Source organism: Actinosynnema sp. NPDC002837, assembly GCF_040295345.1.
GTDB lineage: Bacteria > Actinomycetota > Actinomycetes > Mycobacteriales > Pseudonocardiaceae > Actinosynnema.
The window spans coordinates 1-57,671 of the sequence record NZ_JBEOVG010000036.1 but is presented as its reverse complement, the minus strand read 5'-3'; the positions used below and the strand labels follow the sequence as shown (position 1 = coordinate 57,671).

At 68.9% G+C, this 57,671-nt stretch carries 44 protein-coding genes, 3 tRNA genes and 1 other RNA gene; 18 read left to right on the top strand and 30 right to left on the bottom strand.

The features are described 5' to 3' along the window. Positions 1-162: 162 nt before the first annotated feature. The 4 genes from ABTZ99_RS23775 to dbpB (ABTZ99_RS23760) are packed head-to-tail and all read left to right on the top strand — an operon-like array spanning position 163 to position 4,457. Entirely contained in the window at positions 163-960 is a 798-nt protein-coding gene (locus ABTZ99_RS23775) for a hypothetical protein (protein ID WP_499614013.1), read from the top strand. Further along, on the top strand, positions 957-2,081 hold the full coding sequence (gene dbpB, locus ABTZ99_RS23770; protein WP_499614011.1) for a DGQHR domain-containing protein DpdB: 1,125 nt from the start codon (positions 957-959) through the stop codon (positions 2,079-2,081). Before ABTZ99_RS23775 ends, dbpB (ABTZ99_RS23770) begins: the two co-directional genes overlap by 4 nt. Continuing rightward, positions 2,078-3,352 carry a tRNA-guanine transglycosylase DpdA gene (dpdA, locus tag ABTZ99_RS23765; RefSeq protein ID WP_499614008.1) on the top strand — a complete coding sequence of 425 codons (1,275 nt, stop codon included), beginning with the start codon at positions 2,078-2,080 and terminating at the stop codon, positions 3,350-3,352. Before dbpB (ABTZ99_RS23770) ends, dpdA begins: the two co-directional genes overlap by 4 nt. Next, entirely contained in the window at positions 3,345-4,457 is a 1,113-nt protein-coding gene (gene dbpB, locus ABTZ99_RS23760; RefSeq protein ID WP_499614006.1) for a DGQHR domain-containing protein DpdB, read from the top strand. Before dpdA ends, dbpB (ABTZ99_RS23760) begins: the two co-directional genes overlap by 8 nt. A gap of 85 nt (positions 4,458-4,542) precedes the next feature. Here dbpB (ABTZ99_RS23760) and dpdD read toward each other — a convergent pair whose 3' ends face one another. The 13 genes from dpdD to ABTZ99_RS23695 all read right to left on the bottom strand — a co-directional run bounded on the left by dpdD (position 4,543) and on the right by ABTZ99_RS23695 (position 26,798). Further along, a complete protein-coding gene (gene dpdD / locus ABTZ99_RS23755) occupies positions 4,543-6,693 on the bottom strand; it encodes a protein DpdD (protein WP_499614003.1) in 2,151 nt (716 codons plus the stop codon). After that, complete coding sequence (dpdK, locus tag ABTZ99_RS23750; RefSeq protein WP_499614000.1) at positions 6,690-7,220, bottom strand: phospholipase D-like domain-containing protein DpdK; 531 nt, start codon at positions 7,218-7,220, stop codon at positions 6,690-6,692. Before dpdK ends, dpdD begins: the two co-directional genes overlap by 4 nt. Beyond that, the gene (gene dpdJ, locus ABTZ99_RS23745) at positions 7,217-11,623 is read right to left on the bottom strand and encodes a protein DpdJ (RefSeq protein ID WP_499613997.1); all 4,407 of its coding nucleotides are present in this window, start codon (positions 11,621-11,623) and stop codon (positions 7,217-7,219) included. Before dpdJ ends, dpdK begins: the two co-directional genes overlap by 4 nt. Beyond that, complete coding sequence (locus ABTZ99_RS23740; protein ID WP_499613994.1) at positions 11,616-12,308, bottom strand: hypothetical protein; 693 nt, start codon at positions 12,306-12,308, stop codon at positions 11,616-11,618. Before ABTZ99_RS23740 ends, dpdJ begins: the two co-directional genes overlap by 8 nt. Further along, positions 12,301-15,390, bottom strand: coding sequence for an AAA family ATPase (locus ABTZ99_RS23735; protein ID WP_499613991.1), 3,090 nt, complete (start codon positions 15,388-15,390; stop codon positions 12,301-12,303). Before ABTZ99_RS23735 ends, ABTZ99_RS23740 begins: the two co-directional genes overlap by 8 nt. Continuing rightward, positions 15,387-16,283 (bottom strand): protein DpdG, encoded by an 897-nt coding sequence (dpdG, locus tag ABTZ99_RS23730; RefSeq protein WP_499613988.1) that lies wholly within the window; start codon positions 16,281-16,283, stop codon positions 15,387-15,389. The genes ABTZ99_RS23735 and dpdG overlap by 4 nt, the downstream gene beginning before the upstream one ends. Further along, positions 16,280-18,823: a protein DpdF gene (gene dpdF / locus ABTZ99_RS23725; protein WP_499613985.1), complete on the bottom strand. Its 2,544-nt coding sequence runs from the start codon at positions 18,821-18,823 to the stop codon at positions 16,280-16,282. Before dpdF ends, dpdG begins: the two co-directional genes overlap by 4 nt. Continuing rightward, a complete protein-coding gene (dpdE, locus tag ABTZ99_RS23720) occupies positions 18,820-21,945 on the bottom strand; it encodes a protein DpdE (RefSeq protein WP_499613982.1) in 3,126 nt (1,041 codons plus the stop codon). The genes dpdF and dpdE overlap by 4 nt, the downstream gene beginning before the upstream one ends. Before the next feature lie 520 nt (positions 21,946-22,465). Then, positions 22,466-22,538 (bottom strand) — tRNA-Ala (locus ABTZ99_RS23715). Between the two features lie 129 nt (positions 22,539-22,667). Continuing rightward, positions 22,668-23,435 carry a DsbA family protein gene (locus ABTZ99_RS23710; protein WP_499613979.1) on the bottom strand — a complete coding sequence of 256 codons (768 nt, stop codon included), beginning with the start codon at positions 23,433-23,435 and terminating at the stop codon, positions 22,668-22,670. A gap of 67 nt (positions 23,436-23,502) precedes the next feature. Beyond that, a complete protein-coding gene (locus ABTZ99_RS23705; protein WP_499613976.1) occupies positions 23,503-24,819 on the bottom strand; it encodes an MFS transporter in 1,317 nt (438 codons plus the stop codon). A 61-nt stretch (positions 24,820-24,880) separates the two neighbouring features. Further along, complete coding sequence (locus ABTZ99_RS23700; protein ID WP_498786866.1) at positions 24,881-25,693, bottom strand: GNAT family N-acetyltransferase; 813 nt, start codon at positions 25,691-25,693, stop codon at positions 24,881-24,883. Positions 25,694-25,697: 4 nt separating this feature from the next. Beyond that, positions 25,698-26,798, bottom strand: a complete 1,101-nt coding sequence (locus tag ABTZ99_RS23695; protein ID WP_499613974.1) for a glycosyltransferase — start codon at positions 26,796-26,798, stop codon at positions 25,698-25,700. Positions 26,799-26,827: 29 nt separating this feature from the next. Here ABTZ99_RS23695 and hrpB point away from each other — a divergent pair, with 29 nt between their 5' ends. From hrpB to ABTZ99_RS23680, 3 genes are read left to right on the top strand one after another with little or no spacing between them, the layout of a single operon-like run. Further along, on the top strand, positions 26,828-29,155 hold the full coding sequence (gene hrpB / locus ABTZ99_RS23690; RefSeq protein WP_499613971.1) for an ATP-dependent helicase HrpB: 2,328 nt from the start codon (positions 26,828-26,830) through the stop codon (positions 29,153-29,155). A 55-nt stretch (positions 29,156-29,210) separates the two neighbouring features. After that, positions 29,211-29,636, top strand: a complete 426-nt coding sequence (locus tag ABTZ99_RS23685) for a hypothetical protein (protein WP_498784806.1) — start codon at positions 29,211-29,213, stop codon at positions 29,634-29,636. After that, the gene (locus ABTZ99_RS23680) at positions 29,633-30,244 is read left to right on the top strand and encodes an alpha/beta fold hydrolase (RefSeq protein WP_499613968.1); all 612 of its coding nucleotides are present in this window, start codon (positions 29,633-29,635) and stop codon (positions 30,242-30,244) included. The genes ABTZ99_RS23685 and ABTZ99_RS23680 overlap by 4 nt, the downstream gene beginning before the upstream one ends. Positions 30,245-30,375: 131 nt before the next feature. Here the strand turns inward: ABTZ99_RS23680 and ssrA are convergent. Continuing rightward, positions 30,376-30,748: a transfer-messenger RNA gene (gene ssrA / locus ABTZ99_RS23675) on the bottom strand. A 167-nt stretch (positions 30,749-30,915) separates the two neighbouring features. On the opposite strand from ssrA, the gene ABTZ99_RS23670 reads away from it, so the two are divergent. Together ABTZ99_RS23670 and ABTZ99_RS23665 are read left to right on the top strand one after the other, a co-directional pair. Beyond that, on the top strand, positions 30,916-32,163 hold the full coding sequence (locus tag ABTZ99_RS23670) for a sensor histidine kinase (protein ID WP_498784802.1): 1,248 nt from the start codon (positions 30,916-30,918) through the stop codon (positions 32,161-32,163). Further along, entirely contained in the window at positions 32,151-32,795 is a 645-nt protein-coding gene (locus ABTZ99_RS23665; RefSeq protein ID WP_499613965.1) for a response regulator transcription factor, read from the top strand. The genes ABTZ99_RS23670 and ABTZ99_RS23665 overlap by 13 nt, the downstream gene beginning before the upstream one ends. Here ABTZ99_RS23665 and ABTZ99_RS23660 read toward each other — a convergent pair. The 6 genes from ABTZ99_RS23660 to ABTZ99_RS23635 all read right to left on the bottom strand — a co-directional run bounded on the left by ABTZ99_RS23660 (position 32,782) and on the right by ABTZ99_RS23635 (position 37,508). Next, positions 32,782-33,627, bottom strand: coding sequence for an amidohydrolase family protein (locus ABTZ99_RS23660; RefSeq protein WP_499613963.1), 846 nt, complete (start codon positions 33,625-33,627; stop codon positions 32,782-32,784). The two genes, ABTZ99_RS23665 and ABTZ99_RS23660, sit on opposite strands and share 14 nt — an antisense overlap. 8 nt (positions 33,628-33,635) lie before the next feature. Next, a complete protein-coding gene (gene smpB / locus ABTZ99_RS23655) occupies positions 33,636-34,112 on the bottom strand; it encodes an SsrA-binding protein SmpB (RefSeq protein WP_498784798.1) in 477 nt (158 codons plus the stop codon). A 30-nt stretch (positions 34,113-34,142) separates the two neighbouring features. After that, positions 34,143-35,045: a permease-like cell division protein FtsX gene (gene ftsX / locus ABTZ99_RS23650; RefSeq protein WP_123743905.1), complete on the bottom strand. Its 903-nt coding sequence runs from the start codon at positions 35,043-35,045 to the stop codon at positions 34,143-34,145. 53 nt (positions 35,046-35,098) lie between these two features. Then, entirely contained in the window at positions 35,099-35,788 is a 690-nt protein-coding gene (ftsE, locus tag ABTZ99_RS23645) for a cell division ATP-binding protein FtsE (protein ID WP_230572826.1), read from the bottom strand. Between the two features lie 67 nt (positions 35,789-35,855). Then, entirely contained in the window at positions 35,856-36,956 is a 1,101-nt protein-coding gene (prfB, locus tag ABTZ99_RS23640) for a peptide chain release factor 2 (RefSeq protein WP_498784796.1), read from the bottom strand. Between the two features lie 51 nt (positions 36,957-37,007). Then, positions 37,008-37,508: a PadR family transcriptional regulator gene (locus tag ABTZ99_RS23635; RefSeq protein WP_077004179.1), complete on the bottom strand. Its 501-nt coding sequence runs from the start codon at positions 37,506-37,508 to the stop codon at positions 37,008-37,010. Positions 37,509-37,886: 378 nt separating this feature from the next. Between ABTZ99_RS23635 and ABTZ99_RS23630 the strand changes: the two genes are divergently transcribed. After that, on the top strand, positions 37,887-38,084 hold the full coding sequence (locus tag ABTZ99_RS23630; protein WP_053717392.1) for a hypothetical protein: 198 nt from the start codon (positions 37,887-37,889) through the stop codon (positions 38,082-38,084). 54 nt (positions 38,085-38,138) lie between these two features. Here the strand turns inward: ABTZ99_RS23630 and ABTZ99_RS23625 are convergent. The 3 genes from ABTZ99_RS23625 to ABTZ99_RS23615 all read right to left on the bottom strand — a co-directional run bounded on the left by ABTZ99_RS23625 (position 38,139) and on the right by ABTZ99_RS23615 (position 41,634). Next, a tRNA-Met gene (locus ABTZ99_RS23625) sits at positions 38,139-38,212 on the bottom strand. A gap of 272 nt (positions 38,213-38,484) precedes the next feature. After that, positions 38,485-38,558 (bottom strand) — tRNA-Met (locus ABTZ99_RS23620). A 94-nt stretch (positions 38,559-38,652) separates the two neighbouring features. Beyond that, entirely contained in the window at positions 38,653-41,634 is a 2,982-nt protein-coding gene (locus ABTZ99_RS23615; protein ID WP_499613957.1) for a UPF0182 family protein, read from the bottom strand. A 105-nt stretch (positions 41,635-41,739) separates the two neighbouring features. Here ABTZ99_RS23615 and ABTZ99_RS23610 point away from each other — a divergent pair, with 105 nt between their 5' ends. Then, positions 41,740-42,282, top strand: coding sequence for a PPA1309 family protein (locus ABTZ99_RS23610; RefSeq protein ID WP_498784791.1), 543 nt, complete (start codon positions 41,740-41,742; stop codon positions 42,280-42,282). A 168-nt stretch (positions 42,283-42,450) separates the two neighbouring features. On the opposite strand, the gene ABTZ99_RS23605 is transcribed toward ABTZ99_RS23610, so the two are convergent. Next, positions 42,451-43,536: a YlbL family protein gene (locus ABTZ99_RS23605; protein ID WP_498784789.1), complete on the bottom strand. Its 1,086-nt coding sequence runs from the start codon at positions 43,534-43,536 to the stop codon at positions 42,451-42,453. 81 nt (positions 43,537-43,617) lie between these two features. Here ABTZ99_RS23605 and ABTZ99_RS23600 point away from each other — a divergent pair, with 81 nt between their 5' ends. Beyond that, on the top strand, positions 43,618-44,964 hold the full coding sequence (locus tag ABTZ99_RS23600) for a zinc-dependent metalloprotease (RefSeq protein WP_498784787.1): 1,347 nt from the start codon (positions 43,618-43,620) through the stop codon (positions 44,962-44,964). Between the two features lie 58 nt (positions 44,965-45,022). Here the strand turns inward: ABTZ99_RS23600 and ABTZ99_RS23595 are convergent, their stop codons facing one another. Then, positions 45,023-45,550, bottom strand: a complete 528-nt coding sequence (locus ABTZ99_RS23595) for a M48 metallopeptidase family protein (RefSeq protein WP_230572832.1) — start codon at positions 45,548-45,550, stop codon at positions 45,023-45,025. 203 nt (positions 45,551-45,753) lie between these two features. Here ABTZ99_RS23595 and ABTZ99_RS23590 point away from each other — a divergent pair, with 203 nt between their 5' ends. From ABTZ99_RS23590 to ABTZ99_RS23575, 4 genes are all read left to right on the top strand, one after another. After that, a complete protein-coding gene (locus ABTZ99_RS23590; protein WP_015098458.1) occupies positions 45,754-45,909 on the top strand; it encodes a DUF5679 domain-containing protein in 156 nt (51 codons plus the stop codon). A 131-nt stretch (positions 45,910-46,040) separates the two neighbouring features. Next, the gene (locus ABTZ99_RS23585; RefSeq protein ID WP_499613952.1) at positions 46,041-47,051 is read left to right on the top strand and encodes a thiamine biosynthesis protein ThiF; all 1,011 of its coding nucleotides are present in this window, start codon (positions 46,041-46,043) and stop codon (positions 47,049-47,051) included. An 86-nt stretch (positions 47,052-47,137) separates the two neighbouring features. Beyond that, on the top strand, positions 47,138-48,448 hold the full coding sequence (locus ABTZ99_RS23580) for an ABC1 kinase family protein (RefSeq protein WP_498784782.1): 1,311 nt from the start codon (positions 47,138-47,140) through the stop codon (positions 48,446-48,448). Positions 48,449-48,529: 81 nt separating this feature from the next. Next, positions 48,530-49,084, top strand: a complete 555-nt coding sequence (locus ABTZ99_RS23575) for a hypothetical protein (RefSeq protein ID WP_498784780.1) — start codon at positions 48,530-48,532, stop codon at positions 49,082-49,084. 753 nt (positions 49,085-49,837) lie between these two features. On the opposite strand, the gene ABTZ99_RS23570 is transcribed toward ABTZ99_RS23575, so the two are convergent. From ABTZ99_RS23570 to ABTZ99_RS23555, 4 genes are all read right to left on the bottom strand, one after another. Continuing rightward, positions 49,838-50,689: a class I SAM-dependent methyltransferase gene (locus ABTZ99_RS23570; RefSeq protein WP_499613949.1), complete on the bottom strand. Its 852-nt coding sequence runs from the start codon at positions 50,687-50,689 to the stop codon at positions 49,838-49,840. Positions 50,690-51,065: 376 nt separating this feature from the next. Next, positions 51,066-51,290 (bottom strand): hypothetical protein, encoded by a 225-nt coding sequence (locus ABTZ99_RS23565; RefSeq protein WP_498784774.1) that lies wholly within the window; start codon positions 51,288-51,290, stop codon positions 51,066-51,068. Then, positions 51,287-51,685 (bottom strand): WhiB family transcriptional regulator, encoded by a 399-nt coding sequence (locus ABTZ99_RS23560; RefSeq protein WP_498784772.1) that lies wholly within the window; start codon positions 51,683-51,685, stop codon positions 51,287-51,289. The genes ABTZ99_RS23565 and ABTZ99_RS23560 overlap by 4 nt, the downstream gene beginning before the upstream one ends. Positions 51,686-52,396: 711 nt before the next feature. Further along, entirely contained in the window at positions 52,397-54,454 is a 2,058-nt protein-coding gene (locus tag ABTZ99_RS23555; RefSeq protein ID WP_498784770.1) for an ATP-dependent DNA helicase UvrD2, read from the bottom strand. 72 nt (positions 54,455-54,526) lie between these two features. Here ABTZ99_RS23555 and ABTZ99_RS23550 point away from each other — a divergent pair, with 72 nt between their 5' ends. Next, entirely contained in the window at positions 54,527-55,267 is a 741-nt protein-coding gene (locus tag ABTZ99_RS23550) for a DUF4191 domain-containing protein (protein WP_498784768.1), read from the top strand. A gap of 134 nt (positions 55,268-55,401) precedes the next feature. Here the strand turns inward: ABTZ99_RS23550 and ABTZ99_RS23545 are convergent, their stop codons facing one another. Continuing rightward, positions 55,402-55,875 (bottom strand): RDD family protein, encoded by a 474-nt coding sequence (locus ABTZ99_RS23545; protein ID WP_498784766.1) that lies wholly within the window; start codon positions 55,873-55,875, stop codon positions 55,402-55,404. 194 nt (positions 55,876-56,069) lie between these two features. Here ABTZ99_RS23545 and glnA point away from each other — a divergent pair, with 194 nt between their 5' ends. Beyond that, entirely contained in the window at positions 56,070-57,494 is a 1,425-nt protein-coding gene (gene glnA / locus ABTZ99_RS23540; protein ID WP_498784764.1) for a type I glutamate--ammonia ligase, read from the top strand. The last annotated feature ends 177 nt before the right edge of the window (positions 57,495-57,671 follow it).

Here is a 57,671-nt window from a genome sequence, read left to right as displayed (position 1 = left end):
ATCTTGTTAACTAGGCTGTAGAGTAAACCGCATCGGAAGCGAGTTAGGGTCCAAGGGAGCCGGCGAGGCGTGAGAAAACTATCCGTGGTAGTGACCTGCACGGACCGTAAGATGCTCGTCCCGCCTCCGGCTCTTCGTGTGGGTTCCCTCCCTATGGGCACGGTGAGCAACCGACTCGCGACATGGACGGACCGGGTCCTCGCCGAGGGGCGCCGCACCCCTCTGAGCGGCCTGTACAAGGGTGAGCACTGGCTCCAGGCGCACGCCGTGGTCGGTGCGGCCGCCCAGGCGGGGTTCGAGGCGGAACTGTGGGTCGTGTCCGCAGGACTGGGCCTGCAACCCACCACCGCCTCGTTCCCGGCGTACGCCGCCACCTTCAGCGCCGGCCACGAAGACACCGTTGCGTCGACGGGCGTCGACCGCCGGTTGTGGTGGAAGGGTCTTCAGGAACGCATCGGCGCGTCGACCCTCGCCCATCTCGGCTCCCGCGGCTCCCTGCTCATGGTGCTGTCCGAGGTCTACGGGAGCGTACTGACGACCGAGTTGCGCGAGCTCGGTCAGTCGGGTGGTGACACGCTCCTCGTCGGCGGCAGCGAGGACATACCCGGTGTGCAGCGGGTACGAGCCAACGGATCGCTTCGCAAAGCGCTTGGCGGTACCCTCACCGGGCTGAACGCGCGGATGGCAGGTTCCTGGCTGGCCCACTGCGAGGACGGTGTGCTGACCTCACCCGCCACGACGGAGTCGTGGACCCGCTGGGTCGAGCGTTCGGCCCACCGCGAGACCTACAACCGCACGCCGATGACGGACGTGGAGGTCAAAGAGTTCATCCGGGCGTCGGCGGCCGAGCATCGTGGCATCTCACGAACCAGGTTGCACCGGTTGCTCAGGGAGAGCGGCAGGGCTTGTGAGCAGAAGAGGTTCGCCAACCTCTACTCGGAGACGATGGGAGAGCGGTGAACCTCAAACGCAGGGCGTTGAAGGTGCACCAGCACCCGACCATCCCCTTGTACATCTTCACCCTCGCTGCCGAGGAAGTCGCGTTGATCTCCGACGTGGCGCGGATCTCCCGGGACGACGCCGGTCGGCTCCTGGGTTATCAGCGCCCTGAGAAGAAGCAGCACGTCAACCAGATCCTCGAGTACCTCGACAGCGACGAGGTACTGTTCCCCAACGGTTTGATCATGGCTCTGCCCGACTCCGTTCGCTTTCGATCCAGTCCAGGACCGTCAGCCACCGACGGCCTGGCCACCAGTGGCACGCTCGAGATCCCGCTTCCCCAGACCGCGGACGAGCCCCGACCGGCGTGGATCGTGGACGGCCAGCAGCGGAGCCTGGCCCTCGCGCGGACCAAGCGGACCCGCCTGCCGGTGACGGTCGCCGGATTCGTCGCCGAGGACATCGCCACCCAACGCGACCAGTTCCTGAGGGTGAACACGGTGTCCCCGCTGCCCGCGAACCTCGTGTCGGAACTGCTGCCCGAGGTGGGCACGACCCTGCCCGCGAAGCTGTCCGCGCGCAAGCTGCCGTCCGCCCTGGTCACGATGCTCAACCAGGATTCCGACTCGCCCTTCCGAGGGCTGATCAAGCGGCCGTCGACCAGCCCGGAACAGCGCGGTACCGCCGTCGTGACTGACAACAGCCTCACCGCTGCGGTCGAGGAGTCCCTCAACTCGTCCGCAGGCATCTTGTTCCTCTACCGCAACCTGTCGAACAGCACGATCGACACGGGCGCGATCCGTAAGATCCTGGTCTCCTACTGGACCGCCGTGCGGCACACCTTCCCCGAAGCCTGGGGGCTGCCGCCGACCAAGAGCAGGCTGATGCACGGTGTCGGGATCAGAGCCATGGGGCGGCTCATGGACAAGATCGTCCCGAACGTGGACCTGGAAGCAGCGGATGTCGTCGAGCAGATGAAGAAGGAACTGACGTTGATCGCGGACCACTGTCACTGGACCAAGGGACGGTGGGGTGAGCTGAACATCGCCTGGAACGAACTCCAGAACACCCCTCGACACATCAGCGTCCTGTCCAACTTCATCATCCGCGTCTACGTGAAGTCGCGGGTGAACGCGTCGTGAAGTTCTACTTCCCGGACAGCCAGGACCTCGTCAGTCCGACGTACGACTTCATCAACGACGAGTACCTGCCCACCAGGGTCCGCCAGCGCGACGACGTGTACGCCCACGAAGTGGTCACACCGTCCCCCTATGACGGCATCCTCGTCAGCAAGGCGATCGTCGACGGCTCGATGAACGGGGCGGGCAAGTACGCCGCACCCCAGCGCGCGAGGCTCTACCGCCTTGGAGTGCGCAAGTTCTTCCGGCTGCCCTCTGACACCGCCAGCCTCGGCGACTGCGGCGCCTTCAACTACGCAGAGGAGGAGTACCCGCCCTACTCGGTCGAAGAGGTTCTCGACTTCTACGACGAATGCGGGTTCGACTCGGGCGTCAGCATCGACCACGTCATCTTCGGGTACGTCCCTGATGCGGGCGAGAACGACGTGGACCGCGCTTGGGCGAAGCGGCGGCACATCTCCCTGGACCTGGCCGAGAAATTCCTCGCCGCCGTGCAGGAACGGGACAGCTTGGTCGAGCCAGTGGGCGCCGCGCAGGGCTGGAGCCCGGCGAGTTATGCAGACAGTGTGGCCCGCCTGCAGGAGATGGGGTACGGCAGGATCGCGCTCGGTGGCATGGTGCCGTTAAAGACTCACGAGATCCTGGCGTGCCTGGAGGCCATCTCGACCATCCTGCGTCCGGACACGCAACTGCACCTGCTCGGTATCACTCGGGTGGAGAGCATGGAGCGCTTTGCCGAGCTCGGCGTCACCAGCTTCGACAGCACGTCGGCGTTCCGGCAGTCGTTCATGGACGACCGGAACAACTACCACACCGCAGACGGTGCTTACACGGCCGTGCGCGTCCCTCAGGTCGACGGCAACCCGGCCCTGAAGCGGGCCATCTTGTCGGGAGCGGTCTCGCAACGCGACGCCATCCTCTCCGAACGGGAGTGCCTGAGCGCTCTGCGGGGCTATGACCAGGGCGTCGTAGACCTTGAGGACGTCATGACGGCCCTGACCGCTTACGAAGCGCTCGTCCTGGGCGACAACCAGGCGAAGAAGAAGAGCTACCTGGTCCAGTACCGCAGGACGCTGGAGGCGCGCCCCTGGAAGTCCTGTCCCTGTGCGTTGTGCAGGGAGCACGGTATCGAGATAGCGATCTTCCGAGGTACGGAGCGGAACAAACGGCGTGGGTTCCACAACCTGGCCGTCCTGGAAGCCAAGATGCGCAAGGTCGCTCCGCGACCTGTTCGCGGCGAGATCGTCCCCTCAACTAGGAGAGAAAGTGGCTGACAGGTACACCCTGCGACTCCCGGCCCTCGAGGTCCGGCAGGGGCGTCGACGGATCTACTGCTTCGCCGTCGACGGCAAGAAGCTGCACAGCTTCGCAGCGGTGTCGCGCATCCGCCGTGACGATGACGAGCAGTTGCAGGGCTACCAGCGTCCGGAGGTGCTCAGCCACATCCGCGGTATCCGCAAGTACCTCGAGTCGGGCGGGGCGATGCTGCCCAACGCGATCGTCGTGGCATTCGACGAGCGCGTGCAGTTCACCCCCTCCTTGATGATCCCCTCGGACACGGTCGACTACTCGGTGCCGGGCGAGCTCGTCATCCCAGTGGACGAGAGCCTGTCCGAGGCCGAGAAACCCGCCTGGCTCGTCGACGGCCAGCAGCGCAGCGCCGCGATCCGCGACGCCGATGTCGCCGAGTTCCCTGTCGCGGTCGTCGGCTTCATCACCGACTCCGAAGCGGAACAGCGTTCGCAGTTCATCCTGGTCAACTCCACGAGGGCGTTGCCCAAGGGGTTGATCCACGAACTGCTGCCGGACACCACCGGCCACCTGCCGGACTCGTACGTGCGCCGACGCCTGCCGGCCCAACTGATGACGCGCTTGAACGGCAAGCGCGAGAGCCCCTTCTTCCGCATCATCGCGTCACCGACTGCTCCCGACGGATACATCAAGGACAACAGCGTCCTGAAGATGGTCGAGCACAGCCTCTTCGAGGGAGCGCTCTACCAGTACCGCAACCCCGTCGACGGCACGGGCGACGTGGATCGGATGCTCACCCACCTGATCGGCTTCTGGTCAGTGGTCCGCGAGGTGTTCCCCGAGGAGTGGAGCAAGCCTCCGCGCAGTTCACGCCTCACCCACGGCGTCGGCATCCAGGCGCTCGGCTTCGTCATGGACACTTTGACCGAAGATGTGCCAGCCGAGGGCGTGAAGACTGTAGAGCTCCGGGACACCCTGGAAAACCTGCGTCCCCACATGGCTTGGACGTCCGGCACTTGGAAATTCGCCGACGGTGAACGACGCTGGAACAACCTGCAGAACACCCCGAACGACGTCCGCCAGTTGACAACGCACCTGTTGAAGTTGCTGCGCAAGCGCACCCGTTGAAGAGGCGACGCTTGTACCACGGCCCGTGCTCCAGGCGTGGGTGGTGCCGACCCGATCGGGGCAACACCACCCACGACGGGTAGCGTCAAGCCGGGTTCACCGAGGCCAAACGTCGCTCCAGGGCCTGGAGGAATCCGGTGACACCACCACCTCGCGGAAGAATCTGATCATCCTTCGGTAGCAGCGCGTCGATCGCCCCCGTAGCCGCATGAGCAGCGTGCTTGGTGTCAACGATCATGTAGTCGGCCCGTTTGACCAACGTGCGCAATGCCTGGCTTGCGACCATGTCGCTGTTGCCCTCCACCGCATTCGGGGTGCACAGCAGTTCGAGCCTCTTGCGAAGCGACTCGGCCACGCGCGGCAGAAGGGAGTAGACGCCGATCACCTGGTTGTCGAGCCGACGCCACACGTCTTCCGCCTCGGCCTCTGCTTGACGAGCCGGTTCCGGTACCGAGAAGCCGACCTGCTCCGCAAGGATGCTCAAGTCGGCACGTTGTCGCCGGGACAGCCGCTGGTAGGACTCCAGCACCTTGCCCAACACCGCGGTGACAACCGCCGTGCGCTGCCCAGGAGCTGGTGAAGGTGCGTCGAGCAGGATGTCCACCAGGGCGAACCCCCAGTCGACGGCCTTCCGTGATGCGATGCGTTCCCAAACCAAACCCGCGTGCTTGAGCACGGCTTCGTAGCTTGACCGTGCGGGTCCTTCGTCCACGAGGCGCTCGAGCAAGGACAGGTAAGCGTTGCGCACCGGACCGCTGAGGTTCTGCTGTTCACTCAGGATCTGGAGCACCACCTCGCAGAACTCCGCGGAGTGCGGATCCCCCGCCGAATGTCCGGCGGTCTGGCACAGCAAGTCGAGCGATGCCCGCACCTGGATTTCGTTCACGCCGGACCACGCGGCGAGGAGCCCATGAGCGACCTGCTGCTTCACGCCAGGCGAGAGCTCGGTGAAGTCGGCCCACTGATCGCGCCGGTCGCGGAGGACGTCCGTACCCGCTGTCCACGGTTCGGAGCCGGCGAGCCTCGTCGTCCACTCGAGCCATCCGCCACACGAAGCGTCTGCCAGGAGTTCGAGTTCGTCCAGGTCTCGAAGCAACCGCCTCCCCGGCAGCAGCAGTCCTTGCGAGACGAACGACCGGACGACCGCGAGCACCTCTCCGGCACGAGAGACGTCGTGACCGTCCAACGTGGCCTGCGCGGCGACATCCGCAGCTCCAGGCTCGGGAGCGTCGAGGAAAAGGGTGACCGCCTTGGAGTACTGCCCCTCGTGGAGCAACGTCGCCAAGTCTCGCAGAGGCGTCGGGGTGGACTGCGGAGCACGGTGGCTCAGGGCGGTCAGGCGGTCGCGCTCGCGCTCGTCGGTGGCCGCGAGGAGGAGTTCGTCCACCCTCTCCACGTCGTTCGTCGCGGTAGCGGCGATGATCGCCACCGCCCGACCTTCTTCGCTTCCAGGCACGCCGACGGAGTTGACGAGCGAACCGAATCGCGCCCCGAGATCGGTTTGCCGGTACACCTGGGCCGCCGTCGATCCATCCGCGCACAACGGGGCCACATCAGTGACCCACAGCATCCGCAGCAGGATTTCGTCGATCGCACGCGGACGCCGGGTTCGGAGCAGTTCGCTCAGGAACGGGAGGCGCCGGAGTTCCACCCAGCGCTCCAACCTGCCGAGCACCTCGATGGTGAGGAACCGGTCGTTCTCGGCGCTCAACCGGCCGGTGAACCTCAGCAACTCCAGACAGCGCTCCGCTTGCCGCGCATCGCGGTTCAGGAGCGCGAGCCTTAAGTCACGGATGAGGTCGACGTGACGTGGCGGAACCGGGCGGTCCTGCACCTCCTTGCCCCTGACCGTGGCTACCGCATCTTCGATCCGGTCGAGCAGCACCTCGGGTGACACCTGCAGTCGTCGAACGTACGACGCCTGGAGCAGTTCCACCTCGCGCAACAAGGCGTCCGCGTGTTCACCCCCGGCCTCCAAACGCATCGGGTCGATCGAAGCAGCCGCCGGCCCCAAGAAAGCCCGGAGCACCTCCGCACCGCGACGCTGTCCTTCGCGATCCTCCGACAGCAGGTAGAAGCCCTGCACCTGGCGCTGCAGCGGCACGACGAGCCATCCGCTGCGCCCCGACCTCCACGTTCGCAACTGGCCATCGACCAGGGTGGCGATACGGGTTCTCAGATGTCGGAACCGCTTCATGTCGCCAACAGCGTCCCTCACGGCATCAGCGACGTTCACAGCACTCCACCGAAACGGCCGTGCGCGTCCATGCGCGCTTGTGCGACGTAATCCGGTTCGGTTCTGAGTTCCACCTGCTCCTCACGGAGGTGGATACCGTTGTAGGTGATGTTCATGCTACCCGCCAAGGCGTAGTCGTCGCTTGTCAGCGCTTTGGTGTGCAACTGATCAGTGGAGTCGACGACCACCTTGAGCCTGCTCTCGACGTGCAGGTCGCCCGAGAGGACTTCGAGCCGATCTCGCAGCGTGCGGTTGTGGTTGTCGGAGGTAGTCGCGACGACCACCTCCGTTCCGGACGTGGCCAGCGTCACCAATACCTCGGCCAAGCGCACACGCCGCCGGCCGAATCGCATGAGTGACGAGTACGCCCCCGTCGTGTTGTCCAACAATTCCACATCGGAGATCCACGGCGATACCAACCAAAGACACTTGGCGGGCGAGGCGAGTTCGGCCGAGAACAACGCGGCCAGGAGATCCAGTGCTTCGCCTGCGCTTTGCGCCTTGGACTTCCGTATGACGCGGTTCACAAAGCCTCCCGAAGCAGCATTCGCACCTCCGCCGTACGCATGGTGGTGCGGCTCCCCACGACAACCGCATAACACAGTAGGGTATCCACCTCGACCGGCACGGTCTGCATTTCGAGGACGACGGAACGCAGGATGGCACGGTCGGACAGACGCGCGCTCAGCACCACCTCGGCCCGGGTGAGCAGCGCACGGTGAACGGCCTCCCGACACGCCTCGTCCCAGTGCGTGACGTCGATGACTGTCGGTGTAAGAGAGACGTGCGCGCGGACGTCAGCCAGCGATACGGCATACCGAGGGCTGAACGGGTTGTACGACAGCGCGGTGTGCGCGTCTTCTCCCCACGGCCAAAGCACATTCGACACCGCACGCGCACGACGCTGGACGCTCACGGAGTCGCCCAAACGCAACACCTCGTCGAGTTCGCCTTCTTCGGCGAGCATTGCGCCCAGCGTTCTAGCGCTCACCTGGACGCCCGACAACCGGGTGGTCTGGTCTCGAAGTTCGAGCCAGGACACGACGTGATCCAGCAGGTCGGCATGCGCGCCGGGACCCACCAGCCGGGTGCTCAACGCCGATCGGGAGGCCGTCCCGAGCACGATGTCATCCGCATGGGCGGCGGCCTCCAAATCCTCGGCAGCCGCCTCGACCGCTCGGTGACCATCCTGCCAAGCCGTGCGGAAGGACTCCAACGACGCGCGGACCGCCTCTGATTCGGAGCGGAGCAGAAGGCTCAACTCCTGGTCCATCGTTTCGGCAGCGGACGGGTTGAGCGCGTCCTCCAATGCACGACCGACGTCCTCAGGCTGCTGCACCAGCGCACGAACGAAGGTCTCCACCTGTCCCGTGCCCCCCGGCGAAGGCTCGGAAATCCAGAAGGTGTCCTCTCGCCCGGGGACGAGGTCGATCATGAGCTGGTCAGGGTCGACGCCAGGGCACTGAGCAGCCAGCGCGGAGAGGAGCAGGTTCGCGGCCGAGAGGGAGTAACGGCGTTGCCACCAACTCCGCCACGCCGGCGAACGCTCACCGGCGCTGATCTCTCGAACGGCGCCGCGCACCGCCGTGATCACGGCCGGATGCGCGAACCAGTCCGGCCACACGGTGTCGGCCACGGCACCCGCGTGGTCCCGATCGTCACCCAGCAGTCCGAGCACACCAGCCGCTTCGGTCAGGTTGTGGCCGATGTCGGGCCCATCGAAGGGAGCGGTGTCCCCGAACCGGCACCCGGCGAGCACCAGCAGCACCACCTCCACGAGCGACGTCCGCTGGAAGTCGCTCATGTCATCGGGCAGAGCGGCTTCCGCCTCCACTATGTGCCGCAGTCGGTGAGCACGCTCCTGAGGAGTGGGCTCGGCAGTGGTCTCGGGCAAGTTCACGACGCCTTCTAGCGCATCGCACTGCACTTCCACCCCGAGGGCCGCGTCCACACTGGAACCGGTTCCGTCGACGAATCGGATCCTCACCCGTCGGGTTCGGGGGTCCTTCATGACACCGCGCGCAGTCCTGGCGTAACGCAGCACGCGGGCACCGCCACCGTGAATGTGCAGGTGGGCGGTCAGCCCGCGCAGCACTTCCCGTGCGCCTCGCCCGAGCTCCACCGGGCTGCCGGCTCCGATGGACGCCACGTGGAACTCCCACTCCGGCCTGACCGACGACGCATCGCGCACGTCCGGATCGACCGATTCGAGCGTCACGGACCTCGGCGAGAAAAGCCTGATCACGCCGTTCTCACCATTGATGATGTCGATCGGTTCGGCCCGGTACACCGCTTCGACGTCCACCCGCATTTCGTCCGAACCTGGTGTGGGCGGAGGCAACGGCACCCAGTGCCGCTTGTTCGCCGCCCAGATCCCGAAGTGTCGGGAGACATTGCCCGGGCTGAACTCCTGCATGGTCTGCAGAGCAGGGAGGTTGTTCACCTCGCGCTGCCCGTTCCTGGTCGGGACCAGCAGTTCGACGTCGGGCACCAGCAGGTCGTCGAAGAGGTTCCCCGGAACGAATTCCCGCAACGGGGTCCGCGTGCGGAGACTCGTCGCGCCGTCGGGCGGCACCTCCCCGTGCCACTGGTCCACCAGTCGGCGGCGCATGGTCGCCACAACCGCGGGCAAGAGGGGACGAGGCGGTTCCCACAGGATTGTGTCGACGATCGACGCGGCGAAATCCCCATCGCCCAGGCCCAACGCCGCCATGAGGTAGTCGCGCAGGCGATCCCTTTCCGGTCCCGGCCGCAGCAATTTGGTCAGGAGCACCGCCATCCGGTCCTGGCGGTCACGCATCTCCTGCTGCCGGGCCGCATTGAGCGGATACAAGGATGCGGCAGGACCCGAGAGGTCCTCCCAGGTAGAACCGCTGGCGGCGTAGGGGAGTTCGCCGGCGAGCCAGTCGAGAAGCGCGTACACGGCCTGTATGCGCAATACGTAGAGATTCTCGACCGGCACGTTCCTCGCCGGCAGCACGGGGTCGAAGAGGGCGTCGTAAGCGTCCCATGCCTGACGATCCCTGCCCCAGTCGCTGAGCACCACGACCGTCCACGGACGGGTGATCTGTTTGCGCCCGGCACGTCCCTTGCGCTGAAGGAACTGCGCCGCATCGTGCGGCGCTTTGTGCTGGAGCACCGCTCCGACCCGGTCGTCGTCGAAGCCGACCTCCAAGGTCGCGGTCGCGACGACCACTTGGGCCTCCGACGACACGCCCCGGTCCTGAGAGCTGGTCCGTCCCAAGCGGAGCTGTCGATCGGCTCCGATTCCGTGTCCCAGCAGTTCGGGCAACCACCACCACTGACCGTCGAAATCGCGGTCGTGCGCGTCTTGCCGCCGGTCGGCCGCTACCCGTACCTGATTCTGTGATCGCAAGTGGGCAAGCGTCAGAGGGCGGTGGCGGTTCTCACGCTGGTTCGGCCACCGCCACCCCTCCGCGTCCAACAGGTCCCAGTAGAGCCTGTTGGTGCTGTCCAGTCGATCCGTGAAGGCGAAGAGCCGCTTGCCGAACACGCCTTCCGAATCCGGTGGTGGTTCGACCGGGTCGCCAGACATCGGGTCCAGGCTACGGGCCAGGACCATCGCCGCCTGGATGCTCGCCGACATCGTGCCCGTCTCGGAGTGCGGGTTGTGGTGCAGCGCCACCAGGTACTCCGCCCCCGTTCCGTCGAGTTCACGGGCATCTGGTCGGACGACTGTCACCGAGGTGGGAGGCAGGTCCACCAACTGGGCGAAGAACTGACCGGCCGAGCGCAGCGTCGCCGACAGTCCGACCCATACGACAGAACGGCGAAGTACGTGCTTGAGCCTCCTGAGGAGGATGGCGGAATGCGCACCTGCGGTGCCCTCGTAGGTGTGCACCTCGTCAAGCAGCACGGCGTCCAGGGTCGCCGGGCGAATGCCGAACGCTTTCAGCTTCGACGGGGCGGCGAGCTGGCGGTTGAGCGATTCCGTCGTCGTGAGCATGAGGTCGGCCGGATTGGTACGGGCCTTACGACGGGTCAATCGGAGAACGCTGCCCTCGACGCGCCAGTCACACGAACGGGAACCGCAGACCAGTACCTCGTGGTCGTCCTCAAGATCCGTCCCGCGCCACAGCAGGTCTGAGCCGCACGACAAGCACACCAGGTATGGGCAGACGAAGTCGTCGCCCTGCTGCCGCCACCCATCGGCCCACCCTTTTCGCACCGTCCAGGCCGATTCGGGGGTGGAGCCGAACCAGGTCGCGAGGCTCAGCGCGGGACCACCTGAGCCGTTCAGCTTCAACACGTACTCCAGCAACGCACGCAACTGGTCCTTCAAGAGTTCGTTGCGCGGGTACAGCGCAAGAGCCCGCGTCCCGAACGATCCGCTTCGCCTGCTGCCGACCAACCACGTGAGCACCGGTAGGTAGAAGGCGAGGGTCTTCCCACTACCCGTACCGGCCGTGACCATCACGCCCGAGGACCGCCGCCTCGTCGCGAGGGCGGAGAGCACGGCCTTCGTCGTTCGCCGCTGGAAACCCGAGACGGTCGGCGGGATGATCCGTTGTGCGGCGAGGATTCCTGTGTCGCCGACGAAGTTCTTGATGTCGTCGAGCACGGCCTGCGACCGGACGTCGCGTCGGGGGTGTTTGCGCGGCCGGTGCAGGAACCGGTAGTCGAGCACCAGAGGGCGCCCCTCGGTGACCGATTGGTACCGGAACGACTGGCGGAGGGTGGCGAGGAGCCGGATCGTCTCCGCGCTGCGAGAGCGGTAGCCCTCCGTGGGCGTTTGCACGACCAGCGCCCGGTCGAGCAACTGCGAAAGCAAGAGTAGGGGATCGCCGTGCTCTGCCAGGAGCGACAGGATCTCCGCTTCGGTCCACTCGGCTCCGACCGCTCCCCAGGAGAGGAGCTCGGCTTCTTTCAACTCGATCGTGGTGAGGGCCTCAAGAAGCTTGTCATCCACGACGTGCTCCCATCGGAGCGCCCGCGACGATCTTGAAGCTGTGTGTCGCCTGATTCTGGACGAGCCAGGCCAAGACCTCCGTCGTCAGCATGTCGAGTGACGCCCCACCTCGGGCAGCGGCAGAGATGAAGTCCTTGACAGCATCAGGCCACAGTCGGTCCACCTCCTCCAGGAGGCGCTCGAGTTCTCGCCGGGCAGCTACCGCCGCAGCGTCCGGCAGGTCTTTCTGAGATCGCGTGAGCCTCCCTAGGGCGTTGTCCATCTGGGCGGCGAGTTCAGCGAGCTCCGGTGACCCGGGGAACGCCGTCATAAGGTTGCGGACGTCCACCGCGCGGTCCGCCAAGAGCCTGGTGTGGTCGCGCCAAGCCTCTCGGATCGCATTGCGCCCCTTGGTCCGGAAGGCTCCCAGAGTACGGACCACCGCAGCGAGCCGCCTGCGGCTCGGTCCCTCCTGCGCAGCCCGAAGCTCCTCCCACAAGACGGCCGGGACGTCGAACCCTGTCAACCACTCGCCGAGGCCCAGTTCAGCAGCCTCTCGGATCCGGGCGAGGTCACGGACCGCTGCATCGACCTCTTCGCCCATCTCGACCAGGCCGTCGTACTCGGTCCGCGTCCTGATCACATCGCTCGCCTTGTCGACCGCTTGCCGGGCATCGGCGATCCAGACAGTCGTCCGGTCAACCACGTGCAGCCCCCGATGAGCCAAACGCCCGGAGGTGGCGATCCACCTGTTCCAACTTGGCACGCACCTCTGACCTCAGTTGTTCCAACTCAGCGGCTCCTGATCCGTTCTCGAGCGCGTTCGCCTTCGTCTCGACCAGGCTTCGCTTGAGCACGTCGATCGCTTCGGCGCCGGCGACGACCGCAGCGGCCCACGGTTGCACCCTCAGCGCTTCATCAGCGTCGGACCGCCCGGCATCGCGCTCCCACTCCGACGGCAAGTCCGCAGGGAGTCCTTCGAGAACGCGCAACGCCCGCTCGAAGGCCGTCCAGCCGTCCTTGGGTCTGAACAAGGAATTCGCGACCGCCCGACGCCCGGTCTCCTCCGCGGCACGGGCCACGGCAGCCGGTCCGTTCCCTTCGAGGCCTGCGGTCAGTCTCCGAACCGCTTCCTCTACCTGGTCCAGGAGTTCGGGAGCGGCTTTCTCGATCTCCCGGAGCAGGTCATGCGCTGATGCGGCCAACCCAGGCATGACATCCCGCAACTCCTCGGCCACTCGCCCCAGGAACGCCGAGGGCGACTCGAGGGCATCGTGCAGTGCAGTCGTCAAGTCGACCGCGTCGATCAGTTGCGGTTTGCCCTTGACCCCCTGCCACACCGCTGCGAATTCGCCGACCAGTTCACCTGTGCGGATGTCGAGCAGTGCATTCTTCGCCGCTGCGCTCGCCGAGGTCCAGGTCGACGCGGCCGCGTTCATAGCAGTTGAAGCTCGTTCCAAAACGACTTCCAGCGTGCGGAACGATACGGGCGGCCCACCGGCGGCCGACTGGGCGATAGCCGTGATACCCACCGCCGCGCGTGCGATGCCCCGACCGCGCACGCGGGACCAGAACGCCGCGCGGACCTCTGCAGCCCACGCCTCGATCCGATGTTCGAAGTACAGCATCAGGTCCGCCGGGTCGTAGCCGCTCGGCCACTGCCATCTTCCCTCTTCGGGCACCCAGTGGCCGTGCTCCGCGAACCAACGCGCGGCGACCATGACGCGCACGTCGTCGTCGTTGCGCTCGAGGTCGAAGCGGATCTTCGACTCGGCAGCCGTGCGCCCGTGGCCGGCCAGGTTGAAGGACATGGGCTTGAACAGGTCGTTCAAGATACGTCGACCTTCACCACCGGCCACGTGGAAGAGGTTCATCTCGAGAGCGAGGCGCGAGGACACCAAGCGGTGCAGGATATTTCGGTACTCGGTCGACTCCGCGTCCGGCAAGTCGCCGTTATTCCGCCACTGGAAGAGTTCGGCAAACGGGTGAGGAAGTTTTTGGCCCACTTGCCCGTGAACGACCTGACTCTGCACCACAGGAACCGCCAACGGCTCCACTTCGACACCTACGACAGGCTTCCGCGCCGATGAACTGTTCAGCGAGAAGGCTTCCGTCACCGTGTCAACCAACGGAGCCTCGTCACCCCAGATGACCAGCGCCCGATACAGGCGATCCGCTTCGGCGCCGGTCTTCTGACCGATCACCGCCTCACGTCCGTGCGAGACCTTGAAGTCGAACTGCTGCTCGGTGTGCGAATGAGGGAAGGTGCCCTGCGCGATGTTCCCATCCGCCTCGATAAGTGTGTTTTCGACAGTTATCTTGATGATCTCCCGAGGAGTCGGATCAGTGCCGCGATTCTTGAGTGACCGCGCCAGCGCGGACTTGTTGAAGGGGTACAGGCCAACCTCGCCCAACCCCTCTACCGCAACACTACCGAATGCTTTGTGACATTCCTCTCGGAATTGACACGGCAATCCGTTGTTACGAGTGTTGCACGCGTTCGGCAACCAACCGTCACGCTCGGCGCCCGCGTCGCGCCATGCGAACTCCACTTCGGCTCGTCCCAGCCGTGCCATGTTCAAGTAGCGGGCCACGAACACTTCGTAATCGCCGACGGCCGAGGATTTGACGGAGAACCGATGCGTAATTCGCGTCTGCACAGTATCCGGCAACTTGCCGTACGGGTCGTTTGTCACAGCGAACACGACTCGCAGCGGAGCCATACCCAGCGCGGGCTGGGTCGCGAACTGGTCGTACAGTTCCCCGTCCACCAGACCGAATTGAGCGAGGTCCTCGAACAGCAGCACCAATTCCTTGTCGTTCGCGTGGAGCATTTGCCTCGAGTTCCGAAACAGGGAATCGAGGGTCTCACCGTTCTGGCTACGCAAACCCAGCGTCTTGGGCAGTGCGTGCCGGAGGGCTTCGTCCAGCACGGACAACGCCATCGTGGGTTCGTGCCGGACGTCGATCCACAACTCCCGCAGCGCCGTGTTATTGGCAAGGGCTCGAGACATGCCCGGTTCCTGCAACGGCAGGTCAGACTCGGCGAACCGGTCTTCTTCATCGCGACGGGAAGTGCTCTGGTAGATCGAACGGGCCACGCGGTCGATCAGTCCGTCGGCACGCAGCAGAGTGCGATTGACCTGAGGTAGGGCCAACAGGTCCGCCAAACCGCCACGGCGCTTGCCCTGACCGTCGTCCTCACCCAGGAGACTGTTCCGGTCCTCCCGAGCGGCCTGGTCCGCCAGTGTCTCGCCCGGTCGAGCGGGCCGCGGTTCGAGCGACCAAGTCAACGCGAAGCGGATCTCCTCGAGCAGTCGGTCCTTGAACTGCACTTCCGAAGTGCTGGCAATCGCGGCATCGATGCGGGCCTCCAACTCCGCGCCGCCCTCGCCAGGCAAACCGGCGACGATGCTCCTGAGCAGCTGGCGAATGGTTTGGACAGCCCTGGGCACGTACAAGACGTGGTAGCGGTCGTCGTCGGGGTCGAGGTGTGCGTTGACCCACCGGACGACGTGGCTCTTGCCCGCTCCCGATTCACCGGTCACGGCGATGAGGCTGTTTCGGTGCGGGTCGCCTACACCCGATAGCAGGGCATCGAGTACTTGACGCTCACCGCTACCGCCACCCAGGATCTCCTCCCCCACGGAGTGCTCCAACCGCATCGGGTTGTGGGCGGCGAGGAACAAGGCGTCCGCGTCGCCCGGCAACGACCCGACGTCCCAGTAGACGGTCTCCCTGACCTTGGACGTGGACCAGCAGCGGAACTTCTTCATCGAGTCGGTCACCCCGTTACCTCCAGGACACGGATGTGGCCGACCCTCTTCTCCTTACCCAAACGGAAGAAGGCCGCTCCCATCGCGTCTGCCGACGACACGAGCTCGACCCGTTTCTCCAGTTCCAGCTTGCGGAGCGCGAGCGCCACCGCGCCCGGGACACCGGACGTCGACTTGCTTCCCTCCGGCAGATCCTCCACCAACCGGTGGTCCCCAAGAACCGGGATCTGCGCGTATAGCTGCCGCAGCCACTCATCCGCCGGGAGGAGAACGGGCATCGTGGCCAGCACATCCCTGATAGCCCTGGACGGGTCGATCATCACCACACCCTTGCTGCGTCCTGCCCCAGTCGCGGTCTGGTTCCCCAGACCCAGGGCTGAGACCCAGCGCACCACTGCTGCCCACTGCTCCTTCGTGTCCACGGCCGATTTCATCCCGCCCTCCGTGAAGCGCTTTTCCGTGCCTTCACCCCAAGCGGTGGACCAGCCTCGCAGAGGATCGCGTTGGAGGAGCCAGGTCAGCGCCCGCGCAAGATCGGAAGGCTGCTCACGAGCCTCGACGGCACTCCTGGCACGCTCTCCGAGCAGTCGGAGCACCAACGCGTAGAACCGCCGGGTTCCGAACTCGCCATCGGCTTGCTCGACAACGCCTCGAACCGAGTCGTGCAGTGACCAACTCCGCCGCCGGCCCCCATCGACGCGCACCTCGAAGAGGCCGAGGTGCTCGCCTACCGGCAAAGCCGCCTTGAGCGCGGCTCCCGCGTCCTCTTTCTCCGTTATCGCGAAGGGAGCCAAGACGCTTCCGAGAGCCTGTTCAGTCACCGCTTCCGAACACGTGGCAAGGTATTTCGCGACGACGAGCAGTCCGGGCGCGCTCGCGCTGACAAAATGCTTCAGGTAGTTCATGGCCTGCTCCCGAGGACTTGCAGAGCGATGTGCGCGTCAAGCGCCCGTAGATCTTGTTCTACCCGATCGCCACCCAACGTCGCATCGCGAGGGGTGAGCAGCACGTCGAAGGCAGAGGGGGCGTGCTGTCGATGGGCAGCCCGCTTCCGGGGATTTCGCCACGTTTGCGGCACGTGCACACCTCGCGGGTAGACGACGAACGACGAATGAGGAGTCAACTCCGTCGGCACGATCGGCGAGTCGTCCCGAAAGTACCAGTCGCCGTACCGCGGCGTCCGAGCCAGCGGTCCTGCGACGTGGCGAACTCCTCGCCGGAGCAGTTCCTCGGCGAGGAGGGGTGCGACTTCGTCGATGTCGTCGCTCACCAGCAGGATCAAGCCGTCGCGAGTTCCCACGACAGCGGCCAGATCATCCAGGCGGGCACCTTCCGAGCCAGGCACGGGCCACACCTGTCGCGGCCAAGGAGGCGGATCGTCGGGAGGCGTCACGCCGTCGCGCCTGCAGGTCGGGCAACGGCCGCAGGGTGTCAACGGTCGCACGTATTCCGCCGCGGGCCCGAACAGTTCATAGACCACTCCGTCGGGAGCGTACGCGTCGGCAATAGTTTCACACACGTCGACAGAGCAGTTCGACAGTGACAGGATGACTTCGAACGCCCGGTCGGAGCGCTTCCCTTCCGCCTTCTGCCACGGCAGCCACTTTTCTTCCCAGAAATCATCGGACTCAAGGTCGACCGCCTGCGGCAACACAGGGATCCATTCCTGCCGGTTCCCCACCTCCTTGTCGAACACTTCGATCAGATCTTCGAAGTCGAACTGATCACGCTTCAAGGCGCCCAGTTCTACGAGCCCTTGGACGAGTTGGGCATGCCAGCGCCGGTTGTATGTCCCGACCTTACTCGCCCCTGAACTCCCTTCCAGATCGACGAAGTACTTGCTATTGGATTCCTTATGATGCCCCCACAGATCCTTCCACCTCGATTTGGCGGTCGTCGGCCTGAGCACTTTTGTGCGCAGCGACGCTGCTTCATCCCGGTCCTCAGGAGCGGTCAGCAGAAACGCGCCCGAGACATCACCGTCGCGACCACCTCGTCCCACCTCCTGATACCAGCGATCCGTGGTTTCGGGCAGGCAGGCGTGGATGACAGTACGTACGTGCGCGTAGTCGATCCCCAACCCGAACGCCGAAGTCGCGACGACCAGGTCGAGGGCCGGTGGATCGTCCCCGGCATTCCGGAGTCGGGTTAGCACCCGAGAACGCTCCTCCACGGTCGTGCGACTTGTCACCACGGCGAGCCTGCGGTACCCGACCGAGGTCAGGGTGTCGGCCCACTTCTCGGCCGTGTCGGGTGAGGTGACGTAGAGAATCGCGGGACGCGGCAGGTGCGCGAGCGCATCGAGTACCCGTTGCCGGCGTTGCACTCCGTCGGGTGCTTCCGAGATCCACAATTCGGGCTCGGCTCGCAGGGCGTTGGCGGCAACGAGGGTGCACGGTCCCGGAGCGCCGAACAGGTCGTGCAGGTCCTTCAACTCGTGAGCTCCCAAAGTCGCGCTGAGGAGCAGGGTGGTTGGCACAGGATCACCACTGCTCTCCGCGTGTTCGATGAGGACTCGCCGCAGATCGACCAGACTCCTGAACTCCGGTCGGAAGTCGCGCCCCCACTGGGTGACGAGGTGGGCTTCGTCGATGACAAGTCCCCCCAGGAGTCCCGACTTGGCGCAGTCCTCCAGCAGCGCCCGCAAACTACGCGTCATCGACTCAGGCGAGGTGACGAGAATCCGCTGCGTACCGTCCTCCACCTGGGTGCGGATCCGCTGCCGCAGTTCCTCGTCGGTCTCGCTGGTCCAGGCGAATCTCAACCCCGCCTTGTCCACGCGACGGTTGCCGCGCGAGAAGTGTTCCTGGAAGCGGCGCTCGAAGTCATAAGCCAAGGCGGTGGTCGGCACGATGATCAACGTGACCCCCGGCCGATGGCGGTCGGCCAGGCACAACGCGATCTCTGTCTTGCCGGACCCTGTCGGGAGCATGGCGATGACGGTGCTTCCCTGCGGAACCGAAACGACTGCCCGGCAAGCAGCACGCTGCCCGGGAGTCCGGTAGTGGGCGTGACCGGTGAGTCGGTGGAAGAAGGGGTCGGCAGTTAAGGCGTCCTCGCGGAACCTGCGCCCCACCGAGGTACCCGCGGCAGCGGCGCCGTCAGGCAGCCCAACCTCCTCCAGCCAACCGGGCTGCCACGCGGCGGCAGACCACACGTTGACCGAGGGTTCGCGGAGATGAACCCTGGCCGCCACGCGGCGGAGCCGAACCGACAGGTGCGGTGCTGTCACGACTCTTGCGCTGCCACCCATCTCGATGCTCCGGCGCCGCACCAACTGCCTGAACAGGACGGCGGCTTCCAGATCACTCGCCCCAGCGTCGAGACAAGTCGAAGCGAGACGTGCGTGGAGGTCGTCCTCGAAACGGGTCGCTTCCGGTTCTTCCACCGAGAGGAAGCGCGTCATGCGTGCGTCCTCGTCAATCGGCATCGCGGTGGTGCTCACGACTGCGGCCACAGCACGATTGCCCCACAAGCGATCATGGCCACAGCGGGCGACCGAACGCCCCGCACCAGCGCCTCGCCCAACGCGGCTTCCCGGTCGTAGTCTGCCTGCGCACCGGCACGCTCTTCTTCCGACTGCAGTCTCAACGCCCTGGCACGGAGCACGGAGAGCCGGCGGGCGACCTCCTCTTCGACCCGGACTGCCGCATCAGCCGGGACAGCGGTCATCTCAGGAAGGGCGCGGACCGCGGACCACGCCGCTTCACCGCTGAGGCGGCAGAGTTCCTCCCAGTCGGGAAAGGCTTCGTGGACGTTGTTCCACTCACGTCCACGAAGCACCCGGTCAACCTTGTCGTCGAACGGGCGCTCCAGCACCTCCGCCATCTCCGGGTTGGTGGAACCGTTCGGATCGCTCCACGTGCGCACCAGGGTCGGCGGCAGGGCAGCATCACCCTGTCTACGCAAGCGATCAGAGGCAGGCCCGTCTAAACCGCTCAGGTGGATGTCGTCGTACTCGACGAGGAAGTCGCACGCCAACCACAACGACGGCACCTTCACCCCCAGGTGCGGGCGCACCACGGCTCGCACCCGGCCACGTTCGTCCGAGCGGAGATGGTGCCCGATCCAATCCACCAACCGGTCCCCGAGCCTGAGCAGGGCGACGCCCTGTCGAGCGGTTGCCACCCGACGAGAGTAGGTCCTCGGAACGCTCAGGAGCGGGGTCACCTCCTGCGCCAGCGGGGCAGGGAGACCCACCACCCTCTCACCAGAGGGCTTGGCGAAGCGAACCACCCCCGTGTTCGGGTCCTCCTCAGGCATCAAGCCGATCCCACCTCGCAGCGAGGTGAGCTTCCGGAAAGCGTCCCGCAGCGGCTCGGGGTCGTCCTCGGCTGCCCTCAGAGCGGCCATGCTCGCGTCATCGAAGTGAGGGGCGCCCGCCACGGACTCGAGTTCCTCAAGGAGGTCGACCTCGACACGCTCGTAGTCGAGTTCCGCCCTGAGAGTGGGCAGGTCCAGTTCGAAAGCGGCCGAACCCCGTGACTGCAGTTCCCCGATCAAGTGCCGCTGAACTTCGTCCAACTTGCGCTGCAGCGTCGCCACCGAGGTTTCGAAGATTCCGACCCCCACGTCGAGCAGTCGGACGTACGCCGAGACCCACGGGCTCGAAGGCTCTGTGATGACGACGATCTCGCGGGGTTCGGTGTGGCGGCGGGCGAACCGGTCCACCCGGCCGATCCGCTGTTCCAGACGGTTCATGTCCAACGGAAGGTCGAGGTTCACGAGCACGTCGGCGTCCTGCAGGTTGCGACCTTCCTCAAGAGAGTGGTCACCCACGAGGACGCGTCCATCGACTTTCTGCAGGAACCTCGACACGTCGTCTTCCAGCCCCGGGTCGTCCGCCGTGCTCACCAGGTGCCCCGTCACCCGACCCGGCCACCGCTCCGCAGCCGCTTCGAAGAACTCCTGCGCATCCTTCGACGACGTCCCGATCACGACCACCCTGAGGTCGCGCGCGAGGCGCTCCTCGACGATTTCAAGCATGGCGTCGAGCCGGACGCCGGTGTTCACCCAGCCGAGCCGGGCGATCACGTCTTCGATCAGTGCCCGGTCGTCCGGCGGCACGGCCAGTCGGTGACCGGCATCCAAGCCGAGTCGTTCCTTCAAGTGCCGAACCAGTCCCCGCGGACCGCTCATGACGTGGAACACAGTCTGAGCGAAGACGGTGGCCTCCTGCCCCCGCTCCACGAGCTGCTCGCGATAGCGCTCGAGGAACTCGTCGATGAACGGCCGTGCCGGATCTTCAACCGGTACGAACACAGGGGCTCGACCAGCGACCGGGTACTCCCCGGTCAGCGCGCTGTTCCTCCGGTGGCGAATCATCCTCCGACTGATCCGGTACGTCTCCTGGACGTACTCGGTCAGCACCTTCCAACACTGGTCGGTGAAATTGTGCGACCTTTTGCAGAGCCCTACGAGCTCAATGATCATGGGGTCATCGCCATGCGAACTCAGAAGTTCATCCAGCACGCTCTCGCGACGTCGCATGCTTGCCCGACTGGAGGTAAGCACCTGCAGGTTCGATGCTTCACGCTCGCGCTGGCGCATCCGGTGCTCGAAGGATTCAATCGACCCGATCGGGAAGGCCGCCGGATCCACCACGTGCAGCAACTTCAGCAACGTGTTCGTTTCGCCGCGCATGGGTGTGGCGGACAACAGCAGAAGTCCCTTCGCGCGGATCAGTTCCCGCTGCAGGGGGCTACCTTCGTGGATGTGCCTCATCAGGCGGTGGGCTTCGTCGACCACGACGACGCCGTACCGCTGGAGACCATCGGTCCGCACCAGTTCCTCGTGGCTGATGAGCGTCACGCGTCCCTGTTCGATCTCCTCGCCGAGCATCAATCGATCGGTGAGTTCTTCCTCCCACTGCCGGAGCAGCCACGAGGGCACCGCTACGAGTGCGCTGGCCCTGCCGTCATCGAGGAGCAACTGGCGAAGCACGAGTCCCGCCTCGATGGTTTTGCCGAGCCCGACCTCGTCGGCGAGCAGGTACCGCATCACGGGATCCGCGAGAACCCTCGCCACCGTGTCCAACTGGTGGTGGTACAACTCAACGGGTGCCGACAGGGCCGCGGTGAAGCCGCGGGACGTACTGCGCTGTCGGATCAACTCGTCGAGGAATGCGCGTCGCGCCTCGTAGTACTCCGGGGAGTCGCAGAAGCCCGAAGCTACCGCCGTGAGCGGGTCGCTGAGCGGCCGGTCCCACCTCACCACCATGTTGTCACCAGGCACCCTGACGACCTGGGCCATCCCCGAGATGCGGAGGTGGTAGTCGTTGAAGCTCCCGGTTCCGGAGACCTCTGCAGCGTGCCAACCGTATGGGGTGCCGGCCACCCACACCCGTGTTCCGACGGGAACGCGGCGGTACTCCAGGCTGCTGTGAGGCACGACTTCCCGGCGTCCGATCCGACCCGGGATGTCCACGTATTCGATCACCGCGCCATCCGGGCGGCGCTCGCGGTAGACGGCAAAACCAAGATCGCCACCTCGGACCCGCACCCACTGGCCGACGTTCTCACTGCCTTGAGTAGGCCTATTCAGCAATTCGCACGCTCGCACTGTCATTGACCATCGTGGCCATGCTAACGGGTTTCCTACGGGCGAGGCAGTTCTTTCGCCGCAGTCTGGTCGAACTCGTCTTCGCAAAGGACCGCTTCCCCGTTACATCTTGGTGCGGCCGCACGGCGCGATACAGCCGCAGCCCGATCCCTTGCCCACTACCCACAGCGTCGGCCACCTGCCCACAGACTTGCGTCGCGTCGGTCGCCTGCATGTCAGTGCAACTGCCCAAAGGGCTCCGGCACGCTTGCGTTCCGGTCAATAGACGACCGATGCATCGAGGAGGTCGGTCCGGTCGCGGGACTCGCATGATCGGACGCCGCGCGCCCGACGAGGGCCCGCGCGCACGGACCCCGACCACGGGATCCGCGTTCGCGGTCGGACCAACTCTGAGGACCCGACGCAGCACGGTCGACATCCTGGTTCTGATCAGAGGGGCAGCACGCCGCCGAAAGTAGCAGCCATCACAGAAGCACATAAACGCGAAGAAGGCCCACCGGTTACCCGGTGAGCCTTCTTCGCGATGTGGAGCTGAGGGGACTCGAACCCCTGACCCTCACACTGCCAGTGTGATGCGCTACCAGCTGCGCCACAGCCCCTTGCCTGCACGTTTCCCGGCGGTTGGGGCCGCCGTTCTCGTGTGGCAATACCGTACAACACGGCACCCGCAGGGACGAAATCGGGGGGTTGGTTTCGGCATCCGGGCTGCTGAGCGGGGGTGTGGCGGGCTACTTGAGCAGGTTGGTCAGCCAGTCGCGGTCGTCCCAGGAGACGATCTCGCCGTCCCTCATCACGGTGGGGGTGCCTTCGAACTTGCCCGTCGCCCGCACGGCGTCCAGCTCGGCCTGCGCGGCCTGCTCGTGCGCACCGCTCTCGACGCACTGCTTGAACGCGTCACCGGTGATCCCGAGGTCCGTGCCGAGCTTCACCAACTCCTCCTTGGTGTGCCCCGGACCACCTTCCTCGGGCTGCCGGAGGAACAACGTCTCGTGGTACTCCCAGAACTTGCCCTCATCGGCCGCGCACAACGCCGCGTTCGCCGAATCACGCGAGTAGCCCTCCGGGTCCGAGAGCCGGTTCAGGTACGGCAGGGCGTGGTAGCGGACCTTGAGCTTGCCCGCCTCGATCTCCTGCTTGATCTGCTCGCCGTACGCCTTCTTGAAGGCGCCGCACGCGGGGCACAGGAAGTCCTCGTACAGGTCGATGGTGACCTTCGCGCCGTCCTTGCCGACCACCACCGCACCGCCCTCGCGGACGATCGGCGCCGACACACCGCTGACCGCGGGCGGGTTGGCCAGCGAGTCGTCCGAGCCCGAACCGGAGTCCGAGGACGACCAGATGACCCCGCCGATCACGGCCACGGCGAGCACCACGACGACCACGACCCCGATGATGACCTTGGTCCGGTCGTTGGACGCACCGCGCGCCGCGACCACCGCCTTGGTCGCACGCTGCTGCTGCTTCTTCTTCCGAGCGTTGCGCTCCGCGCCACCCACCGCACTGCCCTCCCGGTCACAACCCGGCCCGCAGGCTACCGAGAGATGCTGAGCGGAACCTGAGCGCTCACGCGTCCGGCTGACGCGGACGACCCGCCACGCGCTCGCCCACCGGCACCTCGGGCCCCTCGTCCAGGCACCCGGACTCACCGGCCACGTCCGACGCGACGTGCGTCTCCTCGGCCTTCGGCAGCGTCTCGGGCGAGAACACCCAGAACACCAGCGCCACCGCGGCCATCGCACCCGTCAGGGTGAACGCCGCCTGGTACGAGAACTGGTCCACCAGCACGCCGGCGAGCAGCGGCCCGACGATCGCGCCGCAGTCGGCGACCATCTGGAACGCCGCCAGCACCGGCCCGCCCTTGGCCTTCGACCCGATCACGTCGGCCACGACGGCGTTCTGCGGCGGGTTGAGCAGACCGGCGCCGATGCCCGCCACCAGGGAGGCCACCATGAACATCGGCACGCCGACGCTGAACCCGAGCCACACCGTGCCCGCCGCGGACACCGCGAGCCCCGCGATGGCGACGGGCTTGCGGCCGATGGTGTCCGACAGCTTCCCGGAGATCATCAGCACGGCGGCGTTGCCGGCCGCGAACACCGACAACGAGATGCCGGCGATGGCGGGCGTGCTGTGCAGCGCCTCCACCACGAACAGCGGCACCAACGAGATCCGCACGCCGAACACGGCCCAGCCGTTGGCGAACCCCGAGGCCAACGCCGCCCGGTACGCCGACAGCCGCACGGCCGCGCGCACCGGCATCGACTCCTGCTCGACCGACTTGTCCAACGCCGCGGCGAGCGTGGACCGGCGCAGGAACCACCACACGAACGCCGCGGCCACCACGAGCGCCACCGCGTAGGTGACGAACGGCACCTGGATCGAGATCTCCACGAGCGCCGCGCCGACGATCGGGCCGCCGATGTTGCCGAGCAGGAACCCGGTCGCCCACAGCCCGGACGCCCGGCCCCGCATGGGCGCGGGCGTGATCCGGATCAGCAGGCCCACTGCCGCCACGGTGAACATGGTCGACCCGATGCCCGCGAACGACCGGAACACGATGAGCTGCCAGTACGCGGTGGCGAAGCCGCACGCGCCGGTGCCGACGGCCACGATGAGGATGCCGACGATGTAGACCCACGTCTCGCCGAACTTGTTGACCAGTCGGCCGCTCATCGGCGCGAACAGGAGCCTGACCAGCGCGAACGAGCTGACCACGGCGGACACGGCGAACGTGCCGACGTCGAAGCTCTTGGCGTACGCGGGCAGGACGGGCGCCACGATGCCGAACCCGAGGGCGATGATGAAGCTCGCCACGACGAGCACCCACACCTCGCCGGGTAGCCGGGGCTTGACCTTCACGTCGGACCCGGTCCCCAGCACTGTGCGCCCCTTCCGATCTCCGTTAGCCGTGCTAAGGATATGCGGTACGGCAACTAATTACTCAATCGAGCAGCTCGTCGACCCTGCGTGCGTACGCCGTTACCGGATAACAAACGTCGAAGCCGCAAGCTTCCACGAACCGCTCCCCCGCCCCGCCCTCGGCCACGTGCGAGGCCACCAGCAACGCGCCCGCCTCCCGCAGCTCGGCCACCACGCCGTCGACCAGCGCCTTGCCCAACCCGCGACGACGACGTGCCGGCCGCACGACCGCGTGCTCGACCAACCCGACCCGGCGCTCGCCGAACCCGGACGCGAACCCGCCGATCCGGTCGCCGTCGTCGACCACCACGAACACGCACCGCGGGTCGTCCACCCGCTGCCCGAGGTGCCTCAGCAACCGCGGCCCGTCCACGCCGAGGTCATCGGCCAGCAGTTCGGCGATGCCTTCGAGGTCGCCGTCCCGCGCCGGCCGCACGAGTGGCGACCGCCGCACCTCGCCCCGGTGCACGACGGCCAACGACTCCTCCACCGCGTGCCACCCGGTGTCGTCGGCGATGCCCTCGATCTCGGCCACCGTGGTGGGCGACGCGTACAGCACCGCCTCGGCGCGCCCCACGTCGGCGAACGTCTGCTCCAGCCGCATCAACGTGCCCGCGACCTCCGCCGACGACCCGTACACGCCGCACGCGTGGTTGCCGCCGGGCAGCGGGTTGTCCCGGTTCACCACGACCTGGGCCACGCCGACGCGGCCGACCTTGCCGTACCGGACGGCGCCGGCGGCCAGCCGGGTGGCTTCGACCAGTCCGGCGAGGTCACGGGCCCGGTACGGGTCGAGCAGCTCGGGGTCGTCGGGATCGCGCAGCGGGTCAACCACGACGTCAGCCTCGCACGTCCCGGCCCTTCCACTTCGTGGTGCCGCGCAACGCCCGCCACGCCGCGTCCAGCGTCATCGCGCCGAACGTGACGTAGGCCAGCGGCGCGAGCACGGCCGCCGACTGCGGCTGCCTGCTCCGCCGCAGGAAGATCCACTCGGCGAGCGACTGCCCGAGCCAGACCAGCATGCCGGGCTTCGACCCGCGCAACGCCGTCACCACCGGCACGACCCCGTACGCGATGTGCGCGAGACCGGTCGACCCGAGCGACAGGAACGCGCTGGCGGGCCCCTTGGCGTACAGGGACGTGCCGGCGACCATGCTCTTGCGCATCGACGCCCACGTGCCGCCGAACGTGTCCAGGCCCGACGTGATCAGGGAGTCCGCGCCGTCCACGTACCGCGTCCGGCCGCCGGTGTCGCGGACCAGCGTGGCGAAGCCGACGTCGTCCGCGCGCGACCCGGCGATCGCGGCCCAGCCGCCGGCCCGCTCGTACGCCGTGCGGCGGACCAGGATGCAGTGCCCGACGGCCAGCGCCATGCCGCGCCGCCCGTCCACGGTCGTCGTCTCGAAGAGCAGCTGGTTCACCGGCGGCAGCAGCAGCCACCACCCGGCGCTCGGCCCGGCGCCGCGCCCGGACGTGGACACCAGGTCGAGGTCGTCGCGCCGGGCGCCCGCGAGCAGCCTGCCGACCAGGTCGGGCGCGGCCTCGGTGTCGGCGTCCATGAACAGCAGCCAGTCGGTGTCGGCGTCGGCCGTGCCCACGTGCAGGGCGTGCACCTTGCCCGCCCAGCCGGAGGGCGGCCCGGAACTGCTCACCAGCCGCACGCGCGGGTCCTCCGCGGCGTGCCGCCGCACGATGTCGGCGGTGCGGTCGGTCGACGCGTCGTCCACGACCACGATCCGCAGGTCCGCGTAGTCCTGCTTGCGCAGGCCGGTGATGCACCGGTCGATCACGCTCTCCTCGTCGCGCGCGGGCACGACGACGGTCACCGGACCGGCGTCGACCTGTGCCGCCGGCAGCCGCTCCACCTCTTGCCAGACCTTGATCGTCACGGCCGCGCGGGCCAGGGCCACCGTCGCGCCGAGGATCCCCCATTTCCCCATGAGTCCACAGTGGCACAAGACTGGGCGGCGTGGAACTGCCGAACCTGCCGATCCGACCGCTGCTCGGCGAGATCGCGGCCACGCTGACCGCGCACGGCTCGGCGGTGCTGGTCGCGCCACCCGGCACGGGCAAGACGACGTTGGTGCCGCTGGCGCTGGAGGGTCGCGTGGTCGTGGCCGAACCACGTCGGCTGGCCGCGCGCGCCGCCGCCGCGCGGATGGCGAGCCTGCTCGGCGAACCGGTCGGCCGCACCGTGGGCTACTCGGTGCGCGGCGACCGCAAGACCTCGAAGGACACCCGGATCGAGGTCGTCACCTCCGGTCTGCTGGTGCGGCGGTTGCAGCACGACCCGGAGCTGGCGGGCGTCGGCACGGTGCTGCTGGACGAGTGCCACGAACGGCACCTGGACGCGGACCTGCTGCTGGCGCTGCTGCTCGACGCACGGGCCGGGCTGCGGCCGGACCTGAAGCTGCTGGCCACGTCCGCGACCGTGGCCGCCGACCGGCTGGCCCACCTGCTCGGCGACGCGCCGGTGATCCGGGTCGAGGCGCGGACGTTCCCGGTGGACGTCGTGCACACCCCGCCGGCGCGCCAGGAACGCGTGGAGGCCACGACGGCCCGCGCGATCCGCCGGGCCTTGTCCGAGGTGGACGGTGACGTGCTGGCGTTCCTGCCGGGCGTGGCGGAGATCCGGCGGTGCGCCGCCCTGATCGGCGACGACGTGGACGTGCTGCCGCTGCACGGTCGCCTCGCCGCCACCGCGCAGGACGACGCGTTGCGGCCCGGAGCCAGGCGACGGGTCGTGCTGGCCACCGCGATCGCCGAGTCGAGCCTGACCGTGCCGGGTGTGCGGGCGGTCGTGGACGCGGGCCTGGCGCGGGTGCCGCGGGTCGACCACCGGCGCGGGCTGTCGGGCCTGGCCACGGTCCGGGTCAGCGCGGCGGTGGCCGACCAGCGCGCGGGCCGGGCGGGACGTGAGGCGGCCGGCAAGGTCTACCGGTGCTGGCCCGCGCACGAGCACAGCACGTTGCCGCGCTACCCGGAGCCGGAGATCCGCACCGCCGACCTGACCCGGCTGGCCCTGGAACTGGCCTGCTGGGGCGTGCCGGACGGCGAAGGGCTCGCTTGGTGGGACCCGCCACCGCCGGGTGCGCTGGACGCGGGCCGTTCGGTGCTGCGCGCACTGGGCGCGCTGGACGCGAACGGCGCCACGGACCGGGGCCGCCGGATGGCCGACCTGGGCCTGCACCCCCGGCTGGCGCGGGCGTTGCTGGACGGCGCGGCGGCCGTGGGCGCGCGCAAGGCCGCCGAGGTGGTGGCGCTGCTGGACGACGACCGCGCGAGCTCCGGGGTCGAGCTGGCCACCCGTGACGCCGACCCGCGCGAGGTCCGCCGCCTGGCCGCGATGGTCGGCGGCACGGGCTCCGGTCCGGGCGACCCGGCCCTGGTGGTCGCCCTCGCCTACCCGGAACGGCTGGCGCGCAGGCGTTCCCCCGGCTCGCCGGTGTACCTGATGGCCGGCGGCACGGCCGCGGAGCTGCCGCCGGGCAGCGGGTTGGCCGACGCCGAGTGGCTCGCCGTGGCCGTCGCCGACCGCGAGGCCGGCCGCGCGCACGGCCGCATCCGGTTGGCCGCGCGGGCGGACGAGGAGCTCGCCGTGACCGCCGCGTCGGCCCTGCTGAGGACCGAGGACGACGTCCGGTGGGACGGCGACGTGGTGGCGAACCGGCTGCGCAAGCTGGGCGCGATCACGTTGTCCAGCAAGCCGTTGCACGACCGTGAGGCGATCCGCGCCGCCCTCCTGGAAGGCCTTCGCACGGAGGGTGTCGGCCTGCTGAGGTGGGACGCGGACGGTCTGCGCACGCGCGAGCGGATGGCCTTCCTGCACCGCGTGATCGGCGACCCGTGGCCCTCGGTGGACGACGAGGCGCTGCTCGCCGTGGTCGACGTGGGCGAGGCGCGCCGCAAGGCGGACCTGGCCCGCATCAGCGGCGAGCAGGTCGTGCGGCAACTCCTGCCCTGGCCGGCCGCCGCGCGGTTCGACGACCTCGCCCCGGACCGGCTCGAAGTGCCTTCGGGTTCACGCATCCGGGTGGACTACTCCGCGTCCGGGCCGGTGCTGCCGGTGAAGGTGCAGGAGGTGTTCGGCTGGACCGAGACGCCCCGCCTGGCCGACGGCCGCGTGCCGGTCGTCCTGCACCTGCTCTCCCCCGCCGGTCGCCCGACCGCCGTGACCGGCGACCTGGCGTCGTTCTGGCGGACCGGCTACCCGCAGGTCAGGTCGGAGCTGCGGGGTCGATACCCGAAGCACCGCTGGCCGGAGGACCCGATGACCGCCCGCCCGGCCCGCCGCTAGCTACTTGACGGCGCGCGTCAAGTACTTGACGATGGTCGTCAAGGAGGTGACGCGAGTGCTCGCAGAACAGCTCGCCACGATCATCCGCACGCGGTTGCTCGACCCGTTGGAGATCCTCTTCGACGACGTCGGCGACCTGCCGTCGCGCGCCGACGAGGTGGCACGGCGGATGGCCGCGACCATGCAGGGCGACGACGACTCCGCGGCCGTGCACGCCATCGCACGGCTCATCGGCGCGCTGTACCCCGGCGACGCGCCGTTCGACCCGCCCGCCGACTGGTGGCGCACGCCGCTCGGCCAGGTCGTGGCACGTCGGATGGGGCACCCGGCCGCGCGAGCGGTCTCGTACTCGGTGGCCGGCGCGATGCTCGGCGTCACCAAGCAGGGCGTCCACGACCTGGTGCGACGCGGGAAGTTGACCCGGAACACGGACGGCGGCGGCGTGACCGTCGCCTCGGTACGAGCGAGGTTGAACGCATGAAGGTACTGGCCCTGCACGGCGCGGGCGGTTCACCGGCCGACTGGGACGAGGTGATCGCGGCCATGGGCGGCGAGCACGAGGTCGTCGCATTACCGCTGACCGGACCGTGGGACTGGGACTCGGTCCTGGACCGGATCGAACCACACGCCACCGACAACCCAGCCGTGCTGGGGACGTCCCTGGGCGGCATGATCGCCGCGCTCTGGGGACGGCGGCACCCCGAGTGCCCGGCTCTGATCAACATCGACGGCCACGGCGTGCCGACCCAGGCCCAGCGCTACCTGGACCCCACCGCCGTCGCACCGAAGATCGCAGCGCTCCGCGAGCAGTTCCGCGCCTTCGGCCAACCCGAGCTGCAACAGGCCCTGGAGGACCTCGACTGCTTCGACGTCTTCCGCGACCTCCGCTGCCCGATGCTGCTGGCCGTTGCCACCAAACCGCTGCCCGGACACCCCCTGTTCGAGGAGTACCAGGAGGGCCTGACCCGGGACCTCGCGACCCTGCCGCCGAACGTCGAGGTGGTCCGCGTGGACGCCGCGCACTCCGTCGTCGCCGACGACCCGGCCCTCGTCGCCACCCTGGTGAACGACTACCTGGCCACCCGCTGACCAACCCGACCAACCCGAGCACCACGGATGGGGGTCCGGGGGCAACGCCCGCCGGCGGGGCCCGGGGGTTGCACCCCCCGGAAAAAATACGGAGCGAGGTGGTCCGCGTGTTCCGCGGACACACCTCGCCCGAGTGGAGGTGCCGGGAATCGAACCCGGGTCCTCTGCCGGCTCATCAAGGCTTCTCCGTGCGCAGTCCGCTACATCTCTACTCGGCCCCGGTGATCACGCGGACAAGTCACCGTGATGAGCCCAGCCACTGTGGGTGTCCCGACCGTTCCCCGTGGCCGGGAACGGTGGTGAGCCTCCTAGCTGATGCCGGCGACCGGGGCGGAGGCGCCCCCGGGCCGACAGCGTCGCTCCTAGCCTCAGGCGGCGAGGGCGAACGCGCGCTGGTCGTTAGACTCGGCGCTTATTGGTTTGCGATGACGCTTGCGGTGGTCTCTCGCCTGCACCGGCACGCTTCCCTTGAATCAACGCACAAAGTCGAAACCGTTCACCCCCGTGTCGTGGGTCCTGCTCCGCACAGCATAACGCGCCGCCGACCCGGGTTCATTCCCATTACGTTGGTAGGGCTGTCCCCACCCCACGCCGGCCGGCGGACCTGATGGTCCCAGCCACCCGATCGAGCGATGCTGGTCGGGGCAACATCCGGCGTGAAGGTGGGAAACATGACGACGCGGGTCAACCCGAACATCGGCCGGGTCAGCGGGTACTTCCTGCTGAACCTGGTCACAGGGCTCTTCTGGTTCGTCCTGCTGGTGACGCTGGGCGCGGTGAGCATCGGCACCGCGGTGATCTGGGTCGGCGTGCCGCTGGGCGTGCTGACGCTGGTCCTGGCGCGCGGCGCGGCGTCGGCCGAACGGGCCTGGTTGCGGGTGACCCTCGGCGTGGACATCCCCCGGCCGTACCGGGAGCTGCCGGTCGGCGCCACCGCCCGGGCGAAGGCCATCGCGAGGGACCCGGCGACGTGGCGCGACCTGTCCTACTGGCTGCTCATGCTGCCGCTGGGCGCGGTCGAGTTCGCCCTCACGGTGGCGCTGTGGTCGGCCGTGGCGGGCGCCGTGTTCCTGCCCTTCTACCAGCACTGGCTCCCGGTGACGTGGGAGGTCACGTTCAGCGAGGGCAACGTGTGGCTGATCGACTCGTTCGCCAAGGCGCTCCCGGTGAGCGTCCTCGGCCTGGTGCTCGGCTACCTGGTGTACCGGCTGCTCAAGGCCCTGGGCCGGGGTCACGCGCTGCTCGCCCAGTCCCTGCTCGGCCCCTCCCGCTACGGCGTGCTGTCGGCCAAGGCGGAGCAGCTGTCCGCCAGCCGGGCCCGCGGCGTGGAAGCCGCCGAGGCGGAACGCCGGCGCATCGAGCGCGACCTGCACGACGGCGCGCAGCAACGCCTGGTCGCCGTGGCCATGGGCCTCGGCCGGGCCCGCAGCAAGATGGAGTCCGACCCGGACGGCGCGCGCGAGCTCATCGCCGAGGCGCACGCCGACGCCAAGCTCGCCATCTCCGAGCTGCGCGACCTGGCCCGCGGCATCTACCCGTCGGTGCTGGGCGACCGCGGGCTGGACCCGGCGCTGTCGTCGCTGGCCGCCCGGTCCCCGATCCCGGTCGACGTGGAGGTGGACGTCGAGCCGCGCCCGCCGACGGCCGTGGAGAGCGCCGCCTACTTCACCGTCGCCGAGACGCTGACCAACGTCGCCAAGCACTCGGGCGCGACCCGGGCGCACGTGAAGGTGTCCCGCACCGAGAACTCCGTGGTCGTGGAGGTCACCGACAACGGGCACGGCGGCGCGGAGATCCGTCCGGGTGGTGGGCTCGCCGGGCTCGCGGACCGTGCTGCGACGATTGACGGCGTGGTCGTCGTGGTGAGCCCGATCGGCGGGCCGACCGTGATCCGGACGGAGCTGCCGTGCGCGTGGTGATCGCGGAGGACTCGGTCCTCCTGCGGGTCGGGGTGGAACGCCTGCTGGCCGACGAGGGCATCGAGACGGTCGCGGCGGTGGAGGACGGCGACGCGCTGCTCGCCGCGATCGACGAGCACCGCCCCGACCTGGCCCTGGTGGACGTGCGGATGCCGCCGACGTTCACCGACGAGGGCCTGCGGGCGGCGATCGAGGCGCGCAAGCGCATCCCCAACCTGCCGGTGCTGGTCCTCTCGCAGTACGTGGAGGAGCGGTACGCGGTGGAGCTGCTGGCCGGCGGCGCGAACGGCGTCGGCTACCTGCTCAAGGAGCGCGTGGCGGACGTGTCGGAGTTCGTGGCCGCGCTCCGCCGGGTCGCCGACGGCGGCACGAGCATCGACCACGAGGTCATCACCCAGCTGATGGTCCGGTCCAAGCGCAACCCGGTCGACTCGCTCACCCAGCGTGAGCGCGAGGTGCTCGCGCTGATGGCGCAGGGCCTGTCGAACGCCGCCATCGCGGCCTCGCTGGTCGTCTCCGACGGCGCGGTGGAGAAGCACGTGGGCAACATCTTCGCCAAGCTCGGCCTGGAGCCCAGCACGAGCGAGCACCGCCGCGTGCGCGCCGTGCTCGCCTACCTCAACCTGGGCTGAGGCCGAGCAGCCTGGCGCCGTTGTCGTGCAGCACGGCCCGCAGGAACGGCTCGCCGAGCCGGTCGTCGGCCGCGGCCCAGCCCTCGATCGCGTCCAGCTGCGCCGAGTAGTCGTACGGGATGTTCGGGAAGTCCGAGCCGAGCACGACCCGATCGGCCACGTCGACCAGCCGCGCCGCCCAGTCGCGCGGCAGCGCCGCCATCACCTCGGTGAACGGCACGCCGACCATCGTGGTGTCCAGGTGCACCCCGTCGTACCGGTGGACCAGGTCCAACGCGCCCAGGTAGTCGGGCATCCCGGCGTGCGCCAGCACCGCCACCAGCGACGGGTGCCTGCGCAGCACGTCCTCGAACACGTCCAGCCCGGTGTGCGCGCCCGGCGCCGGCCCGTGCCCGCAGTGCACCACCACGGGCACCCGCGCCTCGGCCAGCAGGCCCCACGCGCCGTCGAGCGAACGCGGGTCGTAGTCGCCCACCTGCACGTGCGCCTTGAAGCACCGCGCACCGGCCGTCAACGCCCGCGTCACGTACGCCTCGACGCCCGGCTCCGGGTACAGCGTCGCGGTCGGCACGGCGCCGTCCACGCGCGAGCCGAAGTCCAGCGCCCAGTCCGTCAGCCACTCGCCCATGCCGGGCTTGTGCGGGTACACCAGGGGCGCGAACCCGACCACGCCGAACGACCGCAGCACGGCCAGCCGCTCCGCCTCCGGCAGCCGGTACCGGATCGACCAGTCGACGCCGTAGTGCCGCGACGCCTCGTCGAAGAACGCCCACACCTTGTCCAGCACGCGCTGCGGCATGAAGTGCACGTGCACGTCGACCAGGCCGGGCACGGCGGCGTTCAGTAGCGGCCCTTCAACGCGCGGCCGTGCGCCTTCTGGATCTCCCGCTCGGCGTCCCGCTTGGCCAGGTCCTGCCGCTTGTCGTAGGACTTCTTGCCGCGCGCCAGCGCGAGCTCGACCTTGACGTACCCGTCCTTGAAGTACATCGACAGCGGGATCAGCGACAGACCGCTCTCCTTGGTCTTGCCGATCAGCCGCTCGATCTCGCCCTTGTGCAGCAGGAGCTTGCGCTTGCGCCGCACCTCGTGGTTGGTCCAGGTGCCCGCCACGTACTCCGGGATGTGCAGCGCGTGCAGCCAGATCTCGCCGTCGTCCACCTGGGCGAAGGCGTCCACGAGGGACGCCCGGCCCATGCGGAGGCTCTTCACCTCGGTGCCGACGAGCACGACACCGGCTTCGTAGGTGTCGAGGATGGTGTAGTCGTGCCGAGCCTTGCGGTTCGACGCGATCACCTTCTGACCGCGTTCCTTGACCATGACGGAAACCTTACGTGAGCACGCCAGCGGTTATAGGCGCACGTAGAGGCGCAGCGTGACGTAGCCGGTCAGCGCCGAGATCGCGATGGCCACGCCGACCAGGATCGGCGAGAGGAAGAGGATCTCCACCATGCTCACCTCCGGGATGATGTTGGCCGCGAACAGCTCGCCGAGCACCCGGTTGAGCAGGAAGAGCTTCGTCACCACGAGCAACCCGATCGAGGCGACGGCGCCGATGACGCCCGCGACCACCGCCTCGATGAGGAACGGCAGCTGGGTGTACCAGCGGGTGGCGCCGACCAGCCGCATGATGCCGACCTCCGTGCGCCGGGTGAACGCCGACACCTGGATCGTGTTGGAGATCAACATCAGCGCCGCGAACGCCTGGAGCAGCGCCAGCGCCAGCGCCGCGTCGCGCACGCCGTTGAGGAAGCCGAACAACCGGTCCAGGTCCTCGCGCTGGTCGTCGACCTTCTTGACGCCCGCCTTGCCGGTGAACGCCTGCACGATCACGTCGGACCGCTGCGCGTCCTCCAGCTTGACCCGGAACATCGCCGGGATCGCCTCGGGACGGGCCAGCTTCGCCAGCTCCGGCTGCGACTCGAAGACCTTCTTGAACCGCTCGAAGCCCTTGTCGCGGTTCTCGTAGACGACCGTCTCGACCCCGGACGTGGTCTCCAGCTGGCTGCGCAGGCTCGAGCAGGGCTGCTGCGTGCAGTCCTTGTCGTTCACGCTGATGTCGTTGGTGAGCATGACCGCCACCTCGAGCTGGCCGAGGTAGTCGTCCTGCATCTTGCCCACCATGTTGACGACCAGCAGGCCGACACCGAGCAGGAAGAGCGAGATCGCGGTCGTGAGGATCATCGCGATGGTCATCGTGACGTTCCGGCGCAGGCCGGTGACGACCTCGCTGAACACGAAGCTGGTACGCATCGGGGGGAACGTTCCTCAGGGTCGGGGGATGAGGGGGTCCGGCGTCCTCGGGCTCAGCGGCCCACGCCGTAAACACCCCGTGCGTCGTCGCGGATGATGCGGCCGTTGTCCAGCTCGACCACCCGGCGGCGCATGGAGTCGACGATGGAGTGGTCGTGGGTGGCCATCAGCACCGTCGTGCCGGTGCGGTTGATCCGCTCCAGCAGCAACATGATGTCCTGGCTGGTGTCGGGGTCCAGGTTCCCGGTCGGCTCGTCGGCCAGCAGCACCAGCGGCCGGTTGACGAACGCGCGGGCGATCGCCACCCGCTGCTGCTCGCCGCCGGACAGCTCGTGCGGCATCCGGTCGGCCTTGCCGTCGAGGCCGACCAGCTGGAGCACCTCGGGCACCACCTTGACGATGGTGTTGCGCGGCTTGCCGATCACCTCCAACGCGAACGCGACGTTCTCCGCCACGGTCTTGTTGGTCAGCAGCCGGAAGTCCTGGAACACGCAGCCGATGGACTGGCGCAGGCGGGGGACCCTGCGCCGGGACATCTTGGCCACGTCGAAGTTCGACACGTACACGCGGCCCTTGCTGGGCACTTCCTCCCGCAGCAGGAGCCGCAGGAACGTGGACTTCCCGGAACCGGAAGGCCCGATGAGGAACACGAACTCACCCTTGTCCATCTCGACCGATACGTTGTCGAGAGCGGGACGCGCGGAGCTCTTGTAGACCTTGGACACGTGTTCGAGGCGAATCACGAGGCGCGAGTGTACTCGTGGCCTGGGTAAAGCCCTCGTCTCGCCCGTCGCACGGCGGCTTGACCGATCAGGACTGGTGCTGCTTGCGCCAGCGGATGCCCGCTTCCAGGAAGTCGTCGATCTCGCCGTCGAGCACCGCGGACGGGTTGCCGACCTCGTGCTCCGTGCGCAGGTCCTTGACCATCTGGTACGGGTGCAGCACGTAGGAGCGCATCTGGTTGCCCCAGCTCGACCCGGTGTCCTTGAGGGCGTCCATCTTCGCCTGCTCCTCCTGCCGCTGCCGCTCCAGCAGCTTGGCCTGGAGCACGGCCATCGCGGTGGCCTTGTTCTGCAGCTGGGAGCGCTCGTTCTGGCAGGAGACCACGATGCCGGTCGGGATGTGCGTCAGGCGCACCGCCGAGTCGGTCGTGTTGACGCCCTGGCCACCGGGGCCGGACGAGCGGTAGACGTCGACCCTCAGGTCCTTCTCGTCGATGTCGACGTGGTCGGTCTGCTCGACCACGGGCACCACCTCGACGCCCGCGAACGACGTCTGCCGGCGGCCCTGGTTGTCGAACGGCGAGATGCGCACGAGGCGGTGCGTGCCCTGTTCGACACTGAGCGTGCCGTAGGCGTACGGGGCCGTGACGCGGAACGTGGCGGACTTGATGCCCGCCTCCTCGGCGTAGGACGTGTCGAACACGTCGACGCCGTAGCCGTGCCGCTCGGCCCACCGCGAGTACATCCGCAGGAGCATCTCGGCGAAGTCGGCCGCGTCGATGCCGCCCGCCTCGGCGCGGATGGTGACCAGCGCGTTGCGCTCGTCGTACTCGCCGGACAGCAGCGTGCGGACCTCGAGGGAGGAGATCTCCTCGCGGAGCTTCGCGCGCTCGGTGTCGGCCTCGGCGAGGCTGCCCGCGTCACCCTCGTCCTCGGCCAGCTCGTACATGATCGACAGGTCGTCGAGGCGCTCGCGCAGGGTCGTGATGCGGCGCAGCTCGCCCTGCTTGTGCGAGAGCTGGCTGGTGACCTTCTGCGCCTTCTCCTGGTCGTCCCAGAGGTCGGGCCGGGCCGCCGCCTGCTCCAGCTCCGCGACCTGGGCGCGCAGCGCATCGAGGTCCATCACCGCCTCGATGCTCGTGAGCGTGGCGGAGAGGTCCTTGATGTCTGCTTCGACGTCGGGATTCACGTCCCAAGATTACGCCGGCACCGGTCGCGGAGTGCGACCGGTGGGCGCGATTCAGGCCGTCGGGATGGCGTCGAGCAGCTTGAGCACGGCCTTGGCGTGCGCCAGGCCGAACTCGGCGACCGCCTTGGCGTAGGCGTCCTCGGCGGTCTTCACCGCCGTCTTGGCGGCCTCCTGCTCGGCGCCGTAGCTCGCGCGGGCGGAGTCCACGAGCCCCTGCCGCTGCTTGGCGGTCAGGGAGCCCGCGTGCACCAGCCGCAGGATCAACGGGCTGCGCAGGTGGTCCGGCCCCGGCTCGGAGAGCAGCCAGTTCTTGAACGCCTTCTTGCCCGCCGCGGTCAGCACGTACTGCTGGCTGGAACGCGGGCCCTGCTTGCCGAGGCGCAGCAGGCCTGCGTCCGCCAACGCGGGCAGCTCGCGGTAGACCTGGCTGCGGGTGACGCTGAAGAACGCGCCGAAGCGCTCTCCGGCCTCAGCCACGAGCTGGCCACCGGTCTTGGGTCCGTCGTGCAGCAGCCCGAGCAGGGCCGCCGCCGTCGCATTCAGGTCCGACACACCACCAACGGTGCCACGCTCACCGGTCGCTGTCCACAATGGTCAGCCGTTCTGTCCACTGTGGCTGATCACGGGCTAGTGGAGTTGGGCCAAGCGGAGCAACGCAAACATCGCTGCGTAACCGCCCGCTGATCAACGCCACGCGTTCGGCCTCTTGACCCGGCCTGTCCACGCGAAGTGGAAATCCATTGAGGCGCAAGGGAAACCGCACTTTTGCGTTCACTCGAACGGCAGCGCGGCGTCACGCGCCGCTGCCACCCCGCCCCGGCGGCCCCATCGGGCGATAGCACAACCCGGTGATGTCCGGCTCTCGACGTGGCAAACACGTCGGGTGGTGGGACCATTACCACGGGTGTTCGTACGACTGGGAGGTCAGCTGTGGGCATCAAATGGACGACGGGAACGAAGGTAGTCCGCAACGCCCGCGCCTGGGCGTCCGGCACGATCCCGGAGCAGGCGGGCAAGGACGAGTGCATGGTGTGCGGCAAGCAGATCCGCAGGCACCGCACGGTCAGCGGCGAAGGCCGGGTGTGCTCCCTCACGTGCGCCCAGTACTGGGCCGAGAACATGACCTGAGCACGCGCAAGCGAAAGGCCCCCGGAGTCGTGACTCCGGGGGCCTTTCAGGTAGTAGCGGGGACAGGATTTGAACCTGCGACCTCTGGGTTATGAGCCCAGCGAGCTACCGAGCTGCTCCACCCCGCGCTGCTAAGTACAACTATACACGCCCCGAAAACCCCTTTTCACCGGGGCCCCTTAACCCACATATCCCCAGGTCCCGACCGGTTCTCACGCTCGCGACCCACTCGAACCGCCACCACCCGCACTACCGGCACCGCCGGGGGTCCAGGGGCAACGCCCCCGGTCGGGGGTGCAGGGGGCGAAGCCCTCCTGCCCGGGGTCCGGGGGCCGGGCACCTGGTATAAATGCGAAAAAGCCGCGTTCACGTTCTCCGTGAACACGGCTTTCCCACTTTGTAGCGGGGACAGGATTTGAACCTGCGACCTCTGGGTTATGAGCCCAGCGAGCTACCGAGCTGCTCCACCCCGCGCTGCATTTAGAACTGTACGCCTGGGGTTAACCGGAATGCAAATCGGGTGGCCCGGAACGTGTCCCAGGCCACCCGATGGCGATATCAGTGCAGGTCAGCCGGTCGGTGTCGGTGACGGCTGGGTCGTCGACGGCTGGGTCGTCGACGTGCCCGCGGCCGTGTTGAACCTCTTCGTCGCGTCGTCGAGCGCCTTGTAGGCGTTGCCGAGCTCGACGAAGTCACCGCTGGACTGCGCCGCCTTGATGCGCGACAGGGCCGACTGGATGTCCCGCACGGCCTGCTGCAGCTCCGTGCCGCCCTGACCGTCGTTCGGCGCCGTCGGCGCCGTGGTCGGGGTGGAGGTCGGCGGCTGGCCGTTCGGGTCCGTGGGCGGCACCTGGGCCGACGAGCCGGACAGGACCTCCTCCATCGCCTCGGCCAACGTCGGCGCGTAGCCCACCTTGTCGCCGAAGCTCACCAGGACCTTGAACAACTGCGGGAACTGGGTGTTCTGACTGGCCCGTTCGATGTAGATGGGCTCCACGTAGAGCAGGCCGCCGCCCACCGGAAGGGTCAGCAGGTTGCCGTAGACGACCTTCGTCTGCCGCTGGGCGAGCAGGTTCAGCTCACCGCTGACCTCGCCGTTGGTCAGGAAGGTGGTCTGGATCTGCTGCGGGCCCTTGACCTCGTTGTTCAACGTCAGGACGCTCATCTTGCCGTAGTTGTCCGGGTCTGATCTGACCGTCACGTACGACGCCATGAACTCCCGGTTCAACCGCACCAGGGCGCTGGTCAGCTGGAAGCTCACCTTGTTCGCGTCGCCGGTCGGGTCGCCCGCCAGCACGTAGAACGGCGGCTGCCGGTCCCGCTGCTGCTGCACGCCCTGCTGCTGCGCCTCGACGGTGGTGGCGTTGTCGATGGTCGGGTCGGACGGCACGTCCCAGAACGAGACGCCGGAGTAGAAGTCGCGCGGGTTGTCCACGTGGTACTCCGACAGCATCTCCCGCTGGACCTTGAACAGGTCCTCGGGGTAGCGCAGGTGCTCCTTCAGCGACTGCGACATCTCGCTGTTGGCCTTCACCGTGCCCGGGAAGACGCCCATCCAGGCCTTCAGCACCGGGTCCTGCGCGTCCATCTCGTACAGCGTCACCGTGCCGTCGTAGGCGTCCACAGTGGCCTTGACCGAGTTGCGGATGTAGCTGATCTCCCGGTTCGGCTGCTGCGCGACGCCCGGCAGCGAGTCGTTCGTGGCGTCGCCCAGCGCCGTGCGGCGCGCGTACGGGTAGTTGTCGAGCGTGGTGTAGCCGTCGACGATCCACGTGATGCGGCCGTCCACCACGGCCGGGTACGGGTCGCCGTCCACGGTCAGCCACGGCGCCACGGCCTCGACGCGGTCGCGCGGGTGGCGGTTGAAGATGATCCGCGAGTCGTCGCCGATGGCCGAGTTGAACAGGATGTTCCGCTCGCCGTAGGCGGCGGCGAAGACCATCTTGTTGAACAGGCCGCCGATGCGGACGCCGCCCTTGCCGGTGTAGGTGTAGGACGAGCCGTCGGTGTCGTACTCGCCGGGCGCGCCCTCGCCGCGGCCGCCGACGATGGCGTAGTCGGCCGGGCTGCCCAGCTCACCGAAGTAGGTGCGCGGCTGCTCGACGCCGAACGGGCCGGGCTGGACCTTGCCGTCCTGGCCGACCTGCGCCACCTCGAACACCGGGTAGCCGCCGTCACCGTCGTCGTCCGCGGTCGAGTTCACCTTGCTGGCCTCGGCGAACACCATGCCGTTGCCGTGGGTGTAGATGAGGTGCTGGTTGATCCAGTCGCGCTGGCCCTGCGGGATGCCCGCGGTGTTCAGCTCGCGGACCGCCACGATGTAGTCCTGGAGCTGCTGGTCCTTTGTGTACCGGTCGACGTCCAGCTTCTCCGGGAACGCGTAGAACGGCCGCAGCTGCTGGAACTGGGTGAACGTCTTGGAGATGACGGCCGGGTCGAGCAGCCGCACGTTGCCCACCGTCGCCTGGTCGTTCTTCAGCTCGTCCAGCGAGACGTTCTGCTTGCCCGCGTACGGCTTGCTCTCCACCTTGTCCGCGGTCAACCCGAAGGCCTGCCGGGTGGCTTCGATGTTGCGGCCGATGGGTTCGGCTTCCTTCTCGATGGCGTTCGGCCGCACCGAGAACTGCTCCAGCACGGCGGGCCACGCGGCGCCGACCAGGATGGAGGACAGCACCAGCAGCACGGTCGCGATCGCCGGCAGCTGGAGGTTGCGCAACACCGCGCCCGCGAAGAACGCGATGGCGCAGAAGACCGCGATGAACAGCAGGATCAGCTTGGCGGGCAGCACCGCGTTGAGGTCGGTGTAGCTCGCGCCGTCGAACTTGTCGTTGCGGTCGGAGAACAGCAGCGTGTACCGGTCGAAGAAGTACGCGACCGCCTTGAGCAGGATGAACACGCCGGCCACGATGGCCAGGTGGGTCCGCGCGGGCCCGGAGAGCTGGCCGCCGCGGCCCGCCAGCCGGATGCCGCCGAACAGGTAGTGCGCCACGACCGCGGCCACGAACGCGACCGCCGTGGCGATGAACAGCCACGACAGCACCCACGTGTAGAACGGCAGCTCGAACGCGTAGAAGCCGATGTCGTGGCCGAACTCGGGGTCGTTCACGCCGAACGAGGTGGCGTTGAGGAACAGCTGGAGCTCTTGCCAGTTGCCCTGCGCCGAGGTGCCGGCGATGAGGCCGACCAGCACCGGCAGGCCGATGGCGAACAGCTTCATCCGCCTGCTGACGACGGCGCGGTAGCGGGCCACCGGGTCGTCGGGCCCGGACACCGGCACGAAGACCGGCCGGGACCGGTAGGCGATGATCAGGTTGATCGCGACGAGACCGCCGACCAGCAGACCCACGGCGAAGAACAACCCGAACCGGGTCGCGAGCACCGTGCCGTAGACGCTGCGGAAGCCGACCTCGCCGAACCAGAGCCAGTTGACGTAGGTGCCGAGCAGCCTTGAGCCGGTGATCAGACCGACCAGGACCACCGCACCGACGATGAGCAGAATCCGGCTGCGACGGGACAGCCTGGGCAGTCCGACCGGGGGCCGTGTGGCCACGGGGCACGCTCCTGGATCGCGGTAGTGGCGTTCGTACGTTCTGTCCAACTCTACGGAGGCCGCCCGGGGTTCCCCGTTCGGTCTTGTCTTTACCCAGATGCGACCATGGCGCACGTGTCAGCCAGTGAAACGCCACCCGTGGTGCTGCCCGAGGTCGCCCGCGAGGTCGAGGAGTTCGTGTCCACCGCCGGGTGGAACCAGCCGACCCAGCTGTTCGCGCTGGTACCGACGGCCGAGCTGCTGGTGCGGCAGCCGGAGCTGGCGGGCCAGCTCGACCCCGACGCCTCGCCGTTGACGCCGATCGCGCAGGACTCGCTGCCCGACGACGAGCTGGACCGGGCGCTGGCGGGCATCGTGTGGCCCGACGTCGTGCACGGGTGCGCGTTGGCGCAGGAGATCGTCGTGCTGCCGCCGGACGCCGAGGCCCAGCTGACCGAGCAGGAGCTGGACGACGAGCAGGCGCGCAAGTTCGCCGCCGAGCACCCCCAGCGGCGGGAGGCGCGACTGGTGGCGGCGGTGCTGCGGGACGGCTCGGCGGCTTGCGTGCTGCGGCTCCGGGGCAGCGTGGAGGTGCCCGAGGAGGTCGTGGCCCACCCCGAACTGGCCCCGAACCTGACGCGAGCACTGCTCGAAACACTGCGGCAGTGACATTGCCGCTGCTCGACGGCCTCCGCCCCTGACCAGCACCCCCTGACCCACGAGGTCGCGTCGATCGTTCGCGACTCATTTTCCGGCGATCACGCTTTTCGATCGTCGGAAATCAGGCGCGAGCGGTCGACTTCCAGGCGACCTCGCCGCCGTCTGCGGAGCAGCGGCCTAACAACTGGGCGCGTCGCCGCCCTTGCTCAGCGATTCGAGCGACCGCACGGCGTCGTCCAGCTTCTCGACCTTGACCAGCCGCAGGCCCTCCGGGGCGTGCTGCTTCGCCTCGTCGCAGTTGCCCGCGGGCACGAGGAACACGGTGGCGCCGCCTTCGCGGGCGGCGACCATCTTGAACCCGATGCCGCCGATGCGGCCGACCTCGCCCCGGTCGTTGATCTCGCCGGTGCCCGCGACGGACTTGCCGCCGTTCAGCTCGCCCGGCGTGAGCTTGTCGACGATCGACAGCGCGAACAGCAGGCCCGCGGACGGCCCGCCGACGTCGGACAGGCTGATCTTGATCTCGAACGGCACGTCCGCGCGGTCCAGCGGCAGCACGCCGAGGAAGCCGGTCTCACGGCCCTCCGTGCGGCCGAGGGTGACGGTGGCGGTCTTGCGCTCGGACCCGCGTTCGAAGGTCAGCGTGATCCGGTCGCCCGGCTTGGTGCTCTCCAGCGCCGCGCGCACGTCGTCGGCGCTGGAGACCTGCTTGCCGTTGACCTCCAGCAGCCGGTCGTTCGGCTCCAGCACGGTGGCGGCCGCGGTGTCGTTGGTGATCTCGGCGGCGACGACCTTCATCGGGTAGTCCAGGTAGCTCAGCGCGGCCACCTCGGCGCTGCTCTGCGAGTCCTGGAACGCCTTCACGTTCTGGTCGCGGACCTGCTGCTCGGACTCGCCGGGCCGGAAGAACTCCTCGCGCGGCGCCAGCGCGTACCGGCCGCTGATCCACAGGCCGAGCGCGCCGAACAGCGACACGTCGTCGGTGAGCGACACCGTGGTCATGGTGAGGTTGCCGCCGGTCGGGAAGGTCTCCTGACCTTCGACCGACACCACGTCACCCCCGTTGACCTGGCCCAACGTGTCGTAGGTCGGTCCGGGGCCGAGGGCGACGTACGGCACGCGGGCGAATCCGCCGAGCAGGCCGAGCGCCAGCACGACCGTGAGGCTGACCACGAGGGTCCACGTCCGCCGGGTCAGGCCGCGTCGCGGCGCGTGCGGTGGGGGTGGTGCCTGGTCCACGACGGTGTCGGTGCCTTCGGTCACGCCAGACAGGGTACGACCACGGCGTCACGCTGCCGGCGAACCGGTCCCACGCGGGGCTGCCGTGCCGCGTACCGTGGACCCATGAGTGACCTGCCCTTCGGGTTCAGCCCGCAGGACCCCGACGACCGCAACCGCAAACCCGGGGACCAAGGGGAGAACCCCTTCGACTTCAACCAGCTCGGCGCGATGCTGAGCCAGCTCGGTGCGATGTTCAGCAACGCGGGCACGTCGTCCGGGCCGGTCAACTACGACCTCGCGAAGCAGATCGCGCTCCAGCAGCTCGCCGGCAAGGGCGGCACCGGCTTCGGCCCCGACCAGAGCGGCGCGGTGGCCGACGCCGTGCACCTGGCGGAGATGTGGCTCGACCCCGTGACGTCGCTGCCCGCGGGCGCGCGCACGTCCCAGAGCTGGAGCGCGCGCGACTGGGTGGAGCGCACGTTGCCGACGTGGCAGCGGCTGTGCGACCCGGTGGCCCAGCGCGTGTCCGGCGCCTGGGTCGACGCGATGCCGGCCGAGGCCAAGGAGGCGGCCGGACCGCTGCTGTCGATGCTCGGCCAGATGGGCGGCATGGCGTTCGGCTCGCAGCTGGGCGGCGCGCTGGCGCAGCTCGGCGCGGAGGTGCTGACGTCGACCGACGTGGGGCTGCCGCTCGGGCCGGAGGGCACGGCGGCGCTGCTGCCGGACAACATCGAGAAGTTCACCGAGGGCCTGGAGCGGCCGACCAGCGAGGTGCTGGTGTTCCTGGCCGCGCGCGAGGCGGCGCACCAGCGGCTGTTCAGCCACGTGCCGTGGTTGCGGCAGCGGCTGCTGGACACGGTGGAGGAGTTCGCCCGCGGCATCACCGTCGACACCTCGGCGCTGGAGCAGCTGGCCGGCCAGATCGACCCGGCGAACCCGGCGAGCATCGAAGAGGCGATGAAGTCGGGGATGCTCGAACCCCAGACCACGCCCGAGCAGAAGGCCGCGCTGACCCGCCTGGAGACGTTGCTGGCCCTGGTCGAGGGCTGGGTGGACGTGGTGGTGAACGAGGCGGTCGGCGAGCGGCTGCCCGGCGCCGACGCGCTGCGGGAGACGCTGCGCAGGCGGCGGGCGTCCGGCGGGCCGGCGGAGCAGACGTTCGCCACGCTGGTCGGCCTGGAGCTGCGGCCACGCCGGCACCGCTCGGCGGCGGCGCTGTGGAAGCTGCTCACCGACCAGCACGGCGTCGAGCAGCGCGACAGCGTCTGGGAGCACCCCGACCTGGTGCCGACGGCCGAGGACCTGGACGACCCGATGGAGTTCGCCGAGCGGTTCGGCCAGACGCGCAAGGCGCTGGAGGACCCGATGGCGGAGCTGGAGCGCACCCTGCGCGACGAGGGCGCGTCCGGTGAGCAGGCCAAGGGCGACGACGCGCCCGAGGACGACCAGGACAAGCCCAAGGACGCCTGACAGCCGGTCTCCCCGCGAGGTCGCGCCCGTCGACGACCTCGCCGGGTCCGGCCGGGTCTCAATCCTCCTCGGTGATGCCCAGCCCGGCCGCGGCCGAGAGGCCCTCCAGGTACCCGATGGCGCGTTCCGCCTTCGGGTACCTGTGCACGAGCAGCCAGAAGTCCTTGCCGTGCCCCGGCACCTCCAGGTGCGCCAGCTCGTGCACCAGCACGTAGTCGAGCACCCACGCGGGCACGTCCCGCAGCCGTTCGCTGATCCTGATCGTGCCCTCGCTCGGCGTGCACGACGCCCACCTCGTGCGCATCGGCGGCACCCACCGCACGCTGCTCGGCTGCACGCCGTCCAGGTACCTGTCCGCCAGCTCCTCGCACCGGGCCAGCAGGGCGGCGTCCGACGTGCGCGTCGGCGAGCGCCTGCGGGTCTCGCTGCGCTGCAGGCGGCTGAGCATCTCCGCCACCCAGTGCTTCTCCTCGCTCTTGCTCATGCGAGCCGGCAGCAGGACCACGACCGTGTCCCCCTCGCGGTACGCGCTCACCATGCGACGGCGCCGGGCGCTGCGCCGCACCTCCACCTGCGGTTCGGGCATGGCGTTCACGGTAAGGCCAGGGACCGACAATCCGCGGCGGCCAAGCGGCGGTCTGTGGAAGGACGGACCAGCAGGTTCCACCGAAAGGCGGCTGGACACGCTCGACGCGGCGTGCAGCGGAGGGGCGTTCCCGGAGGTAGCGTTCAGCGCAACCCCCGAGTGTGGCGCAGATCGCTCCGCACTCTCGAAGCGAGGAGGAAGCCGTGGCCGAGACCTACAACGGCTACTGCGTCAAGTGCCGTGAGAAGCGCGACTTCACGGGCGAGGTGCACGAGAGCAACAACCGCAGGATGGCCAAGGGCAAGTGCCCGGTCTGCGGAACCACGGTGACCCGGATCCTCGGCAAGGCGAAGGTCTGATCGAGGACGGGCGGCCGGGCCCCTCGCGGGCGTCCGGCCGCTCGTCAAGGCCATTCACGGCCTCTGTGGACAACCGGCAAGCCTGTGGACAGGCGTTTTGCCGGACCGGCCGTCACGGGCAGGCTGCCGGTGTGGATCTCCCCAACCGCCCCAGGGTCCTGCCCGGCCTGCCGCTGCTGCGCCGCCGGGACGACGTGGTGCAGATCGGCACGGACCCGCGGCACGCCATGCTGGTCGAGGACGTGCCGGAGCCGATGGCCTCCCTCCTGCTCGGCCTCAACGGTCGACACACCCTCACCGACCTGCGGGAACGCCTCGCCGGTCACGGTCGGCAGGCAGCCGAGTTCGCCGGCGTGCTGCACGGCCTGGCGCAGGCCGGGCTGGTCGAGGACACCGTGCCCGTGCCGCACCCGCGGCTGGCCGCCGAGGTGACCGGGTGGGCGTTGCGGACCCGTCGTCGTGCCGTTCGACTGCCCGCCGACCGGGCCGCCCGATCCGTCGTGGTGCACGGCGAGGGACGGCTCGCGGTCACCGTCGCCGCGCTTCTGGGCGCCTCCGGAGTGGCACACGTTCGGGTGGTCGCGCGGGGTCGGGTCGGGCCGGAGGACACCGGATCGGGGTACGTCGAAGCGGACGTCGGCCGACCGCGTGCCGAGGCCGCCCAGGACGCCGTGCGGCGGGCGTGCGGGACCGTGCGCCCGGTGGGGCGCGCCGTGGACCTCGTGGTGCTGGCCGACGCGTTGGTGCCCGCCCCGGAGGTGCTGCACCGGCTCGTCGCGGACGGCACGCCGCACCTGGCCGTGCGGGTCCGGGAAGGGCTCGGCGTGGTCGGACCGCTGGTCGTGCCGGGTCGCAGCAGCTGCCTGAGGTGCGCGGACCGGCACGCGGCCGACGAGGACCCGGCGTGGCCGATGATCGCCGCGCAGCTGGTCGACCGCGCCCAGCACGCCGACCTGGCCACCGTCACGGCGACCGCCGGGGTGGCGGTCGGGCAGGCGCTGCTGGCGCTCGACCGGACCGAGCCGGCCGCGACCAGGCCGCCCACCTGGGACGCGACCCTGGAGGTGGACGCGTTCGCCGGGGTGGTCGAGCACCGGATCGCGCCGGTGCACCCGCGCTGCGAGTGCCGTTCCGCGACGTGATCCACCCTCAGGTAGGGCTGTGTAGGTTTTGTGGCAGGGGCGTGCACCACTGCGACCACGTGAACGGGCGGGAGGAGAATCACCGGGTGAGCGAGATCCCGCGCAAGGCCGTGCAGCGCACCGCCAAGCTGGCCAGCCTCCCGCTCGGGGTGGCGGGCCGGGTGGTGGGCGGCTGGGGCAAGCGCCTGGCAGGCCGCAGCTCCGAGGAGGTCAGCGCCGAGGTGTCGGCGAAGACCGCGGAGCAGGTGTTCGCCGTGCTCGGGCAGCTCAAGGGCGGCGCGATGAAGTTCGGCCAGGCCCTGAGCGTGTTCGAGGCGGCGGTGCCGGACGAGCTGGCCGAGCCGTACCGCGAGGCGTTGACCAAGTTGCAGACGGCCGCGCCGCCGATGCCCGCGCGCACCGTGCACCGCGTGCTGGCCGAGCAGCTCGGCGCGGGGTGGGCGAAGCGGTTCACGTCGTTCGACGACTCGCCCGCGGCGTCGGCGAGCATCGGTCAGGTGCACCGGGCGGTGTGGCACGACGGCCGCGACGTGGCGGTGAAGGTGCAGTACCCGGGGGCGGACGAGGCGTTGCAGAGCGACCTCAGCACGTTGCTGCGGTTCAGCCGGGTGTTGCAGGCGGTGATGCCCGGCGCCGAGGTCAAGCCGCTGTTGGAGGAGCTGCGGGACCGGTACCTGGAGGAGTTGGACTACCGGACCGAGGCGGACAACCAGCGGGTCTTCGCGAAGGCGTTCGACGGCGACGACCGCGTGCTCGTGCCGCGGGTGGTGGCCAGCTCGCCGAAGGTGATGGTCACCGAGTGGACCGAGGGCACGCCGCTGTCGAAGATCATCCGTGAGGGTGAGCGCGACGAGCGCGACCTGGCCGGGCAGCTGCTGTCGGAGTTCCACTTCTCCGCGCCGAGCCGGTCCGGGCTGCTGCACGCCGACCCGCACCCCGGCAACTTCATGCTGGGCGCGGACGGCCGGTTGCGCGTGCTCGACTTCGGCGCGGTGGCGCGGCTGCCCGACGGGTTGCCCAAGACGTTGGGCCTGATGACCAGGCTGGCGCTGGACGGGCGGTCGGCGGACCTGGTGGAGCTGCTGCGGTCGGAGCGGTTCATCCGTCCCGGGACCGAACTGCACGCCGAGGACGTGCTGAACTACCTGGGGCCGTTCGTCGAGCCGCTGCGGACGGAGACGTTCCACTTCACCCGGCGGTGGTTGCAGCAGCAGGCGGAGCGCGTCGGCGACCTCCGCAGCCCGGATTCGCAGACGGGACGGTCCCTGAACCTCCCGCCGCAGTACCTACTTATCCACAGGGTGACGCTGGGCGCGACCGGCATCCTCTGCCAGCTGGACGCGAACGTGCAGGCCAGAGCCATCGTCGCCCAGTGGCAGCCGGGCTTCGACGACTGAGTTGTCCACAGGTCTCCGACTTATCCACAGATCACGAACACCCCATGGCAAGCCCTCCGGAACCACCGGAAGATCGACCCCATGGACCAAGTGATCAAGGCAGCGGACCTGCGAGCAGCCGGCGTGCCGGGCTACGTCATCGACCTCAAGTGCCGCCCCGGCGGGCCGTGGCAGCGCATCCTGCCGGGCGTGGTGCTGCTCGGCGCGAGCCCACCGACCCGTGCCCAGCGACTGCAGGCCGCGCTGGCTTACGCCGGGCCGAAGGCCGTGGTCACCGGCTTCGACGCCCTGCACGCCCACGGCCTGCACACCCTGCCTCCCCCACCCCGCATACACCTGCTGCAACCAGCCACCACCCGCCGCTCGTGCGCCGACCACGTGCTGCTGGAACGCACCACCCGCCCACCGAAGGTGGTGGTGGAAGCCGGCCTGCCCGTCGCCGAGCCGACGAGAGCCGTCCTGGACGCCGCCCGCCACGAACCGGACCCCCTGCGCCAACACCACCTACTGGCCACCGCCGTCCGCTCCGGGATGTGCACGCTCACCGGCCTGACCAGGGAACTGGACGCGGGCAGCAAACGCGGCACCGCCACCCCCAGAGCCACCCTGAAACTCCTCTCCACCCTCCTCCGCTAACCACCCACCACCCACCAACCACCCCTTCCCTTCCCCGCCGTTCCTTCCCGCGCACCACCCACCGCGCACCACCTACCGCACCTCACCCACTCCCCACACCTGTCACCAAGCACGCCGCTCTACCGAGCCGCAGCAACCAACCTGAGCCGCCCCACCCCCGCAGCCCAGCAACCGTGCGACGACCCACCCCTCCCCGCCCTGCTCTTCCCCGCCCTGCTCTTCCCCGCCCTGCTCTTCCCCGCCCTGCTCTTCCCCGCCCTGCTCTTCCCCACCTGCTCTTCCCCACCTGCTCTTCCCCGCCTGCTCCTCCTCCGCCCTGCACCCCGCACCCCGCACCGCCCACCGCGCACCTCACCCGGTGCCCGCACCCGCCACCAAGCACACCGCCCTACCTAGCGGCAGCAACCACCCTGAGCCGCCCCACCCCCACAGCCCAGCACCGGACCCACGCCGACCAACTCCAATCCCGACCACTCGATGCACCGATCGCACCCCGGCCCCTACCGCCGCAGCAGCACGCCGCCGACCCAGCGGAGGCAGCCGGGTTCCGACCGCCGCCGCCCTACCCGGTGCCCTACCCGACGCCCCAGTAGTCGGACGGGAGCTTGCCTTCGATGTCCCGGACGTGCGTCCGCGCACAGGCGTGGCACAACCACTGGTCGACCCCGCGCTCCCGCTCCCGCACCCACGCCAAGAGCTGGGCCGGGTCCGTGACCGACGAACGCGTCCGTCCACAGCGGGCGCACGTGTCGGTCACGGCTTGCGGCCCAGGTACACGGTGTTGGCGATCAGCAGGAACACGTCGTCGCGCAGCCCTAGGAACGCGGGGTCCTGAGGGTCGAGCAGTTGCTTCACCGTGCGGCGGTCGGCGGGGTGGAGCGCGTCGCCGGCGACCTCGTTGAACCACGCCAGCTGGTTGACCGCCCAATCGCGCACCGCCTGCTTGGGCGGCGCCGGGTGGTCGATCAGGTAGCTGAACGCGGTCACGTCCACCAGACCGGCCTCGGAGAGCACGAGGTTCCAGCCACCGTGCATGCGAACGGCGCCCGCCGTGTTCTCCCGCATCCGCACGAACCACTGGTCGCGCGCGGCGGTCAGTCGTTCCTGCAAGCCCGGCTCACCGATGCCCAAGTCGAACGGGAGGAACTTGCCACTCAACCCACCCTCGGCGAGCGCCAACCACCCACCGGGCGCGACCGCCTCGATCAACCCCACCACAGCCGCGCGCTGATCAGGGAGGTGATGCACGACGTTCGAAGCCCACACCAACTGCGCGGGCCCGGCGATCTCCACCGGCCGTTCGGTGGCCAGGTCGGCGAGCACCGGCCGGACGCGCACCGTCGCCGTGGTCGTGTCGGTCTCGTAGCTGGCCGCCGACCGGGCAGCGCTGGTGGCCGCGTCCAGCAGTTCGGGCACGGCGTCGACCAGCACGACCGTCCCGCCGCCACGCGCCGACAGGGCCTCGACCAGCGCCACGCTCATCCCGCCCGCGCCGGACCCGACATCCAGGACGGTCGGCTTGTCGGGCAGCGTGCGGACGAGTCTGCGCGCGACGACGCGCCGCGCTTCGGCGTCCAACTCGTCGGCCTGCCGCAGGAAGTTCAACCGGGACGACCAGTCGATCCCGTCATGAGTGTGGGCATGGGAACGGGCATGGTTGTGAGAGTGAGCTGCCACACGTCGAACGGTACCGACGCCGAGCCGAACCCTCCTATCGAAAATCCCCCTCCGCGCGGTCGGAGGCCTGGGCTCGCGGTCGCCGGGCCCGTGGTCGCCGGAGCCACGGTCGCCGGGGCGGCGAGGAGGTGGTCTGTGGCTCGGTCTCGAAGTACTCCCTTCCGGGCCCGGGCCCGGGCGCGGGCGCGGATGCGGGCGCGGGTCCGGGCGCGAGCGCGGGTGCGGGCGCGGGTCCGGGCGCGAGCGCGGATGCGGCGAGGCCCGCCCCCCGTCGCACGACGGGTAGGGCGGGCCTCTCCGAGCATCAGATCGCGCGGGCCTTCATGGCAGCCCTGCGCTGGGCCCAACCGGCCAGTCGCCCCCACCTGCGGGCGGCGACGAGACGGTGGGCCAGCCGATGCTGTCGCGCGAATATCTCCGCGTCATGCATTCGGGATCTGGCGAGATTTTCTTCGAGCAGCATGGGGTTCCCCTTGGGATTGACCTCGATCAGCATGGATTCGTCTGCGGTGGATCGGTACGTGGTCACGCGGCGGCCTCCTGGTCGTTAGCCCCCCGGACAACGGTCGCGGCGGGTGCCGCGGGTACAACAGGTGCCGCGTCCTTGCGGGGGCGCCCACGGGGGCGCTTCCGCGCGATCACGGTTCCGCGCTCGAAGATCTCGCCGCCCCAGACCCCCCAGGGCTCGTGACGAGCAAGCGCACCGGCCAGGCACTCCGCGATGACGGGGCAGGTGGCGCAGAACCTCTTCGCCTCCTCCAGCTCCGCCGGCGCGTCGGCGAACCACAGGTCGGGGTTGTTGGTACGGCAAGGAAGTTCCAAGCCGGCGTCCGGCGCGGTGTCGATCAAGTTGGCGACACCCGCCCCGGAGAGCTCCGGCTCGGTGGACAACGTCCCGTTTATGGGGACGGTCGCGGTCAACATCAGGTGGACTCCTGTCAAGGGTCTTGCATGGGGTTTGTTTGTCGTTCGAACCGCAAAACGGGTCGGGACAGCACGAAGGCCGCGGATCCGGTTACGGGTCCGCGGCCTTCGTGAGCTTGGTGGCCTGACTACAAGGTGGTCAGGTACTTCGCTCGTGCGCGGACGGCGCAACGTTCTGAGTCGGGATAACGGTCGACGCGTGCGGCGTCGGCACCTGGATCAGCTGAACTCGCTCAGCGCCCCACTTGAGGGCGTGGCGATCGCGGGCAGACTTCTCCCCCGCGACACGAGCAGCGCCTGAAGCCAAGACCACCCCGGTCATCAGGTAACCGGGCGTCTCGAAGCACGTGGGAGTGTTCACGACCGGTCACCTCCTCGGGTGGCTCGTACTCGACTGCTAGCTCTTGAATCCCCAGCGGGCGCTTCGCGCCCGGCCTGAGCAGGTTATGACCCCGCGCAGGACGCGTGCAACAGGTTTTTCCAAATACCTGTCGATTGAGTGAAAATTCAGCGTTTGCCCTGCACAGAGCGCTAGCGGCCGACCACCCGTACGGACCAGACCGCCCGCAGGCGGGCCTGGCGCGGTCACCTGCCGCGGATCATCGCGAGATCAACGCCAGCTCGACGACGGCCGACGACGGGTCGGCACGGCCTCGACCCGGCCATGGCGGCGAGCGCAGCGAAGAGGTCGACGCGGGACGAACGCGAAGGTCAACGCCCGCCGCGCACGAGGGCCAGCACGTCGTCACCGAACCGGTCGAGCTTGGCCGCGCCGATGCCCGAGATCGACACCAGCCCGGCGACGTCCTCGGGCCTCTGCTCGGCGATCGCGACCAGCGTCGCGTCGGTGAACACCACGTAAGCGGGCACCTTGAGCTCACGGGCCCGGTCCGCCCGCCACGCCCGCAGCTTGGCCAGCAGCTCCTCGTCCAGGTCGGACGGGCACGAGGCGCAGCGGCTCAGCTTGATCGCCCGCGCGTCCACCAACGCCGACCCGCACACCCGGCACTGCGGCTTGGGCCGCTTCTGCAGCGGCTCCCGCTTCACGGCCGTGCGCGACGCCGGGTGGTCCTCCGGCACGAGCCCGTAGAGGAACCGGCTGCGCCGCCGGTACCGACGCCCGCCCGCGGCCCGCGCCAACGCCCACGACAGCCACAGGTGCTCACGGGCCCGCGTCACGCCCACGTACAGCAGCCTGCGCTCTTCCTCGATCGCCGCGTCGTCACCGTCGGCGTGCTGGATCGGCAACGTGCCCTCGACCAGCCCGACCAGGAACACCGCGTCCCACTCCAGGCCCTTCGCCGCGTGCAGGGACGCCAGCGTCACGCCCTCCACGGTCGGCGGGTGCTGGGCCTCGGCCCGCAGCTCCAACTCGGCCACGAACTTCGGCAGGTCCGCCGAGTCCACCGCGGTGACCAGCTCCTCGGCCAGTTCGACCAGCGCGAGCAGCGACTCCCACTTCTCCCGCGCCGTCCCGCCGGCGGGCGGCTCGTCGGTCAGGCCGATGCCGGCCAGCACCTCGCGCACGACCTTCGGCAGCTCGCCGGTCGGCTCGTGCGCCGCCGCCGAGCGCAACGCCACCATCGCCTGCCGCACCTCGGCGCGCTGGAAGAACCGCTCTCCGCCACGCACCTGATAAGGCACGCCGACCTCGGCCAACGCCTGCTCGAAGACCTCCGACTGGGCGTTGACGCGGTAGAGGACGGCGATCTCGCTGGCCGCCACGCCCTCGTCCAGCAGCGCCTTCACCCGCCGCGCGACGGCCGCGGCCTCCAGCGTCTCGTCGTCGAACTCGGTGAACGTCGGCTTCGGCCCGTCCGGGCGCTGCCCGATCAGCCGCAGCCTCGACCCGGAGGGGCGGTCGCGCGCCCACTTGATCACTTCGTTGGCCAGGCCAACGACCTGTGGGGTCGACCGGTAGTCGCGCTCCAGCCGCACCACGACGGCCTCGGGGAACCGGCGCGGGAAGTCCAGCAGCGGACGCGGCGAGGCGCCCGCGAACGAGTAGATGGTCTGGTTCGCGTCACCGACCACGGTCAGGTCGTCGCGCTGACCGAGCCACGCGTCGAGCACGCGCTGCTGCAACGGCGTGACGTCCTGGTACTCGTCCACCACGAAGCACCGGTACCGGTCGCGGAACTCCTCGGCGACCTCGCCGTGCTCCTCCAGCGCCGCCGCGGTGTGCAGCAGGAGGTCGTCGAAGTCGAGCAGCTGCGCCTGGTTCTTCAGCTCTTCGTAGGTCCGGTAGACCTGCGCGACCTGCTCGGCGGGCGCGGGCGTGTCGCGGCTCGTGCGGCCGGCGGCGTTCGGGTAGCCGTCGGGTGCGACCAGCGACGCCTTGGCCCACTCGATCTCGCCCGCGAGGTCGCGCAGCGAGTCCGACTCGGTGGACAGGCCGACGCGGTTGGCGGCCTGCGCGACCAGCCGCAGCTTGTTGCGGTCGATCAGCTGCCACTGCTCGCCGCCGACCACGCGCGGCCAGAAGTAGCGGAGCTGGCGCAGGGCGGCGGCGTGGAACGTGCGCGCCTGCGCGCCGTGCACGCCGAGCGCCCGCAACCGGGTCCGCATCTCGCCCGCGGCACGTGCGGTGAACGTGACGGCGAGGACTTGACCGGCGGAAACGTGCCCGCGCTGGACAAGGTGGGCAATGCGGTGCGTGATGGTGCGGGTCTTGCCGGTGCCGGCGCCCGCGAGCACGCAGACCGGACCGCGCGGAGCTTCCACCGCGGCGCGCTGTTCCGGGTCGAGTCCCTCCAGCAGCCCGTCCATGCGCTGCATCCTCGCAGAGGTCAGCGAGTACTCCCGTCATGGGGCGCGGCGGCGCGCCGTATCCTGGTGGGTATGGCTGGTAAGCAGGACAAGGCGGCTGCCAAGGCGGCCTCCAAGGAAGCGGCGAAGGCTCGGCGCGCGGCATCGAAGGCGAAGCGCAGCCAGATCTTCGAGGCGTTCAAGATGCAGCGCCGCGAGGACAAGGCGCTCGTGCCGTTGATGCTGGCGTGCCTGCTCGGCGCGACGGCCGCGGCGTTCCTGATCGGCCTCATCTGGGACATGCAGTGGGTGCTGCTGCCCATGGGCATCGCGGTGGGCGCGCTGCTCGCGGTCATCGTGTTCGGCCGCCGGGTGCAGCGCACCGTGTACGCGAAGGCGGACGGCCAGCCGGGCGCGGCGGCGTGGGCGCTGGACAACCTGCGCGGCAAGTGGCGCGTCACGCAGGCCGTGGCGGGCACCACGAGCGGCGACATGGTGCACCGGGTGCTCGGCCGGCCGGGCGTGGTGCTGGTCGCCGAGGGCGCGCCGCACCGGGTCAAGAACCTGCTCGCCCAGGAGAAGAAGCGGGTGGCGCGGGTGATCGGCGAGACGCCGATCTACGACGTCGTCGTGGGCACCGAGGACGGCCAGGTGCCGCTGCGCAAGCTGCAGAGCCACCTGATGAAGCTGCCGCGCAACATCTCGACCGCCCAGGTCGACACGATCGACAACCGGCTGGCCGCGCTGGCCAGCCGCGGCGCGGCGCTGCCCAAGGGCCCGATGCCCCAGGGCGCCAAGATGCGCAACGTGCAGCGCGCCATGCGTCGTCGCTGAGCCGCCACCGACGCGCGTTTCCGCAGCTCAGGCCCGTTCCGGCAGTCGTCCGGGACGGGCCTGCCGCATGAGCGGCCCCCTTCGCGCCCGGTAACGCGAACCGGCACCCGACCGCCGTCGGGCCCTCTCAACGGTCAGCGGGCCCTGAGGACGACGGTGCCCGCGGCCTTGTCGTGCAGGCCCCGGCCGTCGGCGTCCCACACCACCGCCGGGATGATGGGGAAGATCAACACCGTCCGCAGCGCGGCCCGCGGCAGGCCGACGCTCTGCGTGCCGTCCATCCGCACGACCCGCAGCCCGAACAGCGCGTGACCAGGGGTGAAGCCGAAGAGGCCGACCGCGACGACGGTGATGGCGAACCAGGCCAGCAGGCTCCAGTTCTGCGGCAGGTCGGGCATGGTGAACAGGCCCGCCACGCCGCCCGAGAGGGCGAAGTCGACCAGGATGGCAATCGCGCGGCGGCCCGTGGACGCGACGGAGCCCGGACCGGACTGGGGCAGGCCGAGGCGTTCACCCCGCCACCGCTGCCCGGTACCGTCTCCGGAGTCGGCGCCGGGTTCCAGCGCCGAGCGGGGTCCTGACAGCCACGAACCGGTCCACTTGCTCACCCCACCAGAGTAAGGCCGTGCTCAGCGGGTGAGGAGCGGCGGTCGGGTTGCCCGACCTGGGAGGCCCGTTAACACTGGCGAAACACGCGGGTGACGGCTGGGCAACACCACGGTCTTAGTTTCGCCACGATGGCAGGCCGCACCACGCAGCGGCGTACAACCACGCCCCCACCGCAGCAGAGGAGTCGACGAGGGTGTTCAAGAATCCCGACGAGGTCCTGAAGTTCATCTCCGACGAGGGCGTGAAGTTCGTCGACGTCCGCTTCAGCGACCTGCCCGGCGTGATGCAGCACTTCACGCTCCCGGCCAGCGCGTTCGACGCCGACGCCATCGCCGAGGGCCTCGCGTTCGACGGCTCGTCGGTGCGCGGCTTCCAGTCGATCCACGAGTCGGACATGCTGCTGCTGCCCGACCTCTACACCGCGCGCCTCGACCCGTTCCGGATCGAGAAGACGCTGATCGTCAACTTCTTCGTGCACGACCCGTTCACGCGTGAGGCCTACAGCCGCGACCCGCGCAACATCGCGCGCAAGGCCGAGCAGTACATCACCGAGTCGGGCATCGCGGACACCGCGTACTTCGGCGCCGAGGCGGAGTTCTACATCTTCGACTCGATCCGCTTCGACACCACCGCGAACGCCTCCTTCCACGAGATCGACTCGATCTCCGGCGCCTGGAACACCGGCCGTGAGGAAGAGGGCGGCAACCGCGGCTACAAGGTCAAGTACAAGGGCGGCTACTTCCCCGTCTCGCCGACCGACCACTACGCGGACCTGCGCGACAAGATGGTCCTCAACATGCAGGCCCAGGGCTTCTCCGTCGAGCGCGCGCACCACGAGGTGGGCACCGCCGGGCAGTCCGAGATCAACTACAAGTTCAACACGCTGCTGCACGCCGCGGACGACCTGATGCTGTTCAAGTACATCATCAAGAACACCGCGTGGCAGGCCGGCAAGACCGTGACGTTCATGCCGAAGCCGCTGTTCGGCGACAACGGCTCGGGCATGCACACCCACCAGTCGCTGTGGAAGGACGGCCAGCCGCTGTTCCACGACGAGTCCGGCTACGCGGGCCTGTCGGACACGGCGCGGCACTACATCGGCGGCATCCTGCACCACGCACCGTCGCTGCTGGCGTTCACCAACCCGACGGTGAACTCCTACCACCGCCTGGTCCCGGGCTACGAGGCCCCGGTGTCGCTGGTCTACTCCCAGCGCAACCGGTCGGCGTGCGTGCGCATCCCGATCACCGGCAACAACCCCAAGGCCAAGCGCATCGAGTTCCGCTGCCCCGACTCGTCGGGCAACCCGTACCTGGCCTTCTCGGCCATGGTCATGGCCGGCCTGGACGGCGTGAAGAACAAGATCGAGCCGCCGGCCCCGATCGACAAGGACCTCTACGAGCTGCCGCCCGAGGAGGCCCGCGACGTCAAGCAGGTGCCGGCGTCCCTGGACGCGGTGCTGGACAGCCTCGAGGCGGACCACGAGTTCCTCCTGGAGGGCGGCGTCTTCACGCCGGACGTCATCGACACCTGGATCTCGTTCAAGCGGGAGCAGGAGATCGACCCGCTGCGCCTGCGCCCGAACCCCTACGAGTTCGCGCTCTACTACGACGTGTGATCCGCGCGGGGCTCTGACCAGCCGTTCTGCCGGTTGAAGCCCCACTCACACCTCCACAGGCCGAAGGCCCGGTGACCACCACGGGATGCTGTTGGCGAATTGATCTACGACGACGCCCTCGACATGATCATCCGGTCGTGTCGGGGGCGTCGTCGTGTGGAGGTTGTCGGTGTCGTT

Bases quoted from the DNA above. Each gene is read 5' to 3' on its own strand.
- ABTZ99_RS23575 (WP_498784780.1), top strand. From the start codon at position 48,530: ATGGACCAAGTGATCAAGGCAGCGGACCTGCGAGCAGCCGGCGTGCCG.
- ABTZ99_RS23555 (WP_498784770.1), bottom strand. From the start codon at position 54,454: ATGGACGGGCTGCTGGAGGGACTCGACCCGGAACAGCGCGCCGCGGTG.
- smpB (WP_498784798.1), bottom strand. From the start codon at position 34,112: ATGGTCAAGGAACGCGGTCAGAAGGTGATCGCGTCGAACCGCAAGGCT.
- ABTZ99_RS23670 (WP_498784802.1), top strand. From the start codon at position 30,916: ATGACGACGCGGGTCAACCCGAACATCGGCCGGGTCAGCGGGTACTTC.
- dpdE (WP_499613982.1), bottom strand. From the start codon at position 21,945: ATGACAGTGCGAGCGTGCGAATTGCTGAATAGGCCTACTCAAGGCAGT.
- ABTZ99_RS23560 (WP_498784772.1), bottom strand. From the start codon at position 51,685: ATGTTGACCGCGACCGTCCCCATAAACGGGACGTTGTCCACCGAGCCG.
- dpdG (WP_499613988.1), bottom strand. From the start codon at position 16,283: ATGAACTACCTGAAGCATTTTGTCAGCGCGAGCGCGCCCGGACTGCTC.
- ABTZ99_RS23695 (WP_499613974.1), bottom strand. From the start codon at position 26,798: ATGGGGAAATGGGGGATCCTCGGCGCGACGGTGGCCCTGGCCCGCGCG.
- ftsX (WP_123743905.1), bottom strand. From the start codon at position 35,045: ATGCGTACCAGCTTCGTGTTCAGCGAGGTCGTCACCGGCCTGCGCCGG.
- ABTZ99_RS23680 (WP_499613968.1), top strand. From the start codon at position 29,633: ATGAAGGTACTGGCCCTGCACGGCGCGGGCGGTTCACCGGCCGACTGG.
- ABTZ99_RS23610 (WP_498784791.1), top strand. From the start codon at position 41,740: ATGGCGCACGTGTCAGCCAGTGAAACGCCACCCGTGGTGCTGCCCGAG.
- ABTZ99_RS23595 (WP_230572832.1), bottom strand. From the start codon at position 45,550: ATGCCCGAACCGCAGGTGGAGGTGCGGCGCAGCGCCCGGCGCCGTCGC.
- ABTZ99_RS23600 (WP_498784787.1), top strand. From the start codon at position 43,618: ATGAGTGACCTGCCCTTCGGGTTCAGCCCGCAGGACCCCGACGACCGC.
- ABTZ99_RS23550 (WP_498784768.1), top strand. From the start codon at position 54,527: ATGGCTGGTAAGCAGGACAAGGCGGCTGCCAAGGCGGCCTCCAAGGAA.